The organism is Ensifer adhaerens, assembly GCF_013283195.1.
GTDB classification, from domain to species: domain Bacteria; phylum Pseudomonadota; class Alphaproteobacteria; order Rhizobiales; family Rhizobiaceae; genus Ensifer; species Ensifer adhaerens_G.
Map to the genome: position 1 here is coordinate 1,874,376 of NZ_JABEKT010000001.1, position 55,992 is coordinate 1,930,367.

50 protein-coding genes, 1 tRNA gene and 1 riboswitch (2 of these 52 running past the window's edge) are annotated in these 55,992 nt (G+C 61.1%); of the genes, 30 read left to right on the plus strand and 21 right to left on the minus strand.

The features are described from left to right. From nusB to LPJGGPFB_RS08860, 3 genes are all read left to right on the plus strand, one after another. Positions 1-384, plus strand: partial view of a transcription antitermination factor NusB gene (gene nusB, locus LPJGGPFB_RS08850; RefSeq protein ID WP_025426528.1) — the 3' portion only. It extends 99 nt beyond the left edge of the window; 384 of the gene's 483 nt are visible here — the last part of the coding sequence; its start codon lies off the left edge, out of view; the stop codon is at positions 382-384. Positions 385-415: 31 nt separating this feature from the next. Continuing rightward, positions 416-1,621, plus strand: a complete 1,206-nt coding sequence (locus LPJGGPFB_RS08855; protein WP_173421001.1) for an MFS transporter — start codon at positions 416-418, stop codon at positions 1,619-1,621. 199 nt (positions 1,622-1,820) lie between these two features. Beyond that, positions 1,821-3,956, plus strand: coding sequence for a sodium-translocating pyrophosphatase (locus LPJGGPFB_RS08860; RefSeq protein ID WP_173419635.1), 2,136 nt, complete (start codon positions 1,821-1,823; stop codon positions 3,954-3,956). Between the two features lie 71 nt (positions 3,957-4,027). Here the strand turns inward: LPJGGPFB_RS08860 and LPJGGPFB_RS08865 are convergent, their stop codons facing one another. Beyond that, positions 4,028-4,537 carry an outer membrane protein assembly factor BamE gene (locus tag LPJGGPFB_RS08865; RefSeq protein ID WP_173419636.1) on the minus strand — a complete coding sequence of 170 codons (510 nt, stop codon included), beginning with the start codon at positions 4,535-4,537 and terminating at the stop codon, positions 4,028-4,030. Positions 4,538-4,676: 139 nt separating this feature from the next. Between LPJGGPFB_RS08865 and LPJGGPFB_RS08870 the strand changes: the two genes are divergently transcribed. The 6 genes from LPJGGPFB_RS08870 (at position 4,677) to LPJGGPFB_RS08895 (ending at position 9,206) form a co-directional block, all read left to right on the plus strand. Next, entirely contained in the window at positions 4,677-5,216 is a 540-nt protein-coding gene (locus LPJGGPFB_RS08870) for a ubiquinol-cytochrome C chaperone family protein (RefSeq protein WP_173419637.1), read from the plus strand. Positions 5,217-5,312: 96 nt separating this feature from the next. Next, positions 5,313-5,864: a YceD family protein gene (locus LPJGGPFB_RS08875; RefSeq protein WP_173419638.1), complete on the plus strand. Its 552-nt coding sequence runs from the start codon at positions 5,313-5,315 to the stop codon at positions 5,862-5,864. Between the two features lie 200 nt (positions 5,865-6,064). Next, on the plus strand, positions 6,065-7,123 hold the full coding sequence (gene plsX, locus LPJGGPFB_RS08880) for a phosphate acyltransferase PlsX (RefSeq protein WP_173419639.1): 1,059 nt from the start codon (positions 6,065-6,067) through the stop codon (positions 7,121-7,123). 4 nt (positions 7,124-7,127) lie between these two features. Beyond that, positions 7,128-8,099: a beta-ketoacyl-ACP synthase III gene (locus LPJGGPFB_RS08885; RefSeq protein WP_173419640.1), complete on the plus strand. Its 972-nt coding sequence runs from the start codon at positions 7,128-7,130 to the stop codon at positions 8,097-8,099. 92 nt (positions 8,100-8,191) lie between these two features. Then, positions 8,192-8,530: an integration host factor subunit alpha gene (locus LPJGGPFB_RS08890; protein ID WP_077498528.1), complete on the plus strand. Its 339-nt coding sequence runs from the start codon at positions 8,192-8,194 to the stop codon at positions 8,528-8,530. 139 nt (positions 8,531-8,669) lie between these two features. Further along, positions 8,670-9,206 (plus strand): MerR family transcriptional regulator, encoded by a 537-nt coding sequence (locus tag LPJGGPFB_RS08895; protein ID WP_173419641.1) that lies wholly within the window; start codon positions 8,670-8,672, stop codon positions 9,204-9,206. Positions 9,207-9,716: 510 nt separating this feature from the next. On the opposite strand, the gene LPJGGPFB_RS08900 is transcribed toward LPJGGPFB_RS08895, so the two are convergent. After that, the gene (locus tag LPJGGPFB_RS08900) at positions 9,717-9,950 is read right to left on the minus strand and encodes a hypothetical protein (RefSeq protein ID WP_077498526.1); all 234 of its coding nucleotides are present in this window, start codon (positions 9,948-9,950) and stop codon (positions 9,717-9,719) included. A gap of 373 nt (positions 9,951-10,323) precedes the next feature. Between LPJGGPFB_RS08900 and LPJGGPFB_RS08905 the strand changes: the two genes are divergently transcribed. Further along, positions 10,324-10,400: transfer RNA gene (locus LPJGGPFB_RS08905), tRNA-Pro, on the plus strand. A gap of 272 nt (positions 10,401-10,672) precedes the next feature. On the opposite strand, the gene LPJGGPFB_RS08910 is transcribed toward LPJGGPFB_RS08905, so the two are convergent. Genes LPJGGPFB_RS08910 through LPJGGPFB_RS08930 form a run of 5 tightly spaced genes read right to left on the minus strand, consistent with a single transcriptional unit; the run spans position 10,673 to position 16,475 of the window. Then, a complete protein-coding gene (locus LPJGGPFB_RS08910) occupies positions 10,673-11,863 on the minus strand; it encodes a glycosyltransferase family 4 protein (RefSeq protein WP_173419642.1) in 1,191 nt (396 codons plus the stop codon). Next, the gene (locus tag LPJGGPFB_RS08915; protein WP_173419643.1) at positions 11,860-13,104 is read right to left on the minus strand and encodes an O-antigen ligase family protein; all 1,245 of its coding nucleotides are present in this window, start codon (positions 13,102-13,104) and stop codon (positions 11,860-11,862) included. The genes LPJGGPFB_RS08910 and LPJGGPFB_RS08915 overlap by 4 nt, the downstream gene beginning before the upstream one ends. Beyond that, on the minus strand, positions 13,101-14,663 hold the full coding sequence (locus LPJGGPFB_RS08920; protein ID WP_173419644.1) for an undecaprenyl-phosphate glucose phosphotransferase: 1,563 nt from the start codon (positions 14,661-14,663) through the stop codon (positions 13,101-13,103). The genes LPJGGPFB_RS08915 and LPJGGPFB_RS08920 overlap by 4 nt, the downstream gene beginning before the upstream one ends. A 58-nt stretch (positions 14,664-14,721) precedes the next feature. Beyond that, positions 14,722-15,894, minus strand: coding sequence for a glycosyltransferase family 4 protein (locus tag LPJGGPFB_RS08925; RefSeq protein WP_173419645.1), 1,173 nt, complete (start codon positions 15,892-15,894; stop codon positions 14,722-14,724). 5 nt (positions 15,895-15,899) lie between these two features. Next, a complete protein-coding gene (locus LPJGGPFB_RS08930) occupies positions 15,900-16,475 on the minus strand; it encodes a polysaccharide biosynthesis/export family protein (RefSeq protein ID WP_173419646.1) in 576 nt (191 codons plus the stop codon). A gap of 206 nt (positions 16,476-16,681) precedes the next feature. Here LPJGGPFB_RS08930 and LPJGGPFB_RS08935 point away from each other — a divergent pair, with 206 nt between their 5' ends. Beyond that, a complete protein-coding gene (locus LPJGGPFB_RS08935; RefSeq protein WP_173419647.1) occupies positions 16,682-18,871 on the plus strand; it encodes a GumC family protein in 2,190 nt (729 codons plus the stop codon). A 55-nt stretch (positions 18,872-18,926) separates the two neighbouring features. On the opposite strand, the gene LPJGGPFB_RS08940 is transcribed toward LPJGGPFB_RS08935, so the two are convergent. The 3 genes from LPJGGPFB_RS08940 to LPJGGPFB_RS08950 form a co-directional block, all read right to left on the minus strand. Then, complete coding sequence (locus LPJGGPFB_RS08940) at positions 18,927-20,174, minus strand: GNAT family N-acetyltransferase (protein ID WP_173421002.1); 1,248 nt, start codon at positions 20,172-20,174, stop codon at positions 18,927-18,929. Between the two features lie 138 nt (positions 20,175-20,312). Further along, complete coding sequence (locus LPJGGPFB_RS08945) at positions 20,313-21,056, minus strand: metallophosphoesterase family protein (RefSeq protein WP_173419648.1); 744 nt, start codon at positions 21,054-21,056, stop codon at positions 20,313-20,315. A 17-nt stretch (positions 21,057-21,073) separates the two neighbouring features. Next, positions 21,074-21,286 carry a DUF2842 domain-containing protein gene (locus tag LPJGGPFB_RS08950; protein ID WP_025426549.1) on the minus strand — a complete coding sequence of 71 codons (213 nt, stop codon included), beginning with the start codon at positions 21,284-21,286 and terminating at the stop codon, positions 21,074-21,076. 164 nt (positions 21,287-21,450) lie between these two features. Between LPJGGPFB_RS08950 and LPJGGPFB_RS08955 the strand changes: the two genes are divergently transcribed. Then, positions 21,451-22,554 (plus strand): COX15/CtaA family protein, encoded by a 1,104-nt coding sequence (locus tag LPJGGPFB_RS08955; RefSeq protein ID WP_173419649.1) that lies wholly within the window; start codon positions 21,451-21,453, stop codon positions 22,552-22,554. A 71-nt stretch (positions 22,555-22,625) separates the two neighbouring features. On the opposite strand, the gene argC is transcribed toward LPJGGPFB_RS08955, so the two are convergent. After that, the gene (gene argC / locus LPJGGPFB_RS08960; protein ID WP_173419650.1) at positions 22,626-23,558 is read right to left on the minus strand and encodes an N-acetyl-gamma-glutamyl-phosphate reductase; all 933 of its coding nucleotides are present in this window, start codon (positions 23,556-23,558) and stop codon (positions 22,626-22,628) included. Positions 23,559-23,858: 300 nt separating this feature from the next. Between argC and LPJGGPFB_RS33580 the strand changes: the two genes are divergently transcribed. Then, on the plus strand, positions 23,859-25,544 hold the full coding sequence (locus tag LPJGGPFB_RS33580) for a sulfatase-like hydrolase/transferase (RefSeq protein WP_173419651.1): 1,686 nt from the start codon (positions 23,859-23,861) through the stop codon (positions 25,542-25,544). Positions 25,545-25,555: 11 nt separating this feature from the next. On the opposite strand, the gene speB is transcribed toward LPJGGPFB_RS33580, so the two are convergent. Then, positions 25,556-26,518, minus strand: coding sequence for an agmatinase (gene speB, locus LPJGGPFB_RS08970; RefSeq protein ID WP_173419652.1), 963 nt, complete (start codon positions 26,516-26,518; stop codon positions 25,556-25,558). Positions 26,519-26,700: 182 nt separating this feature from the next. After that, positions 26,701-27,492, minus strand: a complete 792-nt coding sequence (locus tag LPJGGPFB_RS08975) for a phenylalanine 4-monooxygenase (protein ID WP_173419653.1) — start codon at positions 27,490-27,492, stop codon at positions 26,701-26,703. A gap of 111 nt (positions 27,493-27,603) precedes the next feature. Between LPJGGPFB_RS08975 and LPJGGPFB_RS08980 the strand changes: the two genes are divergently transcribed. After that, on the plus strand, positions 27,604-28,077 hold the full coding sequence (locus LPJGGPFB_RS08980) for an Lrp/AsnC family transcriptional regulator (protein ID WP_173419654.1): 474 nt from the start codon (positions 27,604-27,606) through the stop codon (positions 28,075-28,077). A gap of 54 nt (positions 28,078-28,131) precedes the next feature. On the opposite strand, the gene rpsI is transcribed toward LPJGGPFB_RS08980, so the two are convergent. From rpsI to LPJGGPFB_RS08995, 3 genes are all read right to left on the minus strand, one after another. After that, positions 28,132-28,599, minus strand: a complete 468-nt coding sequence (gene rpsI, locus LPJGGPFB_RS08985; RefSeq protein WP_112809942.1) for a 30S ribosomal protein S9 — start codon at positions 28,597-28,599, stop codon at positions 28,132-28,134. Then, positions 28,599-29,063, minus strand: coding sequence for a 50S ribosomal protein L13 (gene rplM, locus LPJGGPFB_RS08990; RefSeq protein ID WP_112809941.1), 465 nt, complete (start codon positions 29,061-29,063; stop codon positions 28,599-28,601). Before rplM ends, rpsI begins: the two co-directional genes overlap by 1 nt. Before the next feature lie 225 nt (positions 29,064-29,288). Further along, positions 29,289-29,720 (minus strand): PaaI family thioesterase, encoded by a 432-nt coding sequence (locus LPJGGPFB_RS08995; protein ID WP_173419655.1) that lies wholly within the window; start codon positions 29,718-29,720, stop codon positions 29,289-29,291. Positions 29,721-29,889: 169 nt separating this feature from the next. On the opposite strand from LPJGGPFB_RS08995, the gene LPJGGPFB_RS09000 reads away from it, so the two are divergent. Then, positions 29,890-30,711, plus strand: coding sequence for an enoyl-CoA hydratase (locus LPJGGPFB_RS09000; protein WP_173419656.1), 822 nt, complete (start codon positions 29,890-29,892; stop codon positions 30,709-30,711). A 3-nt stretch (positions 30,712-30,714) separates the two neighbouring features. Here the strand turns inward: LPJGGPFB_RS09000 and LPJGGPFB_RS09005 are convergent, their stop codons facing one another. Then, on the minus strand, positions 30,715-31,551 hold the full coding sequence (locus LPJGGPFB_RS09005; RefSeq protein ID WP_173419657.1) for a DMT family transporter: 837 nt from the start codon (positions 31,549-31,551) through the stop codon (positions 30,715-30,717). A gap of 184 nt (positions 31,552-31,735) precedes the next feature. Here LPJGGPFB_RS09005 and LPJGGPFB_RS09010 point away from each other — a divergent pair, with 184 nt between their 5' ends. From LPJGGPFB_RS09010 to LPJGGPFB_RS09020, 3 genes are all read left to right on the plus strand, one after another. After that, positions 31,736-32,164 carry a CoA-binding protein gene (locus tag LPJGGPFB_RS09010; protein WP_173419658.1) on the plus strand — a complete coding sequence of 143 codons (429 nt, stop codon included), beginning with the start codon at positions 31,736-31,738 and terminating at the stop codon, positions 32,162-32,164. A 216-nt stretch (positions 32,165-32,380) separates the two neighbouring features. Next, the gene (locus LPJGGPFB_RS09015) at positions 32,381-33,664 is read left to right on the plus strand and encodes an O-acetylhomoserine aminocarboxypropyltransferase (RefSeq protein WP_173419659.1); all 1,284 of its coding nucleotides are present in this window, start codon (positions 32,381-32,383) and stop codon (positions 33,662-33,664) included. Between the two features lie 57 nt (positions 33,665-33,721). Next, on the plus strand, positions 33,722-34,066 hold the full coding sequence (locus tag LPJGGPFB_RS09020) for a cupin domain-containing protein (RefSeq protein ID WP_173419660.1): 345 nt from the start codon (positions 33,722-33,724) through the stop codon (positions 34,064-34,066). An 8-nt stretch (positions 34,067-34,074) separates the two neighbouring features. Here LPJGGPFB_RS09020 and LPJGGPFB_RS09025 read toward each other — a convergent pair whose 3' ends face one another. Continuing rightward, positions 34,075-34,560 carry a MarR family winged helix-turn-helix transcriptional regulator gene (locus LPJGGPFB_RS09025; protein ID WP_173419661.1) on the minus strand — a complete coding sequence of 162 codons (486 nt, stop codon included), beginning with the start codon at positions 34,558-34,560 and terminating at the stop codon, positions 34,075-34,077. Positions 34,561-34,687: 127 nt separating this feature from the next. On the opposite strand from LPJGGPFB_RS09025, the gene LPJGGPFB_RS09030 reads away from it, so the two are divergent. Then, positions 34,688-35,503 carry an SDR family NAD(P)-dependent oxidoreductase gene (locus LPJGGPFB_RS09030; RefSeq protein WP_173419662.1) on the plus strand — a complete coding sequence of 272 codons (816 nt, stop codon included), beginning with the start codon at positions 34,688-34,690 and terminating at the stop codon, positions 35,501-35,503. Between the two features lie 99 nt (positions 35,504-35,602). On the opposite strand, the gene LPJGGPFB_RS09035 is transcribed toward LPJGGPFB_RS09030, so the two are convergent. Further along, positions 35,603-36,850: a cytochrome P450 gene (locus tag LPJGGPFB_RS09035; protein WP_173419663.1), complete on the minus strand. Its 1,248-nt coding sequence runs from the start codon at positions 36,848-36,850 to the stop codon at positions 35,603-35,605. A 257-nt stretch (positions 36,851-37,107) separates the two neighbouring features. Here LPJGGPFB_RS09035 and LPJGGPFB_RS09040 point away from each other — a divergent pair, with 257 nt between their 5' ends. The 9 genes from LPJGGPFB_RS09040 to LPJGGPFB_RS09080 all read left to right on the plus strand — a co-directional run bounded on the left by LPJGGPFB_RS09040 (position 37,108) and on the right by LPJGGPFB_RS09080 (position 49,789). Further along, entirely contained in the window at positions 37,108-37,755 is a 648-nt protein-coding gene (locus LPJGGPFB_RS09040) for a VOC family protein (RefSeq protein WP_173419664.1), read from the plus strand. Between the two features lie 256 nt (positions 37,756-38,011). Then, on the plus strand, positions 38,012-38,869 hold the full coding sequence (locus tag LPJGGPFB_RS09045) for an endonuclease/exonuclease/phosphatase family protein (protein WP_115421323.1): 858 nt from the start codon (positions 38,012-38,014) through the stop codon (positions 38,867-38,869). 22 nt (positions 38,870-38,891) lie between these two features. Continuing rightward, on the plus strand, positions 38,892-40,451 hold the full coding sequence (locus LPJGGPFB_RS09050) for a phospholipase D family protein (protein WP_173419665.1): 1,560 nt from the start codon (positions 38,892-38,894) through the stop codon (positions 40,449-40,451). A 290-nt stretch (positions 40,452-40,741) separates the two neighbouring features. Continuing rightward, positions 40,742-41,374, plus strand: a complete 633-nt coding sequence (clpP, locus tag LPJGGPFB_RS09055) for an ATP-dependent Clp endopeptidase proteolytic subunit ClpP (protein WP_025426569.1) — start codon at positions 40,742-40,744, stop codon at positions 41,372-41,374. A 293-nt stretch (positions 41,375-41,667) separates the two neighbouring features. Beyond that, positions 41,668-42,945 (plus strand): ATP-dependent Clp protease ATP-binding subunit ClpX, encoded by a 1,278-nt coding sequence (clpX, locus tag LPJGGPFB_RS09060; RefSeq protein WP_053247031.1) that lies wholly within the window; start codon positions 41,668-41,670, stop codon positions 42,943-42,945. 377 nt (positions 42,946-43,322) lie between these two features. Continuing rightward, positions 43,323-45,743, plus strand: a complete 2,421-nt coding sequence (gene lon / locus LPJGGPFB_RS09065) for an endopeptidase La (protein WP_173419666.1) — start codon at positions 43,323-43,325, stop codon at positions 45,741-45,743. Positions 45,744-45,964: 221 nt separating this feature from the next. Further along, complete coding sequence (gene hupB, locus LPJGGPFB_RS09070; RefSeq protein ID WP_034803616.1) at positions 45,965-46,240, plus strand: DNA-binding protein HupB; 276 nt, start codon at positions 45,965-45,967, stop codon at positions 46,238-46,240. Between the two features lie 122 nt (positions 46,241-46,362). Continuing rightward, positions 46,363-46,513: riboswitch (FMN riboswitch) on the plus strand. Between the two features lie 78 nt (positions 46,514-46,591). Then, positions 46,592-47,500 carry a DMT family transporter gene (locus tag LPJGGPFB_RS09075; RefSeq protein WP_427858224.1) on the plus strand — a complete coding sequence of 303 codons (909 nt, stop codon included), beginning with the start codon at positions 46,592-46,594 and terminating at the stop codon, positions 47,498-47,500. Positions 47,501-47,584: 84 nt separating this feature from the next. Next, positions 47,585-49,789 (plus strand): esterase-like activity of phytase family protein, encoded by a 2,205-nt coding sequence (locus LPJGGPFB_RS09080; protein ID WP_173419668.1) that lies wholly within the window; start codon positions 47,585-47,587, stop codon positions 49,787-49,789. Positions 49,790-49,879: 90 nt separating this feature from the next. Here LPJGGPFB_RS09080 and LPJGGPFB_RS09085 read toward each other — a convergent pair whose 3' ends face one another. Together LPJGGPFB_RS09085 and LPJGGPFB_RS09090 are read right to left on the minus strand one after the other, a co-directional pair. Next, positions 49,880-50,353: a MarR family winged helix-turn-helix transcriptional regulator gene (locus LPJGGPFB_RS09085; protein WP_173419669.1), complete on the minus strand. Its 474-nt coding sequence runs from the start codon at positions 50,351-50,353 to the stop codon at positions 49,880-49,882. A 183-nt stretch (positions 50,354-50,536) separates the two neighbouring features. After that, on the minus strand, positions 50,537-52,375 hold the full coding sequence (locus LPJGGPFB_RS09090) for a HAMP domain-containing methyl-accepting chemotaxis protein (protein ID WP_173419670.1): 1,839 nt from the start codon (positions 52,373-52,375) through the stop codon (positions 50,537-50,539). A 376-nt stretch (positions 52,376-52,751) separates the two neighbouring features. Here LPJGGPFB_RS09090 and LPJGGPFB_RS09095 point away from each other — a divergent pair, with 376 nt between their 5' ends. Together LPJGGPFB_RS09095 and LPJGGPFB_RS09100 are read left to right on the plus strand one after the other, a co-directional pair. Then, positions 52,752-54,029 carry a metallophosphoesterase family protein gene (locus tag LPJGGPFB_RS09095; RefSeq protein WP_173419671.1) on the plus strand — a complete coding sequence of 426 codons (1,278 nt, stop codon included), beginning with the start codon at positions 52,752-52,754 and terminating at the stop codon, positions 54,027-54,029. Then, on the plus strand, positions 54,029-55,992 hold the 5' portion of the coding sequence (locus LPJGGPFB_RS09100) for an ATP-binding protein (RefSeq protein WP_173419672.1). The gene runs 1,498 nt beyond the window's last position; the window shows 1,964 of its 3,462 coding nt (coding positions 1-1,964); the start codon lies at positions 54,029-54,031; its stop codon lies off the right edge, out of view. Before LPJGGPFB_RS09095 ends, LPJGGPFB_RS09100 begins: the two co-directional genes overlap by 1 nt.

A 55,992-nucleotide genomic window follows, 5' to 3' on the forward strand; every position in this document is an offset into this window, starting at 1 on the left:
GGTACCGGCGTACTCGAAGTCGTCGCGGAATACGAAATGCATCGCCTCGGCCAGGAGCTGGACGGCGATACCTATCTCAAGGCCGATGCCTCGTGGTTTCGCTCGATCGTTGCCGGCGTCGTACGCGATCAACGCAAACTCGATCCTTTGATCGGCTCGGCATTGCAGGACGACTGGGCGCTGTCGCGGCTCGACTCCACCGTTCGTGCCATTTTGCGCGCCGGCACCTTCGAGATGCTGGAGCGCAAGGATGTGCCTGTTGCGGTGATCGTCACCGAATATGTCGAAATCGCCAAGGCTTTCTTCGGCGACGACGAGCCGAAGCTCGTCAATGCCGTTCTTGACCGGATTGCCCGGCAGGTTCGCGGCGAGCCCAAGAAGTAGCGCGGTCATGGTTGCGGCTGCCGTCGATGATATGGGCTCTGCCCTTCGAGAAGCGCGCCGCAATGTTTTCCTTCTGACGGCGGCGCAGGCGATCCTTGGTGTCGTCGGCCCGATCTGCTTTGCCGTCGGCGGCGTTGCCGGCTATCAGCTGCTCGCGGACGACAAGTCGCTGGCGACGGCGCCGCTGACCGCCTACAATGTCGGTATGGCGCTCGGCGTCATTCTCGTCGCAACGCTCTCACGCCTTATCGGCCGGCGGTTCGCCTTCATGGTCGGTACCGGGATTGCGTCTGTCGGCGCCGCGATCGCCGCAGTCGCGCTGTTCCGGGAGAGTTTCTGGCTCTTTGCCTTCGGTCTCGCCGTTCTCGGTTCCTCCAACGGCTTTACCCAAAAACTGCGCTTCGCCGCCGCCGACGCCTCGCCGTCCTTCTACAAGCCGAAGGCGATATCGTGGATCCTGGGCGGGGGAATCGTTTCGGCCGTTCTCGGCCCGCAGATCGTCATTTTCGCCGGAGATCTGTTCGCGCCCGTCGCCTTCGTCGGCGCCTTCATCGCCTTACTGCCGATCTGCCTTCTGGCCGCATTGTTCTTTGCGCCGCTGCGCTTGCCGGAGCAGGGGACGGTGGCGAGCGAGTATCATGGCCAGCCCACGCGTACGCTCGGCGAAATCGTTCGCAACCAACGCTTCGTCACCGGCATGGTCTGCGGTATCTCGAGCTATGCGCTGATGACATTCATGATGACCGGTGCGCCGGTTGCCATGGTTGTCGGCTGCGGCTTTTCCACCGAGCTTGCAACGCTCGGCATCCAGTGGCACGTGCTTGCGATGTTCGCGCCGAGCTTCTTTACCGGGTGGCTGATCACGCGCTTCGGCGCCGAACGCATCGTCGCCTGCGGTCTGCTCTTGCTCATGGCCTGCGCTGCGGTCGCACATATGGGCCTGGAACTCTGGAATTTCTGGGGTGCGCTGGTGCTTCTCGGTCTGGGTTGGAATTTCGGCTTCATCGGCTCGACCGCCATCGTTGCCGGCAGCTATCGCCCGCAAGAGGCCGACAAGGTTCAGGCCTTTCACGACATCGTCCTGTTCACCACCGTCGCGCTGTCGTCCTTTGCCTCGGGCAAGGTTCTCTCGGTTTATGGCTGGGATATGCTGAATGCCGTCGTCTGGCCGGTGACATCAGTCTGCCTTCTCCTGCTCTTCTTGCTGATGCGCGCTCGCCCTAACGTTGCGGCCTGAGCCGCCGCTTTTCTCCTAAATCTTCAGTTCTCAGAAGGCCGCCGGTAGTTAGATTTCCGGGGCTTGACGATCTTTCGTTGCAACCGCACTCTGGCCTCGCCGTGAGGGGTGCTGCTTGAGGAGGTGGTGCGTGATTCGCGGATTTGAGGGGCCTGCGGCCGGGAGTGAGTCCGCGGGTTGAAACGGAGGGTAATGCGAAATGACCATTTTATTGGGCGTTATCGCATGCGGGTTGCTCGCGGTGGCTTACGCCATCTGGGCAACACAGTCGGTGCTTGCCGCCGACCAGGGGAACGCCCGCATGCAAGAAATCGCAGGCTACATTCGTGAAGGGGCACAAGCCTATCTCACGCGTCAATACAGAACCATCGCCATCGTCGGCGTCGTCGTTTTCATCGGCGCTTGGTTTCTTCTTTCTTCCGCAGCCGCTTTCGGCTTTCTCGTTGGCGCAGTGCTTTCGGGTGCTGCCGGTTTCATCGGCATGCACGTTTCGGTTCGCGCAAACGTGCGCACCGCGCAGGCCGCCTCTGTCAGCCTCGCATCTGGCCTCGATATCGCCTTCAAATCCGGCGCCATCACCGGTCTTCTCGTCGCGGGCCTCGCCCTGCTCGGCGTATCTGTCTACTATCTCATCCTGACTGCGGGCCTCGGGCACGAGCCCGGGTCGCGTGAGGTGATCGATGCGCTCGTGGCGCTCGGTTTCGGCGCGTCGCTGATCTCGATCTTCGCCCGTCTCGGCGGCGGCATCTTCACCAAGGGTGCGGACGTCGGCGGCGACCTCGTCGGCAAGGTGGAAGCCGGGATCCCGGAAGACGATCCGCGCAACCCTGCCACCATCGCCGACAACGTCGGCGACAATGTCGGTGATTGCGCCGGCATGGCGGCCGACCTGTTCGAAACCTATGCAGTCTCGGTGGTTGCAACCATGGTTCTGGCTGCGATCTTCTTTGCCGGAACGCCCGTGCTCTCGACCGTCATGGCTTATCCCCTGGCGATTTGCGCGACCTGCATCATCACCTCGATCATTGGTACCTTCTTCGTCAAGCTCGGGACCAACAACTCGATCATGGGTGCGCTCTACCGGGGCCTGATCGTGACTGGTTTGCTGTCGATCGTCGGGCTTGGCGCCGCTACGTCGCTGACCATCGGCTGGGGCTCGATCGGCACGGTCGCGGGTCAGGACATCACCGGCTGGAACCTGTTCCTGTGCGGTATTGTCGGCCTGGTGGTGACGGCACTGATCGTGGTCATCACCGAGTATTACACCGGCACCAACAAGCGCCCGGTGAATTCCATTGCACAGGCGTCGGTCACGGGCCACGGCACGAACGTGATCCAGGGGCTGGCCGTCTCGCTGGAATCGACGGCCTTGCCGGCCATCATCATCGTCGGCGGCATCATCTCCACCTACCAGCTGGCTGGTCTGTTCGGGACCGGCATTGCAGTAACTGCGATGCTTGGCATTGCCGGCATGATCGTCGCGCTGGATGCCTTCGGTCCGGTGACGGACAATGCCGGCGGCATCGCCGAGATGTCGCATTTGCCGCCCGAAGTGCGCAAGTCGACCGATGCACTCGACGCGGTCGGCAATACGACGAAGGCCGTGACCAAGGGGTATGCCATCGGTTCGGCCGGTCTCGGCGCGCTGGTTCTGTTTGCAGCCTATTCCAACGATCTCAGCTACTTCGCCGCCAATGGCGACAAGTATCCGTATTTCGCGGATGTCGGTCAGATCTCCTTTGATCTCTCGAACCCCTATGTGGTTGCCGGATTGATCTTCGGGGGCCTCATTCCGTATCTCTTCGGCGGCATTGCGATGACCGCTGTCGGGCGCGCGGCAGGGTCGATCGTCGAGGAAGTGCGCCGTCAGTTCCGCGAAAAGCCGGGCATCATGGCCGGCACGGAGAAGCCTGATTATGGTCGCGCTGTCGACCTGCTCACTAAGGCGGCGATTCGTGAAATGATCGTACCGTCGCTGCTGCCGGTCCTGGCACCGCTCGTCGTTTATTTCGGCGTGCTGCTCCTGTCCGGCTCCAAGGCATCCGCCTTTGCGGCCCTGGGCGCATCTTTGCTCGGCGTCATCGTCAACGGCCTTTTCGTCGCGATCTCGATGACCTCGGGCGGTGGCGCCTGGGATAATGCCAAGAAGAGCTTCGAGGACGGTTTCGTTGACAAGGACGGTACTCGGCATCTCAAGGGTTCCGAAGCGCACAAGGCATCGGTGACCGGCGATACCGTCGGCGATCCCTACAAGGACACGGCAGGTCCCGCGGTGAACCCAGCGATCAAGATCACCAACATTGTGGCGTTGTTGCTGCTGGCCGTTCTCGCCTGATCGTCACCTGAAATGAAAAGGCCCGCGGGACACATGGTCCGCGGGCCTTTTTTGTTGCGGTGAAAGTCGGCTTACTGGTTTCCGAAGTTCTTGAAGAGGTTCTGCGCGGCACCCTTGCCGGCGCCCGGGCCGGTCAGAAGCTGGCCGAGGAAGCTCGTTTCCTTGCCGCCGGTCGGTGTCGTGCGTGACAGTGTGTCGAAGACCTTGCCGTCCTTGAGCGTGTAGTGCGCGAGCTGGCTGACGGTGCCTTCCTTGTCGAAATAAACGGCAAGGATCGACTGATCGACGAGCTGCGGCTTCATGAACGCTACGGGGCGTTTGCGGGTCTGCGAGATGTAGTAGAATACCTCGTTGTCGAAGGTCGCGGTCGTCGACGGCGTGCCGAGCGAAAGCAGGACCTGTTCACGGCTGGAACCGACAGGAACGAGATTTAGTGTTTCCTGATCAACCACATAACCCTGGTGGAGAACTTCACCGACATTAGCGGACTGGCAGGCGGAGAGAGCAATGGTGCTAACAGTCGCTACGGCCGCAGCTCGGCCAAGGACCTTCAAATTTGTTCTGAAAAACCGCTTCGTCAACGACAGCTCCCTTTGGAGTAACGATGGCAGATCCGCCATTGCAATTCGTGCATGCTTCGGTAAACCAGCTTCGGCTATCATGCAACAACCGTCATGGGCGCTTGCGCGCATTTCGAGAAAGCCAAAGCTGGGCTTTGTGATGATTTTTGGACTGTTCAAAAGAAAAAGCGGCAATATTGCGATTGTCGAACGGCAATATGCGTTATTGACCTCGGCGGCGCGCCAGCCGCACCTCTACACGGACCTCGACGTGCCCGACACGGTGATGGGGCGTTTCGAGATGCTGTCGGCCGTACTCATCCTTTATTTCCGGCGCACGCGCGGATCGGCGCGCACGGGCCAGGAGGTAGCTCAGGAGATTGTCGACGCCTTCTTCGAGGATGTCGACCATTCGATCCGCGAACTCGGCGTCGGTGATGCCGGCGTGCCGAAGAAGATGAAGAAGCTGGCTGGCATGTTCTACGGCCGGCTCGAATCCTATGCGGCGGCGCTCGAAGGTCGGGACGCGGTCTCGCTTGCTGCGGCGCTGAAGCGTAACTTCTATCCGAAGGGCGAAGAGGGAGACCCGGCGATGGACGGTCTTGCGACCTATCTCCTCTCCGTCGAGGAACGACTGGCCGCCGAGCCGGAAGAGCGGGTCGAAACGGGCCAGTTGCACATTCCTGCCGCCGGAGAGTAATAGACGGCCATTATGCCGCCTCCGGTGACCGGTGTGCGGCACTATCCGCGAGAAGAGCGCTTCCGACATGGCGCCCGCGCGAGGAAGGACCTGATCATGAAAGACGATAGCCGACCGGCATTCTCCTACCCGGTGAAGGTCGGACATATCTCTGCCAATGCCGTGACTGCCCGCCTCTCGGCAAACGAGAGCGAACGGCAGGCGCTCGCCCAACTTTGGGACGTGCGCGAAGTCCTGTCGCTTTCGGCCGATCTGCAGATCGCGCGCTGGAAGAGGGACGGTGTCAAGATCAAGGGTGACGTTACCGCCCGGATCGTGCAGTCCTGCGTCGTGACGCTCGAGCCCGTCGAGGCCGACATTCAAGAGCCGATCGAGGCCATCTTCGTGCCGGAGGGATCGAGGCTTGCCCGCCAGGCCAGCAATGACGGCGGGGAGATGATCCTCAGCCCCGATGGCCCCGATATCCCCGACACTTTTAGCGGCGACACGATTGATGCAGGTGTCGTGGTTAGCGAGCACGTGGCGCTCGCGATCGAGCCCTATCCCCGTAAGCCGGGTGTCACATTTGGCGCGCGTATCGAAAGTACGGCAGCAGACGACGAGAAGCCGAACCCGTTTGCAGCGCTGAAGGACTGGAAAAAGGACTGAGGCTGCCAGAGCCGCCCCTACAATTCGGTTGTCACGCGGGCGAAAAGCAGTATTTTGGCCCGACTCCGGCCAAATGAGCCCCCGCAGCGTTCCGCCGCGTGTCTGGCTCAAGCGTCAGAAGCAATATGTAACGTCGTTGCGTTCGAATGCGTGCGCACGGCAGCACGTGTTGTGTGGCAGGAAAAAAGGATAAGACACGCGTGGTCAGAATTTCTCTTGACGTGATGGGCGGCGACTATGGTCCTGAAGTCGTCATCCCGGGCGCCGCAAGGGCGCTTGAACGTCATCCGGACATAAGGTTTGTCCTGTTCGGCATAGAAGCGCAGTGCGCCGATATCTTGGCCAAACATCCCAAGCTCAAGGCCAACAGCACCTTCCATGACTGCGAGATCGCGGTCGGCATGGACGAGAAGCCGAGCCAGGCGCTCAGGCGCGGCCGCGGCAAGTCGAGCATGTGGCGGGCGATCGATGCGATCAATGCCGGTGAGGCCGACGTCGTCGTGTCGGCCGGCAACACGGGCGCGCTGATGGCCATGTCGGTCTTCTGTCTGCGCACGATGCAGGGCATCCAGCGGCCGGCAATCGCGGCGATCTGGCCGACCCTGAAGGGTGAGAGCATCGTGCTCGACGTCGGTGCGACCATCGGTGCCGACGCGCAGCAACTCATGGACTTTGCGTTGATGGGCGGCGCCATGGCGCGGGCGCTTTTCGAGATCGAACGGCCGACCATCGGCCTGCTCAATGTCGGCGTCGAGGAGATCAAGGGCCAGGAAGAAGTCAAGGAAGCCGGACGGCTCATCCGTGACGCCAATATCGAAGGCTTTGACTACTACGGCTTCGTCGAAGGCGACGATATCGGACGCGGCACTGTGGACGTGGTCGTCACAGAAGGCTTTTCCGGCAACATCGCGCTCAAGGCAGCCGAAGGAACGGCGCGGCAGATCGGCGAATATCTGCGTGCCGCCATGTCGCGTACCCTGATGGCCAAGCTAGGCTACATCCTGGCCAAGGGCGCCTTCGATCGGCTGCGGGAAAAAATGGATCCGCGCAAGGTCAATGGCGGCGTCTTTCTCGGCCTCAATGGTGTCGTGATCAAGAGCCATGGTGGGGCCGATGCCGAAGGCTTCGCCGCTGCAATCGATGTCGGCTACGACATGGTGAAAAACGGCCTGAAAGCGAAGATCGAGATCGATCTGGCGAAGTACCACGGCGCCGAGCCGCCGAGCGCACTTCCCGCCGGCATGAATGATGAGGTTTGAATAAATGATCCGTTCCGTCGTTCGCGGCTTTGGCGCAGCGTTGCCGAAGCGCGTTGTCACCAATCAGGAATTGGAATCCAAGGTCGATACGTCAGACGAGTGGATCGTGCAGCGCACCGGCATTCGCCAGCGCTACATCGCCGGTGAAGGCGAGACCACCGCATCGTTGGGCGAAGCCGCAGCTCGCGCTGCGCTCGACAATGCCGGCCTGACCGCCGCTGATCTCGATCTTATCATCCTGGCGACTTCGACGCCGGACAACACGTTTCCTGCAACCGCCGTCAACATTCAAAACCGGCTCGGCATGCACCACGGCGCTGCCTTCGATGTGCAGGCTGTCTGTTCCGGCTTCATCTATGCGGTGACCACGGCGGACGCCTACATCCGCGGCGGGTTGGCAAAGCGCGTGCTGGTTATCGGCGCCGAGACATTCTCGCGCATTCTCGACTGGTCTGACCGCACGACCTGCGTGCTCTTCGGCGATGGCGCCGGCGCCATCATCCTGGAAGCCCAGGAAGGCGAGGGCACGATTGCCGATCGCGGCGTGTTGACTGCCAAGCTGCGTTCCGACGGTGCGCATCGCGAAAAGCTCTATGTCGACGGCGGACCGTCGACGACAGGCACGGTCGGCCACCTGAAGATGGAAGGCCGCGAGGTCTTCAAGCACGCTGTCGGCATGATCACCGATGTGATCGAGGCCGCTTTCGAGGCAACAGGAACGACAGCCGAGGATATCGATTGGCTCGTGCCGCACCAGGCCAATCGCCGCATCATCGACGGTTCTGCCAAGAAACTTGGCATCCCTCTCGATAAGGTTGTGGTGACGGTCGATCTCCATGGCAACACCTCTGCCGCCTCCATTCCGCTCGCTCTCAACACCGCGGCGGCTGACGGCCGGATCAAGAAGGGGGATCTCGTTCTGCTCGAAGCCATGGGTGGTGGCTTCACATGGGGCTCCGTTCTGATACGCTGGTAAAAAATGCTGAAGCAACGCAGGCGCTTGACCGGAAATGACAAGGGCAATAGTCTTCGTTCGCTGATCGGCGTGCCAGACATCGGTGGGGGAAGATGAGCGGAAAAACAGTAACACGAGCAGACTTGGCTGAGTCGGTTTTTCGCAAGGTGGGTCTGTCGCGCACAGAGTCTGCCGAGCTGGTGGAAACCGTCATTGACGAAATATGCAACGCAATCGTGCGTGGCGAGAGCGTGAAACTGTCCTCCTTCGCGACGTTTCAGGTTCGTGACAAGAACGAGCGCATCGGCCGCAACCCGAAGACTGGCGAGGAAGTACCGATTTCGCCGAGGCGGGTCATGACCTTCAAGGCGTCCAATGTCCTGAAGCAGCGCGTGCTGAAATCGCATCTGAGCCGCAAGGCCAAGCAGAAGCCGGCCTCTCCCGTATCGTAAGCGGAGGACGGCAACCACAATGTGGTTGAAAACCCATCCATAAGCCGTTGAAATGGAGCCGATTCGTGCGATCATCGCACGCATCGGTTCATTGCGACGCAGGCCTGCCCCGAGTCGCATGGCATGGAATGGGAACGAAATGGAAAAAAGCCCCGACGCTTTTCGCACCATCAGCGAGGTCGCCGACGATCTCGATCTGCCGCAGCACGTCCTGCGTTTCTGGGAAACGCGGTTCCAGCAGATCAAGCCGATGAAGCGTGGCGGCGGCCGGCGCTACTATCGCCCCGAGGATGTCGATCTGCTGAAGGGCATCCGTCATCTGCTCTATGATCACGGCTACACGATCAAGGGCGTGCAGAAGCTCTTGAAAACCAACGGCAACAAGTTCGTGGCGGCAATCGCCAGCGGCGATCTGGCGACCGTCGAGGCTCTGGCCGCCTCGAGCAATGAGGAACCGCAACCGCCGAAGGCCGGCCTGTCCGAAGAGGATCAGATCGTCGGCCGCGCCAAGGCGCCTGCGAGCCGCCGCTTTTTCTCCTTCGGCGGCGGCAATGACGACGTCCCGGAAATATCTCTCGGCAAATCGTCCTCCGTCGGCAAGGAAGACCGGGCGCTGCTTCAAGAGGCGCTCTACGATCTCCTGGAATGCAAGCGACTGCTTGACCAGGCGCGGTAAAGGGCGTCTGCTGGACCAAGGCGTGTTGCGCAAAAGTGTTCAGCGGTTCTGCGCTGTCGGCATGCGCAAGAACAATAGTTTAAAAACGAGCAAGGCTATCTGAAAGATCGCGACGCGATTTAGCTGCAAAGCTTCGGCGTCTGCCGACGAGAGCCGCAGACCGCGACGTGAGCTGCGTGGCGGCTAAAGCATTTCCGGGAAAAGTGCGGAGCGGTTTTCCGTCAGGAAATGCGTAAAAACAGAGACATAGAGCGTTTCTGTGTTTCCGTTTAAATCGGAAACGCTCTAGGTTTTTGCCGCGAGCGGCCTCCGGCCAAGTCAGACCGCGGGTCGCCCGGAGCGATCTTTGTCGCTGCACAGCCGATTCGGTCGAGCCCACGCCTCAGCCATCGACGGACGATAGCGCGTTGGCGTGTCCAGTGTCGGGGATGCTGGGATTACATCGACATGTTTTTGCGTCAGTTCGCAGCGACCAAGAACATCGATGGCCGCCAGACGTCTTTCAGCAATTCAGGCAGCGTTCAAATCAGCTATCTCGCCGAATTGAACCAGGAGGCGAGGGCTGCTCATGTCGCCGCTTTCCTCATCCACCTGCACCGCATAAGCGGCAACGCCGATGTGCCTTGGCGCCATGGCAGCCGCAACCTTCTCAGCCCCGGCTGCAGTCGTGGCCGCGCGCATCTCGCCGGGCGCCAACCCGCCGCGAACGCGCTTGAAGGGCATGACGATGAATTTCTCAGACATGACGTTGACTCCAATTTGTTCTACAAATGTTCTTGTTGGCGTGAGAAGTCAATGGCTAACTGTAGGACCAGGCGAGGTGGTTGTGCCGTACAGAGTGAATGCGGCCAGTCTTGCAACCGTTAGGCGCCTGCTATGCCGATAAGGAAGAAATTTTCTGCATCTCTCGGTATGCGGCGAATATGGCAAGAAGGGCCGCCGCGTCGTTGACGATGGTCGTCTTCCGTTTACTCGCCGGTCTGGCAGGTTTTGTGGGGCTTGCACGGGGTTGAACGTTCTGGTCGTGGCTTATCCACGTCGTTCGTTCCTTTTTCGCGCCGACCTCAAGATTCCTGCTTGCGCTCTAAGCATTGTGAATATAGGGATTTCCTCGGTTCGGAGCGTAGCGCAGCCCGGTAGCGCACTTGACTGGGGGTCAAGGGGTCGTGGGTTCGAATCCCGCCGCTCCGACCATTAATCTGCCGGTAACGACAGGTTTGCGAGATAGGCCCCTCTGGGGCCTTCTTTCATTTTGGGAGCATGTAATGCTCCAAGCGCAAAGATTGCGGCGACCAATCCCGAAATAGTCTCGCACTTACCCTGACTTTTTCCGTATCGTTTCGGTGTAAATGCCGCTCGATTGCATTCGCAGCGTCGTCATCGACGATGTCGACGCCGGGGGGCGCCCCACGTCATCCGGCGCCCGCATCAGCCATCACAATAATGATTCATTTGTGTATGGATGCTCAAACGGTCGCCCGCACGCGCCGCCGTTCCGCCAGCTTCCAGTAGAGCATCTCGGTGCTGTCCAGCATTACATCGAGCGTGAAGCGGTCCTTGAGCATGCGGGCGGTGGCGGTTAGTTTTCCGAAGGTTTCCGGTTCAGCCGCAGCCACCATCGTTTTTGCAAGCTCCGAGACATCGTCGGTGTTCTGCACGATGAAGCCGTTGCGGCCGTTCTCGATCACGGTTCGGGCGCCGCCAATATCGGTGGCGATAATCGGTTTCCCGGCGGCCGCCCCCTCCAGCATGACATAGGACATCGCCTCGTAGCGGCTTGGCATGACCAGCACATCAAATGCAGGCGCCGCTTGCGGCCCGGTGAACACGGATGTCAGGTGCAACCGGTTCTGAAGGCCGCTTTCGGAAATGGCCTGACGCAGAGTGCCCTCCATCTCGCCGGCGCCGACCATGACGAGGTGGCTGTTCTTCACCGATCCGGCGATGTGCCGGAAGGCGGCAAGGAGCCGCTCAGGTGCTTTTTGTGCGGTCAGGCGACCGATGAACCCGTAGACAAATGCATCCGGCGCAATGCCGAAGCTTGCACGGATGGTCGCTGCCATATCGGGTGAGGGCGGAGCGACGCCGTTGACGATCACCGACATCCGCTCATCCGGCATATGCAGCGACTGGGCGTGGCAAAGCTCGTCGTCTGAAACGCAGATGAGGTGATCGGTATAGAACCAGGCGAGACCCCATTCGATCGCACCGTAGATCAGCCTGCCGCCGCGCCCAAGCGTCGGGTCCAGCGTGCGGAAGGCATGCGGCGTGTAGATGCGCGGGACGTGGCGACCGGGCAAGCGCAGGCGCGTCAGCGCCCCGGCCTTGGAGCTGTGGCCGTGAACGATGTCGAACGGACCATGATGGCGCATGATCCGGCGCAGCGCCAGAAAGGCTGGGACGTCTGAGGGGCCCGGGGCACGTTTCATCTCGACGGCGTGGACCGCGGGCAGGCCGACGGCCTTGAGCTCGCGGACGAAACTTTCCTCGGCCCGCACCGGTGAATAGACCGCCTCGACATGATGGCCGCGCAGATGCATGCCGCGACAAAGATCGATGAAATGCCGGCCGGAACCGCCACCGCTTGGCTCGAGCACTTCGAGCACGCGCAAGGGCGCGGGAGAGGGGCGATTTGACAAGGGATATTCCATGTTCATGGCTGCCATCCGGTGCGCGCCTTCAGGCGGTGTCGATATTCGAGCGCGGCACAGCCCCAGACGATGCCGACAAGCATGTAGAAGTGGCGCCAGTGGTCGGTGTCGATGACGTTGCCGACGCCGACATGGCCGATCAGCACCACCCAGGCGATCATGAGGTAGGTTTGCCAGGGCCGGTCGAGCAACAGGAAGCGAAAGCCGAGCGACAGCGTCCAGATGATCAGCGCCACATAGCTGACGAATCCGAGCCAGCCATAGGACGTCAACGACTTCAGCCAGACATTGTGTTCGTCCTCGGGGAAGATCGTGCTGAAGACCATCGGGCCGATGCCGAACGGCTTCTCCATCGACATCAGGAAACCGATTCGGTGACGGTCGAAGCGGCCGAGATGGCCGCCGTCATAGTCCTGTACGAGCTGCGAGCGGCTGGAAAAGAGCGTGGCAACCTGCTCCGATTGCAGGGCCGCCAGCAATGCGCCCACGACGAACAGTCCGCCCACCAGCGCAATGACCAGGATGCGCAGGCGAAATAGACCGTTGCGCTCCTTCAGCAACATCACGAAAATGAATGCGACGACGCAGAACAGGTTCAGCGCCCAGGCGGCGCGCGAGAACGACAGGAACACGCCCAGCGCCAGGATAAGCAGGGCTGCGATCTTCGGCGGTGCCCTGTGCACGGGCTGGGTCAACAATCCGTGGATCAGGTAAAGCGACGGGACAGCCAGAAACGGACCGAAGACGTTCGGATCCTGAAATGCGCCTTTCGCACGATCATAGAGCGTGAAATTCTCCGCCCCGGGAATTGCGCCGAAATACCCGAAGATGCCGAGCAGGGCAGTCAGGACGGCGGCGGCGACCCAGGCGTTGAAAATGAGCGGGAGGCGTTGATGACGTTCCTCGATGATCGCTGCGAAGAAGACGGACGACAGCGCCAGAAAGCCGGAGACCGCCATGTACATCGGCCCCTTGGTCAGGTCGACCATCGTCATTAGCGACAGGATTCCGCCGATCATGAACAGGGTGAGCAGTGTCAGCAATGGTGCCACAAAACGCGAGATCTTCAGGCCGAAGAGCGCCCAAAGGCCGATGAGTACCACAAGGAACAGCTCGTAGGGCGCCGGTTCGGCGATTACGAAACCCGACAGGAACACAGCAAGCGCAACCAGCCACGAACCGAACAGGGAAAGTGCTGCGAGTTGCGGACGGAAGACGACCGGCTGTGATGTGTCGACGGTGCTCAATAGGCATTTTCCGTGTTGAGTAGCCGGAACGGTGTCAGGAACAGGATCCTCAGGTCGAAGAGCAGCGACCAGTTCTCGATGTAGTGAAGATCGAAGGCGGTGCGCAGGCGGATCTTGTCGTCGTTGTCGATCTCGCCGCGCCAGCCGTTGATCTGTGCCCAGCCGGTAACCCCGGGCTTGACGCGGTGGCGAGCAAAATAGCCTTCGACGACATCGGAATAGGTACGGTTCTGCGTCTGTGCCAGCACGGCGTGCGGACGCGGGCCGACGAGCGAAAGCTCGCCCTTGAGCACGTTGAAGATCTGCGGCAGTTCGTCGATCGACGACTTGCGGATGAAGCGCCCGACTGCGGTGACACGGGGGTCGCCTTTCGTCACGGCGTTGCGGGCGGTCGGATCGCTCAAATGCGTGTACATCGAGCGGAACTTGTAAACCTCGATGGTCTCGTTGTTGAAGCCGTGGCGCTTCTGCTTGAAGATGATGGGGCCGGGCGAGGTGGTTTTGACCGCAATCGCAGCGCCCAGCATGACCGGCCACAACAATACCAGGGCGACGACGCTGAAGAAGATGTCGAAGCCACGTTTGGCAACGGAATCCCAATCGGCGATCGGTTTGTCGAAGATATCGAGCATCGGCACTTCGCCGACATGGGAATAGCTGCGCGGGCGGAAGCGAAGGTTGTTGGCATGCGCTGCCAGGCGGATATCGACCGGCAGGATCCAGAGCTTTTTCAACAGCTGCAGGATGCGTTTTTCAGCGGTCAGCGGCAGCGAGATGATCAACATGTCGATGCGCGCCAGGCGCGCGAACTCGACCAGTTCGTCGACGGTTCCAAGCTTTGGATAGCCGGCGATGACATTCGGAGACCGGCGTTCGTCGCGGTCGTCGAAGATGCCGCAGATCCTGATGTCGTTGTCGGTCTGGTGTTCGAGCGTGCGGATCAGGTCCTTGGCCGGCTGGCCGCCACCGACGACGACGGCACGACGCTCCATCGTGCCGTTGCGGGCCCAGTGTCGGATGGAATAGGCGATGAAGGCCCGTTCCGCGACGAGGAAGACCGCACCGGCGACGAACCAGCCGCCAAACCACACACGCGAATACTGGTGACCGGACTTGAGGAAGAAGAGGGCGACGGCAATGCCGCCAAACGCGATTGCCCAGGACGCGAGGATGCGTGGCGTGAACCGCAGCCAGGCGCGAAGGGCGGGGACCTGGTAGGTGTCGGCGAGCTGCATGGCGGCAACGGCGAGCGCGGAACCGCCAACGAGGATCGCAAGATACAGGGGCAACTGATCGAAGCCCGGCTGCACATAAAGCGCATTGATGGCGTAACCGATGGCGAAAAGCGCACAGAACTCGAACAGCCGCATCAGCCCCATGATCATCGCCGGCGAATAGGTATCGGCGCTGAACTGTTCGGCAATCTGCCGGGCCAGGGGGTTGAGCTCCGTAGACGTCTCGCCGCCGGCCATTTCGTCCGGCGCACGGGTGCGGATTTCCGATATCTTCTTGCGAAGCGCTTCCGGGTCGAAGGCTTCCGACCGCTTAAACTCGTTCATGGCTTCCTTCCGGCACTGAAGTCCTCAGCCGGGATAGCAGAAAGCCACTAAGAAACGCTTACGTTGCAGCCTTCGGAGGGGCCTGGGCCGATTGGTTTCGGCACAAATCCCCATAGAGCCGCAGCGCCTCGGCCGTCATGACCGAGGCGGCGAACCGGGACTTGAATGTCTTTGGAGCAGGCATGACGCGGGCTGACCAGTCCTTCTCGACGACTGCCGAAGCCATGATCGTGGCAAGTGACTGCGCATCTGCCGGGTTCGCCAGGGCGGCGCTGCGTTCGCCGAGGATTTCCGGTATGCCGCCGACCCGACTGGCGATCACCGGCTTTTGCGCCGCCAATGCTTCGAGGACAATGTAGGGCATCGATTCCGCCCGGGACGGAATGACGATGTTCCGCGCCAGCGCAAAGGCTTCGCGGGCGTTCATGGCAGGGCGCATGGCGATCCGCCTCCCCAGTCCCTGCTCAAGCGTCAAGTCGCGATACTTCTGCTGCTGTGGGCCATCGCCGACCATCAGGGCCGAAAGCGGGCGGCCGACGATCCGTTCGGTGCGGGCGAAGGCGTCCACAAACAGATCGGGACCCTTGAGGTCCCGCATCATGCCGATATAGAGGAAATCGACCGCGTCCGGGCACGCCTCTATGGCCTCGAATTCGCGATCGTCGATGCCATTGTAGATCAGTTCGTAGCGCGCGCGTGGCTTTCCGACCTTGGTAAGATAGGTCTGGCGTTCGAAATCGCAGACGAAGACCAGGGCGTCGGTGAGGCGTTCCTGAAGGCGTTCCAGCGGGAAGACCATTCTCCCGGCGAATGATTTAGGGTTGTAGTGGAGACTGCCGCCGTGAGGCGAATAGAGGCGGGCTACGCGATACCTGTTCACCCGCAAGGCTGAACCGATGAGGCGGGCGATGGCGCCACCCTTGGCGCCGTGCCCATGCAGCACATCCGGTTGCAAACTTCTGATTTCCTTGTAGCAGCGCCAGAGCGCGGCAAAGTCCATTGGGCCAATCGAACGATGGATCGGCATGCGCACGAGACCCAATGCCAGATAGGGCCGGATTTCGTCGAAAAGTGAATCCTCGTAGGCTCCACCGGTCGTGCTGTCGCAGAGGATGCCGACCTGGTGCCCGGCTGCCGCATGCGCCTCTGCCAGATCACGCACATGTCGGAATATTCCGCCAACAGGCGATCTGAAGCAGTGAATGATGCGCAAGGGGTGCTGCGGCTGCATCGAGATCAGAACAGCCGTTCGCGAATGTAAATCGTATCGCCGGCCAGCACGGCATCGGTGATGGGCACGCGGCCGGTGATGATGCGGCCGTTGATCTTGCGCGTGACGTCGGCGCTCGCCTGGTTGGCGCGCGGGGAGAAGCCGCCGGCAACCGCGATCGCGTTCTGCACCGTCATTCCCGGCACATAGGCATACTGCCCAGCCTGGCCGACTTCGCCCATGATAAAGACCGAACGATAGCGATCGACCTCGATGGTGACATCGGGGTCGCGCAGATAGCCTTGCTTCAACTTCGCTGCGATCATGCCTTCGAGTTCGGGCAGTGTGTGGCCACGGGAGGCGACTGTGCCGATCAGCGGGAAGGCAACGTAGCCCGCCTGATCGACCGTATAGGTACCGCTGAGGCCCGCCTGCTCAAAGACGTTGATGCGTAGCCGGTCGCCGCTGTCCAGCCGGTAGGGCTGGATCGTTGCCTCGCTGAACGCCTTGGGTGCCGGCTGGTAGCTTGTGCAGCCGCCGAGCAACATCGACAGTGCTGCCACCGCAATAGCGAGACCCGTCTTCATACCTGCGGTTGACATGCTGCTCTTGGGCTCCGGAAACGACCACCTCTTTCGTCGTTATCGATCTGTTAGGGTTAATAGCTGGTAAACTCGCGGTAGAATTTTCAGCGGGACTGGCCCGCTCGAAGGAGGGGGCAATCGCCCAAAGGTTGAGCGACTATTAACCCTTGCGTTACCATGTTCATTTACCCTCCAGCGAAATTATAAGGTTCGGAGCCATAAGCATGTCGGGAAACGGCAGCGGACAACAGGATGTGGATATCGATCTCGGCGGGCTGTTCCGCGCCGTGTGGGATCGACGCGTCAAGGTATTGCTCGCCACGGCGTGTGTTGCAGCCCTCGCTTTCGGCGCCGCAAAGATGATTGCGCCGGACTTTCAAAGCGAGACACGCGTCCTCATCGAATCACGGGAACCGGAATTCAGCGGCTCGAACCAGAATGCGCAGACCGGGTCAGACCGCGTCTTCGACGAATCCGGCATCTTGAGCCAGGTTCAGGTGCTGCGCTCGGCCGACCTGATCAAGCAGGTTGCGCGAAACATGAAGCTGTACGAGCTGAAGGAGTTTGATCCTTCGGCCGATCCTTCGGCGGTTTCCGATCTGATGGTCATGCTTGGCTTGAGGAAGAACCCGTTGGAAATGCCGCCGGAAGAGCGGGTGCTGAAAGAGTTCACGTCGAAGCTGCAGGTCTATCAGGTGGAGAAATCGCGTGTGATCGCGATCGCCTTTACGTCGAAGGATCGACAGCTGGCGGCCGCGATCCCGAACGAGATGGCCAAGGTCTTCCTGTCGGTGCAAAGTGGTGCAAAGCTTGACACCAATTCCGAGGCAAGCCGCTGGCTGGAGCCGGAAATCGCCAATCTGCGCGAGAAGGTGAGGGAGGCCGAAGCTAAGGTCGCGGCCTATCGTTCGTCTTCCGATCTGCTGCCGACCGGCGAGACCACGAATTTTGCCACCCGGCAACTCACCGACATATCGACCGAGCTGACCCGTGTGCGCGGCGAGCGGGCCAATGCCGAGGCGCGCGCCGAGGGCGTGCGGGCGGCACTGGCGAGTGGCCGCGACGCGGACACCATTGCAGACGTCGTCAGTTCACCGATGATCCAGCGCCTCAAGGAGACTGAGGCGAACCTGCAGGGGCAGGTGGCCGACCTTTCGACGACGCTGCTGGACGGCCATCCACGACTGAAGGCACTGAAATCGCAGGTCGAGGGCATCAGGGCGCAAATCCGCTCGGAAACGCGTAAAATCCTCAGCAGCCTTGAAAATGAAGCGCAGGTCGGCGCGTTGCGCGAGCAGCAATTGACCCAGCAGTTGAACGCGCTCAAGGCAAAATCGGCTCAGGCCGGCGAGGAAGAGGTGGGCCTGCGCGCGCTTGAGCGCGAAGCAACTGCCCAGCGGCAGCTGCTTGAGACTTATCTGGCACGTTACCGCGAAGCGACATCGCGCACGGTCGAGAATGCAACGCCCGCCGATGCTCGCGTCATTTCGAGTGCGGTGGTTCCCACGGGCGCCAGCTTCCCCAAAGTGATGCCCATCACCATCGTCGCGGCCCTTGCGACCTTTCTTTTGAGCTGCATCATCATCATGCTTGGGGAGCTTTTCAGCGGCCGCGCGTTGCGGCCGGTGTCGGCCGGCACCGAGCGGCGGCCAGCCCCCTCGAGACCGGCAATCGCCGCTGTCGCTGCCGCGGATGCCGGCGACGACAAGCCGGTAATATCGTCTGAGTTGAACGATGCCATCGATCTGCCGCCTCTTGTGCCCCTTGTTGCAGCCGAAGCGGAGGATGTCGTGAAGGCGCCAGACGGCGAGACGGCCGAACCGGACTTCTCGATCGAAGCGGTTGCCGATCACCTGCGGGAAAACGAAGTTCGGATCGCAATCTCGGTTTCACCGGGCGGCGACGAAGGATCGACGGCGACGGTCATGCTGGCGCGCCTGATCGCCGAAGAAGAACGAAAGGTCGTGCTGATCGACCTGACGGGTTCCGCCTGCCCGACCCGCCTGATGGCACGCTCGGCGCAACTCCCCGGTATCACCAATCTGCTCGCGGGCGAGGTTCCATTCACCGAAACCATCCATGCCGACCGATTCTCCGATGCGCATATCATTCCGCAAGGGGATGCCGATCCGCGAACGGCGATGCGCGGCATCGAGCGGCTGCAGATGATCATCGATGCGTTGACCAATGCCTATGATCTGGTTTTGGTCGAGTGCGGACCGGCCGACGAGGGAGCCGTCGACAAGATTGCCCGTCGTGGCGATGCTGAGATCATCCTGTCGGCACCGTCGGTCAGCGATGAACGGATCGTCGAAGTCCTGACCGGTTTCGGCGAGGCAGGCTATCGCGACATCGTGCTGATGACCGGGCGCGGTGAAACGGGCCCGGACTATACCGATCGCGATGCGGCATGAGCAGGCACGGCGCCGTCTTCAAATTGAGAATTGAGCGTCGCGCGGTCGGTGCCGCCTAAGCGCTATCGGCGTCGGTAGTCCGTCGGTCGGTGTGTGTTTTGCGGCTGCGCGCGCGCTGGAGGAAGGCATAGACGGCCTTGTTCGCCTTGATCGTCGCCTTTGCCCGCACCACGGCCCGGTGATAACAGGCAGCCAGGCGACCGCGCAGCGTCAGCGGCAAGACGATATCCCTGAGCGGCGTTTCAATGGTGCACCACGAGCGCTTATAGGGCTGGTCGCCGACCCCGAAGTCGAAGAGTGTCACATCCTTTCCGCAGAGCCTCTCGATCATTCTATAGAACAGAAGCTCACCAGGACTGGCATCGCCCGCCAGTTCCTCGTCGATCGAGCCGAATTGGCATATGACATGGTCGGCCTTTCGCGAAAGACCGGCGACAGCGACGATACGCCCCCCATGTTCACCCCTCAGGCGGATGGCATTGAGTTCGAGCAACTCGTCGTCGGCGACGCTACGGCGGCCGGCGATCGCATGAAAGAATGCGCGTGTCCGATGATCATGGAAAACGTCGGGAAGACCGAGGGCTGCAAACCGGACCGCCTTTTGACGGAAGAAGACGTCGAGCAACTCCTCTGCGTGTTGCGGGCTCTCGGCAATCACGTAGTCATAGCCCCCGAGCGCGTCCAGCCGCCGCTCTGAAATCCGCATTTTCTTGCGCCGGCGCTTTGCATTCACCTGGGCGAGCGTTTTTTCAAAACTCGAAAGCAGCGGCAATTGAAACGAGGCGTTCTGGTGCTTGACGCCGGGCAGGCGTGCCAGCGGGCTTGCGGTTCCGCGCCAGTCGTGCGGTGTCTTTTCGAGCGTCACGAGGTCGACCTTGTGGCGCAGGTGGTGATGGAGTGCACGCGTCAACAGATCGGCAAACTCGGCCGAGGAAATGGGCAGTGCGTCCGTTGCAAAAAGCCCGGTGTTGAGATTGCTGTGCAGTGCACCGATCAGCCGAGCCGTGTTGAACAGGCGACCAGACACGATCTCCAGCGGCAGGATGAAGAGCAATTCGCCATCGAAGGTGCCGCGAATGATCAGCAGTTCACTGTCATGGACTTGCGCCCAGGCGACGCACCAGTCGTAACTCTGATGTAGAGAATTGAGTGCATGGGCATCGAGTGAGCGCCATTCCTGCTCCAGAGATGCAACCGTATCGTGGACGGAAATCTCGAACCGGCTCACGGCGGCGTCGGACCTTGACGCAGCTTTTGCGCCTCGCTGGCCCGATCGGCCTATGGTGAGTTCAGTGTTCAACATCGGCAAAGCCGTCCGGATGCGGGTTTCTGCTGCCATTGAACTGACACTCCGCTACGATCCGCTTAATACCTCAAATATCGCCGGTTCCCACGGGCAACAACCGGAGAATGCAGTTAGCAAAGCATGAAGTCAGTGCGGCTAAGCGCCGAGAAAACCCGATGCAAGGGCCTCTGCCCATTCCGGACGGTCTCGCTGCGCCGCCAGCCTCGACATCGCCTGGTGGTCATAAGGGACCGTGCGGAACGTCGTGCTCCAATTGTCGCCGGAACGCTCGATGATGGCGTAGCGCGCATCCGGTGAGCCAACCTCGACCTTGTGGGCGACCGGGTGATCGTCAGTGTAGCCTGGGCAGCCGACACTGCCGGGGTTGACCACGAGCCGTCCGTCCGCAAGGCGGATCGCCCGGGGAATGTGCGTGTGGCCGCAGAGAATGACGGGCTGCGTGATGCCTGTCGCGAAGGCTTCGATGGCGCTGCGTGCCGCCTGATGGACGACGCCCTCCGCCGTCAATGCTTCGAGCCAGTAGGTTTCGTCGCTCCCTGGCGTGCCATGGCAAAGAAAGAGCGCATCGCGATAGATGCGGGTGGCCGGCAATGTCGCCAGCCATTCGATATGCCGAGGCTGCAATTCCGCGTGGGCGGCGCGGTCGGACAGCCCCATGTCGGCGGGGTCGAGCGTCAGAAGGTATCGGTCATGATTTCCGGATATCGACGGGATGTCGCGCGCCATCAGGATATCGGCAGTGCGGGCGGCGTTGAGCGGCCCGCTGACGTGATCGCCGAGATTGACGATGTCGGTGATGCCCAACGCGTCAATATCCGCAAGCACCGCCTCAAGCGCGAGGTCGTTGCCATGGATATCGGAAATGATCGCAACCTTCATCGGCGTTCCCTTAAGGCTCAGCGGTCCTTCGCCGGCTTTTCCATCCACTTGATGATCAGCATGGCCGGCAGCACCCAAAGCAGGCCGGTAAAGAAGAAGTACATCAGATGCACCCACCACGGGGCGGCACCGAGCAGCAACGAAGCGAAAGTCACCGCGGCGAGCGCATAGACGATGACGAGGATGATGATCAGGATCGTGCCGATCAGCTTTCTGAGACGTACGGGCATTTCATTTCTTTCAAAGGGTGCGATATCCGGCCGCGACGGCATGCCGCAAAGGGTTCGGCCTTGTTTTGCATGCCGCTCTGGTGCAAATCAACGGCTTTCCGGCAGGCGCGGCGATGAACCGCCCGATCCCCTGCCGCCAACCCCGCGATACCAGAGGGAAAACCATGGCAGGCGTCGAATTGGCGACAGAACAGATGCTCCGAAGCGAGATCGGCAGGGCCGATCGCAACCGCCGGCAGATCCGCGGCTGGCTGGTCGTCGTTCTCTTCACGCTGTTTGCGCTCGTGCTTGTCGGTGGCGCAACCCGTCTGACGGAATCCGGCCTGTCGATCACCGAATGGAAGCCGATCCACGGCGTCATCCCACCGCTGACGGCTGAGGAGTGGGAAGAAGAGTTTCAGCTCTACCAGCGCATTCCGCAATATCAGCAGGTCAACAAGGGCATGACCGTCGGCGAGTTCAAGACGATTTTCTGGTGGGAATGGGCGCATCGGCTGCTGGCCCGCACGATCGGCGTGATTTTTGCTGTTCCGCTCGCCTTCTTCTGGTTCACCGGTCGGGTCGAACGCCGCCTGCGGTGGCCGCTGCTCGGGATTCTGGCGCTTGGCGGCTTCCAGGGGTTCATCGGCTGGTGGATGGTATCCTCTGGCCTAGTGGAGCGAACCGAAGTCAGCCAGTATCGCCTCGCAACCCACCTCGTCATCGCCTGCCTGATCTTTGCCGCCTGCATGTGGATTCAGCGCGGGCTTTGTCCGCATTCAGGCGACGCCGCGCCGACAGATCGCTCGCGTAAGATGGCAGCGATCATCGCCATCATGAGCCTGTTCCAGATTTATCTCGGCGCGCTGGTGGCCGGCCTTGATGCGGGTTTCAGCTACAACACCTGGCCGCTGATGGATGGCGCGCTGATCCCGTCCGATCTGTTCCTGCAGCATCCCTGGTGGATCAACGTCTTCGAGAACCCGAAGACCGTGCAGTTCATCCACCGGATCGGCGCTTACGTGCTCTTCGCACTGGCGCTGATGCACGTGATCGCCTCGGTGAAGGCCGCCCCTCAGTCCACCCACGCGCGCCGGTCGGTGTTGCTGTTCGTGCTCATTGGCATTCAGGCGGTGATCGGCATCACCACGTTGTTGCTACAGGTGCCGGTCGGCTGGGGCGTCCTGCATCAGGGCGGCGCGCTGGTGGTGCTCGGCTTCGCCATTGCCCATTGGCGCGGTTTCATCGGCGAATATCCGAAGCCGACGGCCATCGAGCTGCGCAGCTAAAGCCTGCCACATCAATAAAAAAAGCCCGGCAAACGTCTCGCCGGGCTTCTTGTTTGTGACGCTGCCGCCGATCAGGCCGACAGCATCAAATCCATGTTCTGGACGGCCGCACCTGAGGCGCCCTTGCCGAGGTTGTCGAGCAGGGCGACCAGGTTCACGTGGGTTCCGCCCGGCGTGCCGAACACGAAGAGCTTCATCGTGTCTGCGCCGGCGAGCTCCGTCGCATCGATACGCCCGAGCTTCTCGCTGGCGGCAAGCGGGACGACCTCGACGATCGACTGCCCGACATAATGCTCGACTAATGCGGAATGAATGCTCTCGATCGTCGCGCCGGAGGCGAGATCGTCGAGATAGAGCGGGACTTGCACGATCATGCCCTGCGGGAATTTGCCGACTGAAGGCGCAAAGACCGGAGCGCGGTCGAGCAGCCCGTGCATCTTCATTTCGGGCACGTGCTTGTGTTTGAGCGTCAGGCCGTAGAGGAAATGCGGCGCGCTGATGTGGTCCGAGTTCGCCTCGTCTTCCATCTGCGCGATCATCTGCTTGCCACCACCCGTATAGCCGGAAACGGCGTTGACCGTCACCGGGTAGCCATCGGGCAGAATGCCGGCCTGGCGCAGCGGCCGGATGACGCCGATGGCGCCTGTCGGGTAGCAGCCGGGATTGGCAACATGGCGGGCGTCGCGGATCTTGGCCGGCTGCGCACTGTCCATCTCCGCAAAGCCATAGGCCCAGTCCGGTGCGATCCGGTGTGCGGTCGAGGTATCGATGATGCGCACCCGGTTGTTGCCGGAGACCATGGAAACGGCCTCGCGTGAGGCGTCGTCCGGCAGGCAGAGGATGGCGATGTCGGCATTGTTCAGAAGATCTTCACGCATCGCGGCGTTGCGTCGCTCGGCTTCCGGTATCGACAGGAGTTCGAGATCGCTGCGGCCGGCCATGCGGGTGCGGATCTGCAACCCGGTGGTGCCGTGTTCGCCATCGATGAAGATCTTCGGTTTCATGATTTTCCCGTTCTTCCAGAAGGTTACGAGTCATTGCGGAATCAATCTGACACAGATTTGATTCAGTTTCTCAACGCACCGTTCGAGCGTCGAGCGCCCGCCCGGTGGCGCGGTCGTGTTCATATATAAGCAGCGGCCGGAGCCCGCAACCGTGCAGCCGGTGCTCGCGGCGGATTGGTGGCGCGGCGGCGCACGTTGCGCCCTTAACCATGACTTGCGATTTGCAACCTAAAGGTTGCCTTCTGCCCGGAAATTCCGCATCTGAAGAATTGTCATAAAACTGTCATGGGGAAGCGGCGGGTGAAGAGCGTTATGGAGAAGGCTGGGCGCGTGCTCAGGCACCCGCTGCCTATCGCGCTGGCGTTTCTCGCGCTGCTGCAAGCCTTGCACTACTTCGATACGCGGTGGCGGTTCGTGCCCTTCCTCGTCACGGTGACGCTGGCGATCGCCGCATTGCTGTTCCTGTTGTCGCGTCGGCCGGCTTTTTCGCTTTGGGCTGCGGGCCTGACGGTCTTGCTGATTGCGGCGATGTCGGAGGTCAAGTTCCGCCTCAAGGGCTTTTCCCTTCACGTCTTCGATTTCGCCTTCACCGGCCTCGATCGATCCGCGCTCTCCTTTCTCGTCGGTTCCTATTTCCATCTTCTGATCGCTGGCATCGCGGCGCTGATCGCAGCGCTCGTGTTCCTGATCATGGCATTTCGCAGCGATCGTCCGTCGGGACGCTCTTTTGGCGTTCGCGCCGGCCTGCTTTTCGCCATGGCCGCCGGCGTCTTCGTTCTCTATCCCGACAAGAAGGACGAGCCGGACTACGTCCATTACATCTCCGGCTACGACGCCTCGTCCTTTTTCGTCTCGATCGGCGATCTCGAATTTCCGCTCGGGCGTATCGTACTTGCCGATCGGCTGGAGAATGTCGAGGCGAAGGGCAGCCTTCGCGACGACATCAGCTGCGACGTGGCCGCGAGCAAACCCGACCTTTTCGTCGTGCTCAGCGAGAGCCAGACGAGCCCCAGCTACTTCCCGCAGGTGAACGTTCCGGAGTGGATGAGCGCGTCGTTCCAGTCGCAGGACGGCCAGGTGCATCCCCTGCAGGTCGAGACGTTCGGCGGCGGCACATGGGTCACGAACTTTTCCGTCATGACAGGATTATCCGGTGCGGACTTTGGTTGGCAAAGCCCCTATGTCACGCAAATCCTCGAGGGCAGGGTGAAGACGAGCCTGCCAAGTCTGTTGGCGCGATGCGGTTATCGCACCGTCGCGGTGATGCCGATGCAGGCGAGTTTCGTCAACGAGGGGCCATTCCTGACGTCGATCGGTTTTCAGGAGATCGTCGACTTCGACGCGATGAAGCCGAAATCGCATTTCGTGCGCGACAGCTTCTATTTCGATGCTGTCGAACGGATCGTTCGAGAGCATCGCGAGAAGGATCGGCGTCCGTTGTTCATTGCCATGCAGACGCTTTTTCCGCACGGGCCCTATGATATGAGCCTTGTGCCGGCGGACGCGTTACCGGGCACGGCTCTCGCCCCTGACGCCGAACCCAACGAGTACCTGCGCCGTGTGGCGCTCGCAAAGCAAGATCTTCAGGATTTTCGCAGCAAGCGCCAGCAGGCGCCTGGCCCCAATGGCACTGTCGTTCTCGATTTCGGCGATCACCAAGCAGTTGCCACCAAGGACTATCTGCTGGCTGATGCGCCCGCAGGCAATGTCTTTGCCGACCTCAGATCGCTCGCCTACAAGACCTACTATTCGGTTTACGCCTACGGGCGCGAGATCGATATGCGGCCTTTTGCCAAGCCGCTGGATGTCGGCTTCCTCTCGGCAAGCCTGATCGAGGCCGCCGGCCTGCCGACATCGCCGACATTTAAGGCGCTGGCGCGCCTGCGTGATGCCTGCGGCGGATACTACCACACCTGCCCGGACCGCTCGCTCGTCGACCAGCATCTTCGCCAACGCCAGAATGCGGGACTGCTCAATCTCGATTGATGGCCGTGCGATCAGCGCAGCGTCGAGCGCTCCGCCAGCTTTTCGGCATGCAGGCCAAGCATGTACATGGCGACGGTGGCACCGGCGATGGCGGTGATATCGGCGTGGTCATAGGCGGGTGCGACTTCGACCACATCGCTGCCGACGACCGTCAGTGCACCCAGCTTGCGCAGAACCGAAAGCATCTTTGAGCTGGACGGTCCGCCGGCAACGGGCGTGCCGGTGCCGGGCGCATAGGCCGGGTCGAGGCAATCGATGTCAAACGTCAGATAGGCCTTGCGTTCCCCGACCTGCTGGATGATGGCGTCTGCAATGTCTGCGACCCTCATTTCCTCGATGTCGTAGCCATAGAGAATGCGGATACCGCAATCCTCCGGCGCATGGGTGCGAATACCGATCTGGATCGACGCGTCGGTGTCGATGAGGCCAGCGCGCGCTGCACGGCCGACAAAGGAGCCATGATCGATGCGGCCGCGTTCGTCCGGCCAGGTGTCCTGATGCGCGTCGAACTGGACGAGGGCGAGGGGGCCGTGGATCGCAGCGTGCGCCTTGAGGATCGGATAGGTGACGAAATGGTCGCCGCCCAGTGTCTGGAGATAGGCGCCGCTCTTCAGGATCTTTGCCGTTTCACGCTCGATCGTTGCCGGTGTTTTCGAGTGGTTGCCGTAATCGAGCAGGCAGTCGCCGTAGTCGATGGTCGCCATCTCGGCGAAGAGATCGCGCTCGAACGGGTACTGCGGATCGTTGTCGAAGATCGCCGATGCGCGGCGGATCGCCTGCGGCCCGAAGCGGGCACCGGGACGGTTTGAGGTGGCGGCGTCAAAGGGGATACCCCAGACGACGGCATCGACGTCTTTCAGCTGCTTTGAGTATTTTCTTCGCATGAAGGAGAGAATGCCGGCATGCGTCGGGTCCGATGCCGCCGAAGTCAGTGAGCGCGCCGTCAGCGCGTGATCGATCGTCCTGTTCGCCATATCCCGTCTCCCGTGTATGGCGAGACGTTGGACAATCGTCGCCGGCAAGGCAAGTCCCTGCCGGCGAATTCTCTTGCACACCCCTTTAGATCGATTCCGATCAAAGGATAAATTATGCAGTATATTCATGGTGTTACAGCTCCATCTGCGCGTCATGTTTGACGCGTGGCGCTGTAATGCTGTCAGGACGCCTTGGCTTCGTAGGTCGGCGCGAAGTCGCCAAGCGCCTTGGCCTCGTTGATCCGCGCGCCAATGTCCTCCTCGATGATCGCCTCAAGCTGTGCGAAGCTGTCGATGACATAATAGATCGGCTGGACGATATCGATGCGGTACGGCGTGCGCAGCACGGTCATCAGGTCGAAGGGGCGGAATTCGCTGGCCGAAGGTTCCATAGCCGTCCGGGTCTCGTTCGGCGACGACACGATGCCGGCACCGAAGCAGCGCCGTCCTTGCGGCGTGTTGATCAGGCCGAACTCCACGGTGAACCAGAAGATCCGGAACATGTGCCAGGAATAGCCCTTGCCGAGGGCTACGGCCTTTTCGCCGAAGCGGCGGACGAAATGGGCGTAGCTCTGGTTGGTCAGGAGCGGGCAGTGGCCGAACACTTCGTGGAAGATATCGGGCTCTTCGATGTAGTCGATATGTTCGCGCCGGCGGATGAAGGTCGCGAGCGGAAACTTGCCCTCTGACAGAAGCTCGTAGAACCGCGAGGGCGGGATCAGCGCCGGTACGCCTTCGACGCCGAAGCCGGTGGTTTCCTGCAGGCGGCGGTTGACCTCCTGCAACTGCGGTACGCGGTCCGGGCCAAGACCGAGCTTGCGTGCACCCTCCAGATATTCGTCGCAGGCCTTGTCGGCGAGCAGCTTCATCTGCCGCTGGTAAAGCTCGCCCCAAATCGCGTCCTCTTCGGGCGTGTAATGATAGCTGCCGTCCGGCTCGGGCAGTTTCGCGGTGTAGCTGCTTTCTTTCGGCATGACGTCTCCTCTTCGCCAAAACACCAAGTTGTTGCAATTGTATCGCGAATGGAGCGAGTATTTGTTTCACAGTTGCCGGTGGAGGACGCTGTTGCGGGAGGAAATTTCGGAATGTCATCGGATTTGAAGGAAACTTCCCAACCATTGCGTAAGCTGCTGCGGCTGATTCAGGCCGATAGCGGCCAGTCCCTATCGGAACTCGCGGAACGGGCGGGCATGTCGCAAAGCTCGACCTGGCGGCGGCTTCAGGAGCTTGAGGCCGACGGGGTGATCCGCAAGCGGGTGGCGCTGCTCGATCCGGGCAAGCTGGACCTGAAGCTCTGCATCATCGCGCATGTGACGCTGGAGGACCATCATGACGAGGCGATTGCCGCCTTCTCGGCGGTCGTGCGCGACCGGCCGGAGATCATGGAGTGCTACGCGCTGTCGGGCACCTTCGACTACATGCTGAAGATCCGGGCAAACGACGTCGACAGCTACGACGCCTTCATGACGCGCTACCTGATGCGCAATCCGCATGTGCGCACGGTGGTGTCGAGCTTCGTGCTGCGCGAACTGAAATCGACGACGGAATTGCCGATCTGAAACGAAAAAAGGCCGAGCGAACCCGGCCTTCCAAGATGCAGTGTCTTCCAGCGATTAACGCTTGGAGAACTGGAACGAACGACGGGCCTTGGCCTTGCCGTACTTCTTACGTTCAACGACACGGCTGTCGCGGGTCAGGAAGCCGCCCTTCTTCAGGACCGAGCGCAGGCCCGGTTCGAAGTAGGTGAGCGCCTTGGAGATGCCGTGACGAACGGCACCGGCCTGGCCGGAGAGACCGCCACCGGCGACCGTCGCGTCGATGTCGAACTGGCCGTCACGGGCAGCTGCGACGATCGGCTGCTGCAGGATCATCTGCAGAACCGGACGAGCGAAGTAGTCGAGGTACGGCTTGCCGTTGATGGTGATCTTGCCCGAGCCGGGCTTGACCCATACGCGGGCAACAGCGTTCTTACGCTTGCCGGTCGCATAGGAGCGGCCCTGAGCGTCGACCTTCTTGACGTGAACCGGAGCTGCCGGTTCCGCAGTCGTGGCGATTTCCTTGAGAGCGGAAAGGTCGGCCATTAGGCGCTCCTTGTGTTCTTGCTGTTCAGCTTGGCGACGTCGAGGACGGCCGGCTGCTGTGCTTCATGCGGGTGGTTCGAGCCTGCGTATACGCGCAGGTTCTTCATCTGGCGACGGCCGAGCGGGCCGCGCGGAACCATGCGCTCGACGGCCTTCTCGAGGACGCGCTCCGGGAAGCGGCCTTCGATGATCTGGCGCGCAGTGCGCTCCTTGATGCCGCCGGGGTAGCCGGTGTGCCAGTAGTACTTCTTGTCGGTGTACTTCTTGCCCGTGAGCACGGCCTTCTCGGCGTTGATCACGATGACGTTGTCGCCATCGTCAACATGCGGCGTGAAGGTGGCTTTGTGCTTGCCGCGCAGGCGGTTCGCGATGATGGAAGCGAGGCGACCGACAACGAGGCCTTCGGCGTCGATGATGATCCACTTCTTCTCCACCTCTGCAGGCTTCTGAACGAAGGTTCCCATAACAAAACTCTTTCTCTGGACCCGAGCGGCGAACCGCTGGGCGTTTCTTGTTGCTTGGTTTTGGCTGAATTTCAGCCAAAAGAAGAAAGCGGCCCGAAGGGGACCGCGATCTGAGGGAGCTTATACGCAAGCGGGAAATGGGCGTCAACAACAGCGATTTCGCTGCTGTGAAATAAAGTGAAGCAAAAACAATGTGTTATCCTTGTGGTATTTTAATACCTCAAATTAACGCGGCGGAATCGAATAGGTCGCCGTCGCATGGGCCACGAGATCGTCGCTGCCGACCATGGCGATCGACGCATCGAGAACGGCCAATCTCTTGCCGAGCTTGAGGATGCGGCAGGTGCATTCGAGTGGCCGCGGATCCGGCTTGCGCAGAAAATTGATGTTGAGACTGGTGGTGACGGCCAGCGCCACCGGCCCGATATGGGCGATCAGGGCGATATAGGCGGAAACGTCCGCCAGCGCGAAAAGCGTCGGGCCCGACACGGTGCCGCCCGGCCGGATATGACGTTCGTTCGGATCGAGCCGCATCGTCGCAAATCCGGGGCCGGTGTCAGTGACATGGAAGACCTTGCCGTCCGTATGGACCTGCGGGAAGTCCGTATCGAGAAACCGGTTCAGCTCCTCGACTGTCATGATGGGCTGGATCGTCATCGGCAGGTTTCCTTTGTGCAAGCTTTCGCGCCAAGTGAAGCCGGTATGCTCTTTTGCGCAAGGCGGAAAAAGGTCTTAGGCGCGGTGGTGATCGCTGACTTGAAAGCACGCAGGCGGCGGCGTACCACGTACCGATCGATTGAATGAGACATGACAGCAGGAGAAGAGCATGGCGGACGTTGTTTCATTTCGGAAGGAAGAGCCAAGCGGATTGCTGCAGCGTGAGGTCTCGGGGCCGGTGCTCCGGCTGACGCTCAACAATCCGCCCGCCAACGTGCTTTCGATCGAGCTTATGGAAGCCCTGCACACGGCGCTCGACGCCGTTGCCCATTCCAAGGCCATCCGCGTCGTCGTGCTCTCGGCGTCCGGCAAGCTGTTTTCGGCGGGCCATGACCTCAAGGAAATGACCGCGCACAGGGCCGATGCCGACGGGGGCAGGGCATTCTTCGAAACGACGATCCGCCTGGCAGCAGACCTGATGATGAAGATCACACGGTTGCCCCAGGCGGTCCTCGCCGAGATCGACGGTCTCGCGACGGCGGCGGGCTGCCAACTGGTTGCCAGCTGCGATCTGGCGATCTGCACCGACAGCTCCACCTTCTGCACGCCGGGCGTCAATATCGGCCTGTTCTGCTCGACGCCGATGGTGGCGCTGTCGCGTGCATCGCACCGCAAGCAGGCGATGGAGATGCTTTTGACCGGCGAGACGATCGACGCATCGACCGCCAAGGATTTCGGCCTCGTCAATCGCATCGTGCCGCAACAGTATCTTCGCCAGGTCGTCGACAAGTACGCGGCCGTCATCGCCTCGAAATCGCCGCAGGCATTGAAGATCGGCAAGGAAGCATTTTATCGCCAGGCGGAAATGAGCCTTCCCGAGGCCTACGATTATGCGGTTGGCGTCATGGTCGAAAACATGCTGGCCGGCGACGCCGAAAACGGCATCGGCGCTTTCCTCGGCAAGCGTATGCCGGAATGGGATCGGGAATAGCGCTCAGGCCAGTTTCAGCAGGAGCGCGCCGAGCGCGATCACGCAGGCAGCTGCAATGCGCCAGACGCTGACGCGTTCCTTCAGAAACACCACCGAGATGACGACCGCGAACAGGATCGAGGTTTCGCGCAGAGCAGCGACGGAAGCGACCGGCGCCTTCGTCATCGCCCACAGTGCCAGACCGTAGGCACCAATGGAGCCGGCGCCGCCGATGAGGCCGCGCCACCAGTTCTTGTAGACGTGGCGGGCGACCGGTTTGATGCCGCGTCGGGCAAAGGCCCAGGTAAACAGAAGGACTGGCGGAAGCAGCGCCATCCACAGCGTGTACGAGATGGCATTGCCCGAAACGCGGGCGCCGATGCCGTCGACAAAGGTGTAACAAGCGATCACGCAGGCATTGAGCAATGCCAATATTATCGCGTGTTTGCCGCCCTTTCGCGCTTCGAACGCGAGCGTCAGAACGCCGACGCTGATCGTCAGCACGCCCGCCATGGCGCCGGTCGTCAGTCGCTCACCGATGATGAGACTGCTGGTGGAGGCGACGATCAGCGGAGCGACGCCGCGCATCAATGGATAGACGAGGCCGATATCGCCGGCACGGTAGGAAGCTGCAACCAGCTGGAAATAGGCAAACTGGAAGAGCGCCGACACCAGGATGTACGGCCATGCTTCTGGCTGCGGCAGAGGCAGGAACGGCAGGAAGGGGATCGCGACGGCGGCCGCGCCGAGCGCGATCATGGCCGCATCGAGCGATTTTTCCGAGCCCGCCTTGACCAGGGCATTCCAGGTCGCGTGCAACAGCGCCCCGAAAAGGACGAGTGCAATGACATCAAGGGGCAAGATGAAACCTCGGACGATGGTGTAGGCCGTTGCCAGCCTTGTCGCGCCACTGTACGGGAAAAGCAACCGGAAACTGGCAGGAGTGCGGCTCGCGCAGCGTCGCCGCTGCCATCAGGCGTTCGATTGACAGGCGCCACCACCGTGCAAACGATGCACGCGTTAACAGATGAGTTCGGATCAGACCATGAACCACGACGCCTACCCGGATTATTACCTTGCCGATATCCTGCGCTCGGCCAAGACGATCGCCCTCGTCGGCGCGTCACCGAACGCCGAGCGGCCGAGCCACCGCGTCATGGCGTTCCTTCTGCGCAAGGGCTATCGCGTCATCCCGATCAATCCCGGCCATGTCGGCAAGACAATTCTTGATCAGCCTGTGATTGGAAGGCTCGCCGACATCAAGCAGCCGATCGACATGGTCGATGTCTTCCGCGCCGCCGATGCCCTGCCGGCGCTCGTCGACGAAATCCTGGCTCTCGATATCTTGCCGAAGGCGATCTGGGGGCAGCTGTCGGTGAGGCATGACGCTGCCGCCACCAAGGCGGAGGCCGCCGGCATCAAGGTGGTCATGGATCGCTGTCCGGCAATGGAATACCCGCGCCTGATCGGTTGACGCGGTATCGGCGGCAGCGATGTTTCGCTCAACCGTCAGTTTTGAAAAAATCTTTCTTTGACCATGCGTGGCAGCTCTGGGATAGTGCCGCCGCTCCAGAGCACCGAGCCGAAAGTCCGAGCGGATCTTCGACGCGCACTGTGCCTGGAATCAAAGCGATAGGGTACCTTTGGCACCTCCACGGGAGGTGCGGCGCCCTGGTCATGGGAGGGATGAATGACGAAAGACAATCCTGGTTTCAGCACGCTCGCAATCCACGCCGGAGCGCAACCAGATCCGACGACGGGCGCCCGGGCGACGCCGATCTACCAGACGACCAGTTTCGTCTTCAACGACACCGACCATGCGGCGGCACTCTTTGGCCTGCAACAGTTCGGCAATATCTATACCCGCATCATGAACCCGACGCAGGCGGTTCTGGAAGAGCGCCTCGCAGCGCTTGAAGGCGGCACCGCGGCACTGGCTGTCGCCTCCGGTCATGCGGCCCAGCTTCTCGTCTTCCACACGATCATGAGCCCCGGCGACAATTTCGTCGCCGCAAACCGACTTTACGGTGGTTCGGTCAACCAGTTCGGCCACGCCTTCAAATCCTTCGATTGGCAGGTGCGCTGGGCGGATCCGAGCGACCCCTCGAGCTTTGAAGCCAAGATCGACGCGCGCACCAAGGCGATCTTCATCGAGAGCCTCGCCAATCCGGGCGGCACCTTCGTCGACATCGCCGCGATCGCCGAGGTCGCCCACAAGCATGGCCTGCCGCTGATCGTCGACAACACCATGGCGACACCTTACCTCCTGCGCCCGCTGGAGCACGGTGCCGATATCGTCGTGCATTCGCTGACGAAGTTCATCGGCGGCCACGGCAATTCGATGGGCGGCGTCATTGTCGATGGCGGCACATTCGACTGGTCGAAGTCCGGCAAGTACCCGATGCTGTCGGAGCCGCGGCCGGAATATGCCGGCGTCGTGCTGCACCAGGTGTTCGGCAATTTCGCCTTTGCGATTGCCGCGCGTGTTCTCGGTCTTCGCGATTTCGGCCCGGCGATCTCGCCGTTCAACGCCTTCATGATCCTGACCGGCGTCGAGACGCTGCCGCTGCGCATGCAGCGCCATTGCGATAACGCACTGGCTGTTGCCAAGTGGCTGAAGGGCCACGACAAGGTGTCCTGGGTCAACTATGCCGGGCTTGAAGACGATCCGAACAACGCGCTGCAGAAGCGTTACGCCCCGAAGGGTGCCGGCGCCGTCTTTACCTTCGGCCTCAAGGACGGTTACGAGGCAGGGAAGCGCTTCGTCGAGGGGCTCGAGATGTTCTCGCACCTCGCCAATATCGGCGACACCCGATCGCTGGTCATCCATCCGGCCTCGACCACCCACCGCCAGCTGACACCTGAACAGCAGGTTGCGGCAGGAGCAGGCCCCGACGTCGTGCGTCTGTCCGTTGGTATCGAGGATGTTTCCGACATCATCGCCGATCTCGAGCAGTCGCTCGGAAAGATCTGAGACTGACATCAAAATGAGGGGACGGGTTGCTCCGTCTCCTCATGGAGTTGGTGCCTGATGGTGAAGATGAAAAAATTCGACCTGGCGACGGTCGAGCCCGAAGTCGGAGAGCCCGCCGCGGACCGCCTGATCGCCGGCACGCCCCGGTTTCGGACCTGGAACGTCGAAGAGGCCGATGGTGGCCTTTATGCTGGCGTCTGGGAATCGACGCCCGGCAAATGGCGGATTGTCTACGACGAGTGGGAATACTTCCATATCCTGTCCGGCTACTCGGTCGTAACCGAGGACGGCGGTGAGGCCGTGCATCTGCGCGCCGGCGACAGCATGATCCTCAGGCCCGGTTTCAAGGGGACGTGGGAGGTCGTAGAAACCACCCGCAAGGATTACGTCATTCGCCTCTGATCGGGCCGCTATCCCTTTGCACCCGACTCGGTGCCATCAGATGCACGGGTGAAGGCTTCGGCAAACGACGCTTCCGAGATCCCGTTCAGCGCCCGCCGCAGCGCTTCGGCTTCCTGTTTGCCGAGGGCATTTTCGAAGCGCGCCTGCGCCTTGCGCCAGAGAACCGTCATCTCCTGCTGCTTCTTCAGGCCGAACGGCGTCAGCTGAACGCGCTTCACCCGCCTGTCCGACGCGTCGGGCACAAGCTCCACGTAACCATCGCGGATCAGCGGTTTCAGCGTGTGACCAAGCGCCGATAGATCCATCACCAGGAGATCCGCGAGCGTGCGCAGCGAGGCATTTTTGCTGTGGGCGATCTGGCTGAGCAGCGAATATTGCGTACCGCGCAATCCGCTTGGTGCGAGCACATCCTCATAGAGCTGACCCAATTGGCGTGAGGCGCGTTTCAATGCGCTGTTGGTGCAGAAGTCCCAGACCTTCGGCGTGTCGTCCATCGTTTTCTCCGTCGCGGCCGTGGCGCCCGTTTTCGACTTTGGTAGCGCCACTCTTGCGCAGCGTCCAGTTTGCTGTATATTTAGTGGCATATACCACTAAATTGAAATCGGAACAAGGAAACCGACAATGAGTGCAGTGGAGAAAAAGGGTAAGGCGCTGGTGACGGGCGCGTCTTCGGGCATCGGCGCGACCTATGCGGACCGGCTGGCACAGCGCGGCCACGACCTGGTTCTGGTGGCCCGCGACGAAAAGCGTCTTTCCGATCTCGCCGCAAAACTGTCGGCGCAATACGGTGTGACGGTCGATGTGCTGAAGGCGGACCTGACGCTACGGGATGACGTAAGGGTGGTCGAGAAGCGGCTGCGCGACGATGCGGCAATCGAACTCCTCGTCAACAATGCCGGGATCGGGCCGAAGGGGCCGCTGCTCGCCGACGATCTGGACTATCTCGAAGCCATGATCGAGCTGAACGTCGTTGCCGTGAACCGGTTGGCGGTTGCCGCCGCCCAGACGTTCGCGGGACACGGCAGGGGAGCGATCATCAATATTGCCTCCGTCGTGGCGCTGGTGCCCGAGCGGTTCAACGGCACATACAATGCGAGCAAGGCCTTCGTGCTGAACCTGACGCAGTCGATCAACGCGGAAGCTTCCGGCAAGGGCGTCAAGCTTCAGGCGGTGCTACCCGGTCTGACCCGCACCGAGATCTTCGATCGCGCCGGCGGCTCGATCGACCGGCTCGATCCGTCGATGGTGATGGACGTCACCGATCTCGTCGATGCGGCGCTTGCCGGTTTCGATCGGGGAGAGCTGATCACAATTCCATCGCTGCCCGACGCTGACGACTGGGACGCCTTCACCAAGGCGCGCCTGGTCCTTGCGCCCAATCTTTCGCATGACAGGCCAGCGACCCGCTACGGTGTCGAACGAGCACAGGCGGTCTGACGCTCAAGCGGGGTCGCTCCCCAAACTGGTCTGGTTTCAAACGGCTTCGGCGGTGTTGTCGAAGCCGTTTGTTTTTCAGGAACGGGGCAGGGCGAACTGTCACCAGACGAGGTCCAGCCGCTCAAGTCCATGAAAATGGAAACTGTCCCGGACCTCGGGGTCATGCTTCAGCCTCATCCCGGGCAACCGCTGAAACAGGATCGGCAGCGACAGGTTCAGTTCGAGGCGGGCGAGCGGCGCCCCAATGCAAAAATGCAGGCCCGCACCGAACGAGACGTTGGCGCCCTCATTGCGCATGGGGTTGAAGTGGAGTGGATCCCTGAATTTTCGGGGATCGACATTGGCAGCGCCAAGCAACAAACCGATCTTGTCTCCTTTGCGCAGCGAAATCCTGTCGTCGAGATTGAGATCCGATAGCGCGTAGCGCTGGAAGATATGCAGCGGTGCCGCAAATCTCAGGCATTCCTCGACCGCAGGCGCGGTCGTCGCCTCGGTTGCGAACAGATCTTTGGGCGCGTGGCCCGACTGCAGGATCGTTCTGACCGCGTTGCCGATCTGATGCACGGTCGCCTCGTGGCCGGCGTTGAGAAGCAGCGCCGCCGTGGAGATCAGTTCCGCCTCAGACAGTCGCTCGCCGTCCTTCTCCGACGTGATCATATGCGTCAGGAGGTCGTCTGCCGGCGCGCGGCGCTTCTCGGCGATGATGGTCCTGAGGTAGTCGGCGAAGTCGGCGGATGCCTGGTTGGCGTCGAGCTCGGTTTCGTGGCTCGGGTTGAAGACGTACATACGCACAATGCGATGCGACCAGTCGAGAAGATTTGGTGTGGCCTCGACTGGGATGCCGAGCATGCGGGCGATGATGGTGACCGGGATTGTTTCCGCGTAGGTCTTCAGCAGCTCGACTTCGCCGTCACGCTCGAAGCCATCGATTGTCGAGTGCGACAGCCGTTCGATATCCGGCCGTAATTGCTCGATCTGCCTGGAGACGAAGGCGCGGTTGACGAGCGTGCGCAGTCGGGTGTGGGCTGGCGGTTCCAATTCCAGCAGCGAATGCTCCTCGAGTGCGTCGAAATCCCTCAAATGTGCTTTGGGTGACGGTATGCCCAATTCTTCGCGTGTGGCCACGTGCAGGATCTGCCGTCCAAAACGCCGGTCGCGCAGCAACGCGTTCACCTGGTCGTAGCCCGCGAAATACCATTGCTCACGCTCATTCCAGTAAAATGCCGGACAATGCGCATGGATCTCGGCATAGGCCGACGATGGCGAACGATAGAAATCCGGATTGTGTACGTCGATCGAAACGCGCCGCTCGGCGCGGTCGATGCTGATGGCGGGCTTAGGTGGCATGGCGCTGGCTCTTTGCAAGGCGGGGACGGCGACCATTTGTAAGGGTGGCGTGGTTCCGCCTGCAAGAGCACAAGTTGTATCGGATTGGCGACCAACGACGCTGCCAGGCGGTCGTCGCAGTCTGCCTTCGACTTGTGGTGTCGCTGCGTTGACAAAATGGCTGACTGCGGGTCAATCTTATGTCGCTGAGTAGGGCGCATCGGTGCAAGGTCGAAAGGGCAACGCCCACCTACGGTAGATAGACCCTCGTTGCGCCCATGCCGAACCTCGAAAACCTCAAGAAGCAGGCCAAACAGTATCTGAGATGGCATCGCGACGGATATTTTCCGGTTGCGGCCGAGATCAGGGCTGCTTTGCCGCGCTTTCGCGATCTGGATGACCGGGAGATTTTGAAGGCGGACTTCAAGCTCGCCGACGCCCAGGAACTTGTCGCGCGCCAGATGGGTTTTGACGGCTGGCAGGCGCTCAAATCAGGAGCCCTGACAGTGACCACGCAAGCGAAACAACAAGCACCGCGCCCTGTTCTGCGATCGACCTCGGCACAATTGTTTGTCGCCGACATCAAGGCGTCTTGCGACTTCTTCACGGACAAGCTCGGCTTTGCCGTCGACTTCGTCTATGGCGACCCGCCCTTTTATGGTCAGGTGAAGCGCGACAATGCGTTGCTCGCCTTGCGACTGGTCTGCGAGCCCGTCTTCGTCGGCGACGTCAGGGAGCGCGAGCATCTGCTTTCCGCGTCGCTGACCGTTGCCACGTCGCACGAAATCAAGCGCCTGTTCCTCGACTATCAAGCGGCCGGGGTGCGCTTTCATCACGTCTTGCGGACGGAGCCGTGGGGCGCGCGAAACTTCATCGTCCTTGATCCCGACGGCAACCTGATCCTGTTTTCTGGCCCTGTGGATTGACGGATCGCATTTGCGCGACGGCGTGCGGCAATCGCTCGCCTTCGCCTTCCAGCCTTAAGAACAAGGCGGATATCGTTCTACGGCTGGAGCTTGGGGCAGCAATAAGGGCTGAGTTTTCGAGTGATTGTGTGCACGTCATGCTGTTCGAAAAGCCTTGTTATCGCCCTTCGGCGCGGAACAAGTTTTCGTCTGAAACCTTTTTCAGTGGCGTCTGGCGACCTATTTGCGCATGATGCGGCAGCAAGCAGGGAGCGGCATGGCAAAAAACCAGACCAGTCTATCGGCGGGCATCGTAGCGGCAATCCGCAAGCGGCGACCCACTGTCGTCAGCCGTGAGGCGGCGGTCAGCCGCGGTGATATCGTCATCGCTTCCTATAACATCCACAAATGCGTCGGCACCGACGGCCGCTTTGACCCGGGGCGTACAGCCCAGGTCATCAGCGAGCTCGGCGCCGATATCGTCGCCCTTCAGGAGGCTGACCAGCGCTTCGGTGAGCGTGCCGGGCTGCTCGACCTCGAGCACCTGCGACGCGAGGCGCATCTGGTATCTGTTCCGATCTCCGGCTTTTCCACAAAAGGGCATGGCTGGCACGGCAACGTGCTGCTTCTGCGTGAGGGTGCGGTTTCCGATGTTCAGCAATTGAAGCTGCCGGGCGTCGAGCCGCGCGGAGCGCTCGTGGTCGATCTGGACCTCAAGATGGGTCCCTTGCGCGTGATCGCGGCCCATCTCGGATTGTTGCGGCACTCCCGCGCCCAGCAGGCCGAGGCGATCATCGAGGCGGCATCCGATGCGGGCGGGCGACCGACCTTGCTGATCGGCGATCTCAACGAGTGGCGCATGGGCAAACGCTCGTCACTGTCCTTCCTCAGCCCGGTGTTCGACCCGTCGCATGCAACGGTCGCGAGCTTTCCTTCCCGTTTTCCGCTGTTGCCGCTCGATCGCGTTCTCGGTAATCCCCATAGCCTGGTGACGTCGGTCGCCGTGCATGATTCTCCACTGGCCCGCGTCGCTTCCGATCATTTGCCGGTCAAGGCATCCATCGATCTGAAGGTCGGCAAGCGGGAAGACCATAACAACGAACGGATTGAAGTGAGCCGGGCCGGATCGGTCTGAGACACTTTCTGGCGGGCAGGTGATGTTGTCCTTTGTCATTGTTGCCGTTGTCGCCATCGGCGGCGCGTTCGGCGCAGCGATCCTCTATGTCTACGGCCGCTTCGGTCGGCGTCCGCACGGAGACCCGTCTTCAGCGCTTCCCGTCGCCGAGGCCGAGACCGAACTGGACCGAGCCATCTTTCCATTGCTTGGTACCCACGCCGGAACGAACGGCATATCGCTCGTCTCAGACAACATCGAAGCTTTCGTCGTCAGGGCGCATGCAGCGCGAAGGGCCGGACGAAGCCTCGATTTGCAGTACTACTATTGGAAGGACGACCTGACCGGTCTCCTGCTCACACGGGAAATCCTGGCGGCAGCGGATCGCGGCGTCCACGTCCGCTTGCTGCTCGACGATATCAATGCCGGCATCCACGACCGGATGTGCATCGCGCTCGATGCCCATGCGAACATTGAAGTGAGGCTCTTCAATCCCAGCCGTGCCCGCACCGACCGCATCCGCCGCGGTTTCGAGATGGCCATCCGCGCCTTCAGCGCCACGCGCCGGATGCACAACAAGCTGTGGGTTGCCGATGCGCGTGTGGCGATCGCCGGCGGCCGCAATATTGGTGACGCCTATTTCGATGCGGCAGAGCTTTCGAACTTTCGTGACCTCGATGTCTGGATGATCGGGCCGGTGGTCGAGCAGGCATCGGCAATGTTCGATCGCTATTGGAACAGTACATCCGTGTTGCCGATCGGCAAGTTGCGCACCCCGCGCAAACAATACCTGCCGGCCCTTAGGGACGCGCTCGACGCGCATGCGCGAACACCCGCCGCTCGTTTCTATCTGGAGCGCGTGGCCGATGTGATGGGGGGCGAGGCGTCCATTAGCGGATCGAAGGCGCTGCATTGGATCGACGATGTCCGTCTTAAGGCCGATCCGCCCGAGAAGGCCCTGATGCAGAAGCGGCAGAACTGGCTGCTGCGCGAACTCTTCCCCCTAATCCAGGCGGCAAAGAGGGATCTGCGCATCATCTCGCCATACTTTATTCCCGGCACCGCCGGGACACGCGAACTGACGGCTCTGGTGAAGAATGGCGCGCGGGTGGCCGTGCTCACCAACTCGCTGGCCGCCACCGACGTGGCCGCCGTTCACGGCGGCTATGTGAAATATCGTCGAAGCCTCGTTCGCGCCGGCATCGAGCTCTTCGAACTGAAAGAGCAGGGCGATGCCGTCGAAAGCCATCGCATGTCCCTGTTCGGCCGGCGCAATGCCAGCCTTCACAGCAAGGCCTTTGTCGTCGATGGTCTCAACGGCTTCGTCGGTTCGATGAACTTCGATCCGCGGTCGGCATCGCTGAATACCGAGATGGGCGTGGTTTTTACGGATGCCGCGCTTGCGGGTGAACTCGTGAAGATGTTTGAGGAGGAGACGGCGCCTTCCGTCAGTTACCGGCTCGGCCTCGAAGGCACGCGGCTTGTCTGGCACGACCGGTCCAAGGGGACAGAGCGATTGTTACGGGGCGAGCCGGATGCCAGTCTGCTGCGGCGCTTCATCGCTGGGCTCATTCGCATCCTGCCGATCGAATCTCAGCTCTGACGTCGCTGCCAGCGTGCACGGGTTTACCGTTCGTTTACCGAGCGGCGGCCAATGCTGTGCGCAAAGCGCAAAAGCCAAGGCGCCGGCGAAGGCGTTGGCGAAAAAATGTTCTATCAGCAATCACGTGTGGAGGAGTTCTGTTCTTAGGCTGGAAGGGCGCCGCCGATTAAGGTTATCGGACGTTCGCGACTTGAAGTGAAGGGTGTTGACACTCTATGTAGGAGCAGAAGGCCAATCCTGTGATTCCCGGCTCGCAAAGGTTTTGCGGGCCCGATTGATGAAGGTTCGATATGAGAAATCCAGTTGATACCGCCATGGCGCTGGTGCCGATGGTTGTGGAGCAGACCAACCGCGGCGAACGTTCCTACGATATCTTTTCGCGCCTTCTGAAAGAGCGCATCATCTTCCTGACCGGTCCGGTCGAAGATCAGATGGCGACGCTCGTCTGCGCCCAGCTTCTTTTCCTTGAAGCGGAAAACCCGAAAAAGGAAATCGCGCTTTACATCAATTCTCCGGGCGGCGTCGTGACCGCCGGCATGGCGATCTACGACACCATGCAGTTCATCAAGCCGGCCGTTTCGACGCTCTGCATCGGCCAGGCCGCCTCGATGGGCTCGCTTCTGCTGGCTGCCGGCCACAAGGACATGCGTTTCGCAACCCCGAATTCGCGCATCATGGTTCATCAGCCGTCCGGCGGTTTCCAGGGACAGGCCTCCGACATCGAGCGCCACGCCAAGGACATCCTCAAGATGAAGCGTCGCCTCAACGAGGTTTACGTCAAGCATTGCGGCCGGACCTACGAAGAGGTTGAACAGACGCTCGATCGCGACCATTTCATGAGTTCCGACGAGGCGCTGGACTGGGGTCTGATCGACAAGGTCATCACGTCGCGCGAAGCGATCGAGGCTGCAGAGCAGGCGTGATGGCGCGCTTTTGTGTCACGATAGATGCAATTGTGACACAATTGTAATAGTGAAAGGGCTTTATCGAGGGGGTAAAGCCGCTAAGATGAACCCTTAATGCTATGTTGAGCTGTGAAGGCATAGGGTTCAGAGTTAGGTGGGAGAGTCGTTGCGGCCGAATCTTGGGCAAAATGCCCTGATACGGTGGGTACTCCCGGAAGCCCTCTTAATGCAGCGCAGATCTTTGCGCGGGGCGAATTGAGTGGTCCGTGGTATCTTTTCGAGGATATCCGGCGTGCTGGAAGGAAATGGAAATGAGCAAGGTCAGCGGTAGCAACGGCGGTGACTCGAAGAATACGCTTTATTGTTCGTTTTGCGGCAAGAGCCAGCACGAAGTCCGCAAGCTGATTGCCGGACCGACGGTTTTCATCTGCGATGAATGCGTCGAGCTCTGCATGGACATCATTCGCGAAGAGAACAAGACCTCGATGGTCAAGTCCCGCGATGGTGTTCCTACCCCCCAGGAAATCATCAAGGTCCTCGACGAGTACGTTATCGGCCAGCAGCAGGCGAAGCGCATCCTGTCGGTCGCCGTGCACAATCACTACAAGCGCCTGGCCCACGCGGCCAAGGGCAGCGATGTGGAGTTGGCGAAGTCGAACATCATGCTCGTCGGCCCGACCGGTTGCGGCAAGACCTATCTCGCGCAGACGCTTGCGCGCATCATTGACGTGCCCTTCACAATGGCTGACGCAACGACGTTGACGGAAGCCGGCTATGTCGGTGAAGACGTCGAAAACATCATCCTGAAGCTGCTTCAGGCTGCCGACTACAACGTCGAGCGCGCCCAGCGCGGCATCGTCTACATCGACGAAGTCGACAAGATCTCGCGCAAGTCCGACAACCCGTCGATCACCCGTGACGTTTCGGGCGAGGGCGTGCAGCAGGCGCTGCTGAAGATCATGGAGGGCACCGTCGCCTCCGTGCCGCCGCAGGGTGGCCGCAAGCATCCGCAGCAGGAATTCCTGCAGGTGGATACGACCAACATCCTGTTCATCTGCGGCGGTGCATTCGCCGGCCTCGACAAGATCATTTCCGCCCGCGGCGAGAAGACATCGATCGGTTTCGGCGCAACGGTCCGTTCACCCGAAGATCGCCGCGTCGGCGAGGTTCTGCGCGAACTGGAGCCGGAAGACCTGGTCAAGTTCGGCCTCATCCCGGAATTCATCGGCCGTCTGCCGGTTCTGGCGACGCTCGAAGACCTGGACGAAGACGCGCTGATCCAGATCCTGTCCGAGCCGAAGAACGCTCTTATCAAGCAGTACCAGCGGCTGTTCGAGATGGAAGACGTCGAGCTGACCTTCCACGAGGACGCGCTGCGCGAGATCGCCCGTCGCGCCATCGTGCGCAAGACCGGCGCACGTGGCCTGCGCTCGATCATGGAAAAGATCCTGCTCGACACGATGTTCGAGCTGCCGACGCTCGAAGGCGTCCGCGAAGTCGTGATTTCCGACGAGGTGGTGAAGGGTGCAGCACGGCCGCTCTACATCTATTCCGAGCGCTCGGAAGAGAAGACCAACGTCTCGGCCTAAGCGCGAGGCACAGATCAGATTTGAAAAAGCCCGCCTCGTGCGGGCTTTTTCATGACCCCACACTTAGTTGTTGAGATGGCTTCTGCGGCGCGAGATTTAACAATTCGGTTGTTGCTAAAGTGTCTTAACAACGCAATGATGTGACGATTCAGTAACGGGCCTCGGCCGTTGCGCACCCTTGAAGCCTCGTTTTCCGTCGCAAGGTACGCAACAGCAATAAAGCGTAGTCAGAAGGACCCGGCCAATGATGGTGGATGTCGCGTCGAGCCTTGAAAAGGACTCTCTAGCACTCCACTTTCATGTGGAAAACATGACAACCGGGAGTGCCGCTGTGGCTCCCGGGAACGGGCCCGAAATCGGGACGGAAAGGAAATGACATGACGAGCAAAACGTCTCCGGCGACAGAAAGCGCGACCTATCCGGTCTTGCCGCTTCGCGACATTGTAGTCTTCCCGCACATGATCGTGCCGCTTTTCGTCGGCCGTGAGAAGTCCATCCGTGCGCTGGAAGAAGTCATGGGGACCGACAAGCAGATCATGCTTGCCACCCAGATCAACGCGACGGACGACGATCCGGAACCCTCCGCGATCTACCAGGTAGGCACGATTGCCAATGTTCTGCAGCTGCTGAAGCTGCCCGACGGCACCGTCAAGGTGCTGGTCGAAGGGCGCACGCGCGCCAAGATCGACAACTACACGCCGCGTGAAGAATTCTATGAAGCGACAGCACAGGCGCTCGACGAGCCGGAGGAAGACCCGGTTGAGATCGAGGCGCTCAGCCGCTCGGTCGTCTCCGAATTCGAAAGCTACGTGAAGCTCAACAAGAAGATCTCTCCTGAGGTCGTCGGCGTCGCGAGCCAGATCGAAGATTATTCGAAGCTTGCCGACACGGTCGCTTCGCATCTGTCGATCAAGATCGTCGAAAAACAGGAAATGCTGGAAACCACCAGCGTGAAGATGCGCCTCGAAAAGGCGCTGGGCTTCATGGAAGGTGAGATCTCCGTCCTGCAGGTGGAAAAGCGTATCCGCTCGCGCGTCAAGCGCCAGATGGAGAAGACCCAGCGCGAGTACTACCTCAACGAACAGATGAAGGCGATCCAGAAGGAACTCGGCGACGGCGAAGACGGCCGCGACGAGATGGCCGAAATCGAAGAGCGCATCGCCAAGACCAAGCTCTCGAAAGAAGCGCGCGAAAAGGCTGATGCGGAGCTGAAGAAGCTGCGCCAGATGAGCCCGATGTCGGCGGAAGCAACCGTCGTGCGCAACTATCTGGATTGGCTGCTGGGCATGCCGTGGGGCAAGAAGTCCAAGATCAAGACCGACTTGAACCATGCCGAGGAAGTGCTCAACGTCGATCACTTCGGCCTCGACAAGGTCAAGGAACGCATCGTCGAGTATCTGGCCGTTCAGGCGCGTTCGACGAAGATCAAGGGCCCGATCCTGTGCCTCGTCGGCCCTCCGGGCGTCGGCAAGACCTCGCTTGCCAAGTCGATCGCCAAGGCGACCGGCCGTGAGTACGTGCGCATGGCGCTGGGTGGCGTTCGTGACGAAGCGGAAATCCGCGGTCACCGCCGCACCTACATCGGTTCGATGCCCGGCAAGGTCGTCCAGTCGATGAAGAAGGCAAAGAAGTCCAACCCGCTCTTCCTGTTCGACGAGATCGACAAGATGGGCCAGGACTTCCGCGGCGACCCGTCGTCGGCCCTCTTGGAGGTGCTGGATCCGGAACAGAACTCGACCTTCATGGATCACTACCTGGAAGTCGAATACGATCTGTCCAACGTGATGTTCATCACCACGGCGAACACGCTGAACATTCCGGCGCCGCTCATGGACCGCATGGAAGTGATCCGCATTGCCGGCTACACCGAAGAGGAAAAGCTGGAGATCGCCAAGCGGCACCTGCTGCCGAAGGCGATCCGCGATCATGCACTACAGCCGAAGGAGTTTTCGGTCACCGACGGTGCGCTGATGGCGATCATCCAGACCTACACGCGTGAAGCGGGCGTTCGTAACTTCGAGCGCGAACTGATGAAGCTCGCCCGCAAGGCTGTGACCGAGATCATCAAGGGCAAGGCCAAGTCCGTAGCCGTCACCGCTGAAAACATCCCGGATTACCTGGGCGTGCCGCGGTACCGTCACGGTGAAGCCGAGCGCGACGATCAGGTCGGCGTGGTCACAGGACTTGCCTGGACTGAGGTCGGCGGCGAACTGCTGACGATCGAAGGCGTCATGATGCCCGGCAAGGGCCGCATGACCGTTACAGGCAACCTGCGCGACGTGATGAAGGAATCGATTTCTGCGGCGGCGTCTTACGTCCGTTCGCGCGCGATCGACTTCGGCATCGAGCCGCCGCTGTTCGACAAGCGCGACATCCACGTGCACTTGCCGGAAGGCGCGACGCCGAAGGATGGCCCGTCGGCCGGTGTTGCCATGGCAACGGCGATCGTCTCCGTGATGACCGGTATTCCGATCTCCAAGGATGTGGCGATGACGGGTGAAATCACCCTTCGCGGCCGCGTGCTGCCGATCGGCGGTCTGAAGGAAAAGCTGCTGGCTGCCGTCCGCGGCGGCATCAAGAAGGTGCTGATCCCTGAGGAGAATGCCAAGGATCTGGCCGAGATTCCGGATAACGTGAAGAACGTGCTGGAGATCATCCCGGTCTCGCGGATGGGCGAAGTGCTCGAACACGCTCTCATCCGCGTCCCGGAGCCGATCGAATGGGACCCGGCAAATGAGCCGGCAACCGTCGCTGCGGTTGATTCGCAGGACGAAGCGGGCGCTTCCATCGCCCACTGATCGACGGGGCTGGCGGGTGCAATTTTGCTCCTCTCAGGCTCATTTGGCAGAAAAACAAGGAAGACCGGCCCCTGGCCGGTCTTTTTTGTTGTAAAAGCATGCCGCAAGCCTTGCATTCCAAGGGATTAGGCGCAATTGGGAATGGCAAGACGCGGGCGATGCGCAAGCCGCCGCGGCTTAAAAACACAGTCGTTTCGAACCATTTTGAAAGGGGTGGAAACATGAACAAAAATGAGCTCGTGTCTGCCGTTGCTGAGAAGGCCGGACTTTCCAAGACCGACGCATCTTCCGCAGTTGATGCAGTTTTCGAGACCATCCAGGCTGAACTGAAGAACGGTGGCGACATTCGCCTCGTCGGTTTCGGCAACTTCTCCGTTTCGCGTCGCGAAGCCTCCAAGGGCCGCAACCCGTCCACGGGCGCTGAAGTTGACATCCCGGCACGTAACGTTCCGAAGTTCACGGCCGGCAAGGGCCTGAAGGATGCCGTTAACGGCTGATAAGTTTGCTTGACGGCCGGATACGAGGCCGGCAGTCCAAGTCTTGAAGGGTTCGGCTCACGCCGGACCCTTCTGCATTTCCAGTTGGCCTTGCAGCAGCGCAGGCTTTGGTCTACGGCTCAGCCTGTTCTCAGGGCGGGGTGAAAGTCCCCACCGGCGGTAAGGGCTTCGGCTCAAGCCCGCGAGCACTTCCAGTCTTTGTGGGCTGGAAGGATAGCAGATCCGGTGCAATTCCGGAGCCGACGGTCACAGTCCGGATGAAAGAGAATGATCGTGGATGCGAAGGGCAGGGCTGCCCGTCTTCGCACCCTGCGCTCATGCGTCCTGGTTTTTGTTGGTCCCTGTTTGCGGATGAAGGACATGAGCGAGACTACTCAAGCATTTTTCACCTCCCGTGCCATGGCCGGGGCCGCCTGGATGATACTGGCCGGCGTTGCCTTTGCTCTGCTGAATGTCGTCACGCAATGGATGACGATGCAACTCGGCTTTTCCGCCACCTCGACCGCCTTCTGGCAATATGCGTTCGCGCTCGTCTTCTCCCTGCCTTTCCTGTTGCGGGTCGGTCTATCGGCGATGCGCACCGTTTATCCCTGGCGTCACATCGTCCGCGTAGGCCTCGCAGCCCTGGGGGTCGGGGCCTGGGTTTCGGGCCTGGCCTCCGTCCCGATCTGGCAGGCGATCGCGCTGGTGATGACGTCACCTTTCTTCATCATTCTCGGTGCACGGCTCTTCCTTGGCGAACGCGTCGGCGCGTCCCGTTGGGGCGCTGCGGCAGTTGGTTTTGCCGGCGCTGCGATCATTCTGCAGCCCTGGTCGGAGAGTTTCACCTGGGCAGCCTTGCTGCCGGTTCTCTCGGCGCTGCTCTGGGGTGCGTCGTCGCTGATCACCAAGAGCCTGACCGGCATCGAGCGCCCGGAGACGATAACCGTCTGGCTGCTCGTGCTTCTGACGCCGATCAACGGCGTGCTGGCGCTGTCGGCAGGCTTCGTCGTGCCGAGCGGCACCATGCTCGCGCTGCTGGTGCTGGCGGGGCTCCTGACCGTCGTGGCACAGTATCTGTTGACGCTGGCGTATACGGTTGCCGATGCCGCCTATGTGCAGCCCTTCGATGATCTCAAGTTGCCACTCAACGTTCTCGCCGGCTGGCTCGTCTTCGGTTATGCGCCGAGCGGCTATCTCTGGCTGGGAGCCGCATTGATCCTCGGCGCCTCGCTCTTCATCATGCGCCACGAGATGAAACGCGAGCGTGCAAGCGCGTAAAGCGACGCTGCACAACAAAGCTGCGGGATTGTCATGCGCCTGTCATCGCCATCCCGCAGAACCCCCTTGTTTTGGATATTCGACATGGGGGATTTCATGACCATTTCATCATGCAGAACGGCGCTCGCCGCCATGCTTCTTGCGTCTGTTGCTTTTCCGGCTGCTGCCGAACCGGTGTTCAATCGCATTGCGTCCTTCGCCGTTGCAGACAATCTGGAAGGTGACGCTCGCAAGGAGACGACTTCCGCGGAAATCATCACGGCCACCGAAGACGGCAACACGCTGATTTATTCCGATAGCCCCGGCAAGCGCATCGGCCTCATCGACATCACAGACGCCAAGGCGCCGAAGGCGGCCGGCATCGTTTCGTTCGATGGCGAGCCGACATCGGTGACCGTCGCTGGTGCCAAGGCACTCGTGGCCGTCAACACGCGCGAAAGCTTCATCAAGCCCTCCGGCTTCCTCGCCACCGTCGACGTCGCCTCCAAGAAGATCGAAGCGACCTGCGATCTCGGCGGTCAGCCGGACTCCGTCGCAGTCAACAAGGACCGCACGCTTGCCGCGATCGCCATCGAGAATGAGCGTGACGAGGAGGTCAATGACGGCAAGATCCCGCAGATGCCTGCCGGCGACCTGGTGATCTTGTCGCTGAAGGACGGTGTTGCCGATTGCGCCACGATCAAGCACGTGACCCTGACGGGCCTTGCCGACGTTGCCGGCGACGATCCGGAGCCGGAATTCGTTTCCTTCAACGGCAAGGACGAGATCGCGCTGACACTGCAGGAGAACAACCACATCGTCATCATCGATGCCAAGTCGGCGACGGTGAAGACGCATTTCTCTGCAGGCAGCGTCGACCTCAAGGACATCGATACCAAGCGCGACGGCGCGATCGCCTTCAAGGACGAGCAGCCCGGCCGCAAGCGCGAGCCCGATGCCGTCAAGTGGCTCGACGACACCCGCATCGTCGTTGCCAACGAGGGCGACTACGAGGGCGGTTCGCGCGGCTTCACGATTTTCGATACGACCGGCAAGGTGCTGTTCGAGTCCGGCGCCAGCTTCGAACACGCGATTGCTTCGATCGGCCATTACCCGGAGAAGCGCTCGTCGGCCAAGGGCGTCGAGCCGGAGGGCCTCGAGGCCGCGAAGTTCGGCGACGACAATCTGTTCTTCGTGCTTGCTGAACGCGCATCCGTCGTCGGCGTCTACAAGGACACCGGCGCCGAGCCGGAACTGCTGCAGTTGTTGCCGTCGGGTATCTCGCCGGAAGGCGCCGTTGCGATCCCGTCGCGCAATCTGCTTGCCACCGCCAACGAGGTCGACCTTGGCGAGGACGGCGGCGCTCGCTCGCATGTGATGATCTACGAACGTGGCGAAGGCGAGGCTGCCTATCCGCAGATCCGCTCGGCCGACAAGGATGGTCTACCTGTCGGGTTTGGCGCGCTTTCGGGTCTGGCCGCCGTTGCCGACAAGCCGGGTTTCCTGCGTGCCGTCAATGATTCCGTCTATGCGTCGCAGCCGACCATCTTCACCATCGACGCGACCCAGAAGCCGGCGCTGATCACCGAGACGCTCCGCATCACCCGCGACGGCGCGCCGGCACAGAAGCTCGACATCGAAGGCGTCGCCAATGATGGGGAAGGGGGCTTCTGGCTTGCTTCCGAAGGCAACGCCGACAAACTCTATAGCCATGCACTGCTGAAGGTGAACAAGAAGGGCGAAATCAAGAAGGAGATCGCTCTTCCCGAAGCTCTGCGTGCAGGCGAGACGCGCTTCGGCTTCGAGGGTGTGACGGTCGTCGGCGAAGGCGACGATCAGGTGCTCTGGATGGCCGTCCAGCGCGAATGGAAGGACGACCAGAAGGGCTTCGTCAAGCTCGTCTCCTACAAGCCATCGAGCGAAGAATGGGGTGCAGTCCGCTATCCGCTCGAGAAGGCAGACGGCGGCTGGGTCGGTCTCTCAGAAATCTCGGTGCACGGCGACTACGCCTATATCATCGAACGCGACAACCTGATCGGTCAGGCGGCCAAGCTCAAGAAGCTCTACCGTGTCGCCCTTGCCGAGTTGAAGCCGGCAGCGCTCGGAGGCGAGCTTCCGGTCGTCAAGAAGGAAGAGGTTCGTGACCTCATTCCCGATCTGAAGGCTCTGAACGGTTACGTCGTCGACAAGGTCGAAGGCTTTACCGTCGATGCTGCCGGCAACGGCTATGTCGTCACCGACAATGACGGTGTCGACGATTCTTCCGGCGAAACGCTGTTCTTCTCCATCGGCGCCATCGACGCGATGTAAGCGTCAGGCCAGGAGAAAAACGGAAGAGGCCGGGACATGACGTCCCGGCCTCTTTCTGTTTTGGCTATCAGCATTGGCGGAAAGAAGTGCTTAGCGGGCGACCGCAATCTGTGCGGCTTCCGCCTCGTCCTTGCGCTTGCGGATCTCGTCCGTCTTGTCGACGAGCTTGCCGACGATATCGAAGAGCTGATCGAGCTCCTTGTCGTCGAGTGCCGAGAAGATTTCCTCGATCAGCTGTTTGCGCGGGTGTTCAGCCGCTTCCAGTATGACGCGCCCTGTGTCGGTGATCGAGACGATCTTGGCACGGCGGTCCTCGGGATCCGGCTTGCGCATCACGAGCCGGTCACGCTCAAGGCCATCGATCGCTTCGGTGACGGTACGCGGAGCGAAGTTCAGTGCGCAGGCGATATCCGTCGAACGACAGGGGCCGAGCTTGCTCAGGAAAAACAGGAATTTGCTGCGCGCCAGCGAAACGCCTTCCTCTGTCATCGACTCGTTCACCAGCCGGTGGACGCGGTGATAAAGCTCAAACAGCCTGTCGGAAACTTCGAATGTCTTCTTCATGATCATCGTTGGAAAATTGTGAGGTGCCATGTCAAATGGCAGCAACATTATTGATAGTTACAATTGCTACATTTGTCGACTAAAACCTCTGCCATTTCACGGTAACGACCTCCTCAACGAAGAAACGGCCCCCGTTTCCGGAGACCGTTTCACTTGCATGCTCAAGAATTTCGCCTGTTCGGACTATGCCGCCCAGCGCGATGAACCGGCCGAAGGCGCGTAGCCGTAGCCGGAAGTCTCGGCCAGCGTGAAGCGGGCGATAAGCTCGCGCAGACGACCTGCCTCCTGTGCCAGCGTCGCGCTTGCGGCATTCGCCTCTTCGACCATGGCGGCGTTCTGCTGGGTCACCTGGTCCATCTGGTTGACGGCGGTGTTGACCTCGGAAAGTCCGGCAGACTGTTCCTGCGCCGAAACAGCGATCGCATCCATGTGCTGATTGATCGTCACGATGAAACCTTCGATCGTGCGCAGCGCTTCGCCGGTCTCGCGGACCAGCTTGACGCCGCTCTGCACCTCGACGGCCGAGTTGCGGATCAGGTCCTTGATCTCCTTGGCGGCATTGGCAGAGCGCTGTGCCAGTTCGCGCACTTCCTGGGCAACGACGGCAAAGCCCTTGCCGGCATCGCCGGCGCGGGCCGCTTCCACGCCGGCATTCAGCGCCAGCAGGTTGGTCTGGAATGCGATCTCGTCGATGACGCCGATGATGTTGGAGATCTGGCTCGACGAATGCTCGATACGGCCCATGGCGTCGACCGCACCGGAGACGATGGCGCCTGACTTGTGGGCGCTTTCGTTAGCCTGGCTGGCGATGGCGCGCGCTTCGTTGGTTCGTTTGGACGAACTGCCGACATTGGCCGTGATCTGGTCGAGGGCGGCAGCTGTTTCTTCCAGCGAGGCGGCCTGCTGTTCGGTGCGGCGCGACAGGTCGTCGGCGCTCTGGCTGACTTCGCGTGCGCCGCTGTCGATGCTGCTGGAGCTGGAGGAGACGGCAGCCAGCGTATCGGCCAGCTGGGCAACGGCCTGATTGAGGTCGTGACGCAGCTGTTCGAAATCCGGCGCAAAAGGTTCGTTGAGTTGGAAGGCGAGATCGCCCGCCGCCAGGCGGCGAAGACCGGTCGCAAGACCCGCCGTTGCTTCCTGCAGGCGGATTTGCGCGGCGGCTTCCGCCTCCTCCGTTACGCGTCGACGCTCGGCCTCAGCCTGCGAACGCTGCACCTTGGCATCTTCCTCGAGCTGCAGATTGGAGATGGCGGCCTCGCGGAAGACCTCGACGGCGCGTGCCATCTCGCCGATCTCGTCCTTGCGCGCGCCGTAGGGAATGGCGGTGGAGGTGTCGCCGTTTGCAAGACCCGCCATCGAGCGGGTGATGATCTGGATCGGACGAGCGATGCCGCGGATTGCGTAGAGGATGGCGCCGAGCACGATGAAGGCCGCAACCGCGATGACACCCATTTCGATCGTACGGATCTGGTCGTGCGTGGCGGAGCTTGCAGCAACGGCAGCGTCTGCGCCGGCAAGGTTAAGCGCGCGCATGTCCTTGATCGCTTGATCGACCAGTTGTTCCGTTTCGCGCATCTCGACCTTGAACACGCTTTGCGCCTTCATGTTTTCGAGATTGTTGGAGAGTTTGACCATGCCCGCGGAGACAGAGAGATAGGCCTCGTAGGTGCTCTTTACCTTGTCGAGCGCCGCCTTGTCGGCGTCGGTCACCATGAGCGCGGCGTATTCGTCCGATAGCTTGCCGAACCCGGCCACGGTTTCACCGATGACCTTTTCGGCCGCCTTCTTCTCGAAAGGTGTCAGCGAGATCAGGTGCCGGGCAAACGACATGCGCGTGTCCGAAAGCTGGGTTTCGAGCGCACGCGAAAGCGAGACGCGCGGCAACCAGGTGGTGGCGATCTCGTTGTTGCGCTCGTTCATCATCTTGATGCCGCCGAGCGAGGCGACAGCCAACACGGTGACGATGAGGCCAACCATCAGGAAAAGGGCAATAAGAGTGTGTGATATCTTTAGGCGCGACATGAATAACTCCGGAGGAACGGCGTCCGTAAAAGCTTGTGCATGAATAAGTCGTTCCGGCTCTTGATCGTCATGACGGAGCGGATGCCGAAGCAGGGAGTCATTCCTGTGCTTGACCGCACGCAAAATGCAGCCGCGCGAAACCTATCCAACAAGTTGTTACAAAAGCGCTAATCGATTAAAGTGAGTATAATCTGATATTTGCACATAGGAGCACGCGCTCTTTCGAGCGATCGTTTAATGCCGAAACTGCAGTCCACATGCATTAGGACTGTCTTTACTTGGGTGGCCTGAAATAACCGTGTGGGATGGGCGCGTTCGCGTGGATGACGGTCGCCGGTGCATTGACGGGTGCTGCTGTCGCGGGCCATGGTCGGCCATGCCCTTCCGTTTCGTTCACACCGCCGACCTCCATCTCGATTCGCCGCTACGCAGCCTCGCGCTTCGAAATGCCGATCTTGCCGAAATCGTGCGCGGCGCCACCCGGCAGGCGCTCGTGCGGATTGTCGATCTCTGCCTTGCCGAAGAGGTCGATGCCCTGCTGATCGCCGGCGACCTTTACGACGGCAGCCAGACGTCCATGAACACCGCGCTGTTCCTCGCGGGCGAACTGCGCCGCCTGGACGAAGCCGGCATCCGTGTCTTCATCATCCGTGGCAACCATGATGCCCAATCGCAGGTGACGAATGAACTGACCTTGCCGCCGTCTACGCATGTCTTCAAGGGCCGCAGCAAGCCTGTTCTGGCCAAGACGCTGGAGAGCGGCCGCGATGTCTATATCCACGGCATGAGCTTTGCGAGCCCGCACGCGCCGGAAAGCCTGCTGCCGTCCTTTCACAGGCCCGCTGTCGACACGATCAATATCGGCATGCTGCATACGAGCCTTGCGGGTGCAGCCGGCCACGATCTTTACGCGCCCTGCAGCGTAGCGGAGCTCCAGGCACACGGCTTCGACTATTGGGCGCTCGGCCACGTTCATCAACATCAGGTGCATGCCAGCGAACCCTTTGTCGTCATGCCGGGCATGCCGCAGGGGCGCGACATCAATGAAGCCGGGGCCAAGGGCGTGATGCTGGTGACAGTCAGCGACGAGGGGCGGTTGACGATCGAGGAGCGGGCGATCGGCCTTGCGACTTTCGAGAGGATGAGCCTTGAGCTGACAGGCATTTCCGAGTGGAGCGATATGCTCGATGCGGTCCGAAACGCCTTCCTGCGGGCTCGCAATGCCTACGCTGCCGATCACGTGATCCTTCGGCTGACCTTGACTGGTGCGACACCGCTTGCCTGGCGCCTGCGCCGCGATGGCGATCTGCTCCAGGCAGAGATCGACAATGTGGCTGCGGGTATCGGCGGCTGCTGGGTCGAGAAGATCGAGCTCGATTGCCGCAACCCGGATGCCGGAACCGGGACGGTGATGGCCGACCCGGTCGATGAATTGGCGGCGCTTGTCTCAAGCGACGTCCTGCCAGCCCATGGCTACCGTCAGGACGTGCGCGCCGCCGTCGAGGAGTTGCTGCAGCAACTGCCGCCGGAGTTGCGCCAGCTCTTGGCGCCGGATGAAGCGGCTGTCGAAAGACTGGCATTCGATGCCGGTGTCTCCGGTGCAGCGGAGGTGCTTGCGCATCTTCACGGCAGCGCCGGCGGGGGGGCTCGCTGATGCGGTTGCGCGAACTCGACCTGGTGCGCTACGGCAAATTTACCGAGCGCCGTCTTGATTTCGGTCCGGCGGCATCGGGCGCGCCGGACCTGCATATCGTCTACGGACCGAACGAGGCCGGCAAGTCGACGTTGTTTTCAGGCTTCCTCGATCTGCTTTTCGGCATAGAGCACTACAGCTCTTACGGCTTTCTGCACCCCTATCCAACCATGCGGGTCGGCGGGATTGTCGAGGCGGCTGGTCGCACGCACCAGGCCTTCCGAGTGAAGCGCAAGACCAACACGCTGGTGGGCGCCGACGATCAGCCGCTGCCGGACAATCTGTTTTCCGCCTCGCTCGGCTCGATCGACCGTGCGACCTATCGCATGATGTTCTCGCTCGACGATGACAGCATCGAGGAGGGCGGGGAATCAATCCTGAAGAGTGAGGGTGAACTCGGTTCGCTGCTTTTTTCCGCCAGTTCCGGCCTGCCCGATAGCGCCGCGATCCTGTCTACCCTGCGCGGTGAGGCGGATGCCTTTTACCGACCTCAGGCACGCAAGCATCAGCTTTCCGAACTGAAGGCCGAACTCGACGCGCTGAAGGTCGAGCGCAGTCTGCTTGATGTCAATGCCCGCGAATACGCGGCGTTGCGCAAGACGCTTCTGGCGGCCCGTGAGCGTCACGACGCGGCCATGGCGCACCGTGTCGAGCTGCGCATGGAACGTGACCGGCTGAAGGCTCAGATGGATGCCTTGCCGCTCTTCAGGCGACTTGATGGTCTGCGAGCCGATCTGGCAAAGGCGCCGGCCTTGCCGCGAGCGCCGGCCGAGTGGGCAGCGGATCTGCCGGCGTTGCGCCGACGCGACATCGAAATCGCGACCAGGCTGCGCCAGCTTGACGACGAAGCCCGGCGCAGGCAGGACGAACTGGAAGATCTGCCGCGAGACGAGGCGGCCCTCGTCCTGGCGGAACGTTTGAACGTGCTGCAGGAGACCGCGCTTGATGCACGGTATGTGACCGCGGCGCGCGACATGCCGGCACGGATCGACGAACTGTCGCGAACGAAAACCGAAATTGCCGCCTGCCTTGTCCGGCTCGGAGATCCCGGCGACCGGGATCCGGCGTCGCTGCTGCTGCCGGCGGCCACAAACACCCGGCTGCAGGAACTCTCCCGGCAACATTCGGCGCTGCAGGAGCGTGCGGCATCTGCCCGACAGGAGGCGGATGCGGCAAGGCGTGCGGAGCGGGAGGCAGCCGCCGAGCTTGTGCGGCTACAGGCCGAAGGCGGCCCGGGTGCTGATCCGACCATGCTTGTCGAGCGTCTTCGGCGCCTGCGGCAGGACGATTGCGGTCTGCGGCTGCATGCCGCAAGACAGTCGCTCGAGCGCCTGGATGCCGAGCTTGCCGATAAGCTCGAGGCTTTGAATCCGTTTTCCGGCAGCGCCGATGATCTGCTCGGTCTGCCTGTGCCGGCCGCTGGCACGATCGAGATCTGGCGACGAGAACTTGCGGCGCTGGACGAAAGGCGTCTGCGCCTTGCAGATCGCATCGGCAGCGAGACCGAGCAACTGGCTGGCGAGGCGGCCCGCCTCGACGCCCTGACGGCTTCGGGTGGGGCCATTGACGACAGGGCTTCCACCGAGCTTCGCCAGCATCGGCAGCATGCCTGGGAAAAGCACAAGGCTCGGCTGGATGCAACGACCGCCGTGATCTTTGAAGACGCCTTGCGGCGCGACGACGATGCAACGGCATTGCGGCTTGCCGAGGCGGCAAAGGTCGCAGATATGCACTCGCTCGCCTTGTCGATCGCCGAGCGCCGGGCGCGGCTCGATTCGCTTCGGGAACATCAGGTTTCCGTCGCCGGGGAATCGTCCGTGTTGCTGGAAGCCGTGCAGATGGCTGCGGCAGGCTGTGGATTACCTAGCGTCACGCAACTGACGCAGCTGGAGGCTTGGATTGCGGCTCGGCTTGCGGCGCTCGA

What these genes read in the sequence shown, in the direction of transcription:
- LPJGGPFB_RS08860 (WP_173419635.1), top strand. Translation starts at nt 1,821, where the DNA reads ATGACCATTTTATTGGGCGTTATCGCATGCGGGTTGCTCGCGGTGGCT.
- LPJGGPFB_RS09025 (WP_173419661.1), bottom strand. Translation starts at nt 34,560, where the DNA reads ATGGACGACACGCCGAAGGTCTGGGACTTCTGCACCAACAGCGCATTG.
- LPJGGPFB_RS08975 (WP_173419653.1), bottom strand. Translation starts at nt 27,492, where the DNA reads ATGCCGAAAGAAAGCAGCTACACCGCGAAACTGCCCGAGCCGGACGGC.
- LPJGGPFB_RS08855 (WP_173421001.1), top strand. Translation starts at nt 416, where the DNA reads ATGGGCTCTGCCCTTCGAGAAGCGCGCCGCAATGTTTTCCTTCTGACG.
- clpX (WP_053247031.1), top strand. Translation starts at nt 41,668, where the DNA reads ATGAGCAAGGTCAGCGGTAGCAACGGCGGTGACTCGAAGAATACGCTT.
- LPJGGPFB_RS08980 (WP_173419654.1), top strand. Translation starts at nt 27,604, where the DNA reads ATGTCATCGGATTTGAAGGAAACTTCCCAACCATTGCGTAAGCTGCTG.
- LPJGGPFB_RS08875 (WP_173419638.1), top strand. Translation starts at nt 5,313, where the DNA reads ATGAAAGACGATAGCCGACCGGCATTCTCCTACCCGGTGAAGGTCGGA.
- LPJGGPFB_RS08890 (WP_077498528.1), top strand. Translation starts at nt 8,192, where the DNA reads ATGAGCGGAAAAACAGTAACACGAGCAGACTTGGCTGAGTCGGTTTTT.
- LPJGGPFB_RS09035 (WP_173419663.1), bottom strand. Translation starts at nt 36,850, where the DNA reads ATGCCACCTAAGCCCGCCATCAGCATCGACCGCGCCGAGCGGCGCGTT.
- LPJGGPFB_RS08995 (WP_173419655.1), bottom strand. Translation starts at nt 29,720, where the DNA reads ATGACGATCCAGCCCATCATGACAGTCGAGGAGCTGAACCGGTTTCTC.
- LPJGGPFB_RS08900 (WP_077498526.1), bottom strand. Translation starts at nt 9,950, where the DNA reads ATGTCTGAGAAATTCATCGTCATGCCCTTCAAGCGCGTTCGCGGCGGG.
- LPJGGPFB_RS08945 (WP_173419648.1), bottom strand. Translation starts at nt 21,056, where the DNA reads ATGAAGGTTGCGATCATTTCCGATATCCATGGCAACGACCTCGCGCTT.
- LPJGGPFB_RS08910 (WP_173419642.1), bottom strand. Translation starts at nt 11,863, where the DNA reads ATGAACATGGAATATCCCTTGTCAAATCGCCCCTCTCCCGCGCCCTTG.
- LPJGGPFB_RS08925 (WP_173419645.1), bottom strand. Translation starts at nt 15,894, where the DNA reads ATGCAGCCGCAGCACCCCTTGCGCATCATTCACTGCTTCAGATCGCCT.
- LPJGGPFB_RS08935 (WP_173419647.1), top strand. Translation starts at nt 16,682, where the DNA reads ATGTCGGGAAACGGCAGCGGACAACAGGATGTGGATATCGATCTCGGC.
- LPJGGPFB_RS09020 (WP_173419660.1), top strand. Translation starts at nt 33,722, where the DNA reads ATGGTGAAGATGAAAAAATTCGACCTGGCGACGGTCGAGCCCGAAGTC.
- lon (WP_173419666.1), top strand. Translation starts at nt 43,323, where the DNA reads ATGACGAGCAAAACGTCTCCGGCGACAGAAAGCGCGACCTATCCGGTC.
- LPJGGPFB_RS09010 (WP_173419658.1), top strand. Translation starts at nt 31,736, where the DNA reads ATGAACCACGACGCCTACCCGGATTATTACCTTGCCGATATCCTGCGC.
- LPJGGPFB_RS09000 (WP_173419656.1), top strand. Translation starts at nt 29,890, where the DNA reads ATGGCGGACGTTGTTTCATTTCGGAAGGAAGAGCCAAGCGGATTGCTG.
- LPJGGPFB_RS09050 (WP_173419665.1), top strand. Translation starts at nt 38,892, where the DNA reads ATGTTGTCCTTTGTCATTGTTGCCGTTGTCGCCATCGGCGGCGCGTTC.
- LPJGGPFB_RS08955 (WP_173419649.1), top strand. Translation starts at nt 21,451, where the DNA reads ATGGCAGGCGTCGAATTGGCGACAGAACAGATGCTCCGAAGCGAGATC.
- argC (WP_173419650.1), bottom strand. Translation starts at nt 23,558, where the DNA reads ATGAAACCGAAGATCTTCATCGATGGCGAACACGGCACCACCGGGTTG.
- LPJGGPFB_RS08920 (WP_173419644.1), bottom strand. Translation starts at nt 14,663, where the DNA reads ATGAACGAGTTTAAGCGGTCGGAAGCCTTCGACCCGGAAGCGCTTCGC.
- LPJGGPFB_RS08930 (WP_173419646.1), bottom strand. Translation starts at nt 16,475, where the DNA reads ATGTCAACCGCAGGTATGAAGACGGGTCTCGCTATTGCGGTGGCAGCA.
- LPJGGPFB_RS09040 (WP_173419664.1), top strand. Translation starts at nt 37,108, where the DNA reads ATGCCGAACCTCGAAAACCTCAAGAAGCAGGCCAAACAGTATCTGAGA.
- LPJGGPFB_RS08895 (WP_173419641.1), top strand. Translation starts at nt 8,670, where the DNA reads ATGGAAAAAAGCCCCGACGCTTTTCGCACCATCAGCGAGGTCGCCGAC.
- LPJGGPFB_RS09085 (WP_173419669.1), bottom strand. Translation starts at nt 50,353, where the DNA reads ATGAAGAAGACATTCGAAGTTTCCGACAGGCTGTTTGAGCTTTATCAC.
- rplM (WP_112809941.1), bottom strand. Translation starts at nt 29,063, where the DNA reads ATGGGAACCTTCGTTCAGAAGCCTGCAGAGGTGGAGAAGAAGTGGATC.
- rpsI (WP_112809942.1), bottom strand. Translation starts at nt 28,599, where the DNA reads ATGGCCGACCTTTCCGCTCTCAAGGAAATCGCCACGACTGCGGAACCG.
- LPJGGPFB_RS08950 (WP_025426549.1), bottom strand. Translation starts at nt 21,286, where the DNA reads ATGCCCGTACGTCTCAGAAAGCTGATCGGCACGATCCTGATCATCATC.
- LPJGGPFB_RS09090 (WP_173419670.1), bottom strand. Translation starts at nt 52,375, where the DNA reads ATGTCGCGCCTAAAGATATCACACACTCTTATTGCCCTTTTCCTGATG.
- LPJGGPFB_RS09015 (WP_173419659.1), top strand. Translation starts at nt 32,381, where the DNA reads ATGACGAAAGACAATCCTGGTTTCAGCACGCTCGCAATCCACGCCGGA.
- hupB (WP_034803616.1), top strand. Translation starts at nt 45,965, where the DNA reads ATGAACAAAAATGAGCTCGTGTCTGCCGTTGCTGAGAAGGCCGGACTT.
- LPJGGPFB_RS08940 (WP_173421002.1), bottom strand. Translation starts at nt 20,174, where the DNA reads ATGTTGAACACTGAACTCACCATAGGCCGATCGGGCCAGCGAGGCGCA.
- LPJGGPFB_RS09075 (WP_427858224.1), top strand. Translation starts at nt 46,592, where the DNA reads ATGAAGGACATGAGCGAGACTACTCAAGCATTTTTCACCTCCCGTGCC.
- clpP (WP_025426569.1), top strand. Translation starts at nt 40,742, where the DNA reads ATGAGAAATCCAGTTGATACCGCCATGGCGCTGGTGCCGATGGTTGTG.
- LPJGGPFB_RS09095 (WP_173419671.1), top strand. Translation starts at nt 52,752, where the DNA reads ATGCCCTTCCGTTTCGTTCACACCGCCGACCTCCATCTCGATTCGCCG.
- LPJGGPFB_RS08885 (WP_173419640.1), top strand. Translation starts at nt 7,128, where the DNA reads ATGATCCGTTCCGTCGTTCGCGGCTTTGGCGCAGCGTTGCCGAAGCGC.
- LPJGGPFB_RS08870 (WP_173419637.1), top strand. Translation starts at nt 4,677, where the DNA reads ATGATTTTTGGACTGTTCAAAAGAAAAAGCGGCAATATTGCGATTGTC.
- LPJGGPFB_RS09080 (WP_173419668.1), top strand. Translation starts at nt 47,585, where the DNA reads ATGGGGGATTTCATGACCATTTCATCATGCAGAACGGCGCTCGCCGCC.
- LPJGGPFB_RS09030 (WP_173419662.1), top strand. Translation starts at nt 34,688, where the DNA reads ATGAGTGCAGTGGAGAAAAAGGGTAAGGCGCTGGTGACGGGCGCGTCT.
- LPJGGPFB_RS09045 (WP_115421323.1), top strand. Translation starts at nt 38,012, where the DNA reads ATGGCAAAAAACCAGACCAGTCTATCGGCGGGCATCGTAGCGGCAATC.
- speB (WP_173419652.1), bottom strand. Translation starts at nt 26,518, where the DNA reads ATGGCGAACAGGACGATCGATCACGCGCTGACGGCGCGCTCACTGACT.